Origin of the sequence: Citrobacter sp. R4 (genome assembly GCF_026719175.1) — a bacterium.
Classification (GTDB): domain Bacteria; phylum Pseudomonadota; class Gammaproteobacteria; order Enterobacterales; family Enterobacteriaceae; genus Citrobacter_A; species Citrobacter_A sedlakii.
This window is the reverse complement of record NZ_JAPPSU010000007.1, coordinates 172,466-215,484: the sequence shown is the minus strand read 5'-3', so window position 1 is coordinate 215,484 and position 43,019 is coordinate 172,466. Positions and strand designations below refer to the sequence as shown.

Annotated in this window: 39 protein-coding genes, 3 tRNA genes, 2 rRNA genes and 1 pseudogene (1 of these 45 cut by a window edge); 29 read left to right on the top strand and 16 right to left on the bottom strand. The window is 51.6% G+C overall.

All coding sequences use genetic code 11. From position 1 onward, the window contains the following. From OOJ60_RS16455 to dkgB, 4 genes are all read left to right on the top strand, one after another. Positions 1-239, top strand: a 23S ribosomal RNA gene (locus OOJ60_RS16455); the annotation flags it as partial. 189 nt (positions 240-428) lie between these two features. After that, positions 429-544, top strand: a 5S ribosomal RNA gene (gene rrf / locus OOJ60_RS16450). 54 nt (positions 545-598) lie between these two features. Next, positions 599-675 (top strand) — tRNA-Asp (locus OOJ60_RS16445). Between the two features lie 163 nt (positions 676-838). Next, complete coding sequence (dkgB, locus tag OOJ60_RS16440) at positions 839-1,642, top strand: 2,5-didehydrogluconate reductase DkgB (protein ID WP_205612924.1); 804 nt, start codon at positions 839-841, stop codon at positions 1,640-1,642. Between the two features lie 24 nt (positions 1,643-1,666). Here the strand turns inward: dkgB and yafC are convergent, their stop codons facing one another. Continuing rightward, positions 1,667-2,572, bottom strand: a complete 906-nt coding sequence (yafC, locus tag OOJ60_RS16435) for a DNA-binding transcriptional regulator YafC (protein ID WP_181821932.1) — start codon at positions 2,570-2,572, stop codon at positions 1,667-1,669. Positions 2,573-2,676: 104 nt separating this feature from the next. On the opposite strand from yafC, the gene OOJ60_RS16430 reads away from it, so the two are divergent. From OOJ60_RS16430 to OOJ60_RS16420, 3 genes are all read left to right on the top strand, one after another. Next, a complete protein-coding gene (locus OOJ60_RS16430) occupies positions 2,677-3,855 on the top strand; it encodes an MFS transporter (protein ID WP_205612923.1) in 1,179 nt (392 codons plus the stop codon). A gap of 130 nt (positions 3,856-3,985) precedes the next feature. Continuing rightward, positions 3,986-4,786: an endonuclease/exonuclease/phosphatase family protein gene (locus tag OOJ60_RS16425; protein WP_042286179.1), complete on the top strand. Its 801-nt coding sequence runs from the start codon at positions 3,986-3,988 to the stop codon at positions 4,784-4,786. 77 nt (positions 4,787-4,863) lie between these two features. Next, the gene (locus OOJ60_RS16420) at positions 4,864-5,634 is read left to right on the top strand and encodes a class I SAM-dependent methyltransferase (RefSeq protein ID WP_060571103.1); all 771 of its coding nucleotides are present in this window, start codon (positions 4,864-4,866) and stop codon (positions 5,632-5,634) included. 50 nt (positions 5,635-5,684) lie between these two features. Here OOJ60_RS16420 and mltD read toward each other — a convergent pair whose 3' ends face one another. Together mltD and gloB are read right to left on the bottom strand one after the other, a co-directional pair. Continuing rightward, positions 5,685-7,052 carry a murein transglycosylase D gene (gene mltD / locus OOJ60_RS16415; protein ID WP_042286177.1) on the bottom strand — a complete coding sequence of 456 codons (1,368 nt, stop codon included), beginning with the start codon at positions 7,050-7,052 and terminating at the stop codon, positions 5,685-5,687. A gap of 71 nt (positions 7,053-7,123) precedes the next feature. Beyond that, entirely contained in the window at positions 7,124-7,879 is a 756-nt protein-coding gene (gloB, locus tag OOJ60_RS16410) for a hydroxyacylglutathione hydrolase (protein ID WP_205612922.1), read from the bottom strand. A gap of 33 nt (positions 7,880-7,912) precedes the next feature. On the opposite strand from gloB, the gene OOJ60_RS16405 reads away from it, so the two are divergent. After that, positions 7,913-8,635, top strand: a complete 723-nt coding sequence (locus OOJ60_RS16405; protein WP_205612920.1) for a class I SAM-dependent methyltransferase — start codon at positions 7,913-7,915, stop codon at positions 8,633-8,635. On the opposite strand, the gene rnhA is transcribed toward OOJ60_RS16405, so the two are convergent. Beyond that, on the bottom strand, positions 8,632-9,102 hold the full coding sequence (rnhA, locus tag OOJ60_RS16400) for a ribonuclease HI (protein ID WP_042286171.1): 471 nt from the start codon (positions 9,100-9,102) through the stop codon (positions 8,632-8,634). The genes OOJ60_RS16405 and rnhA overlap by 4 nt on opposite strands. A 64-nt stretch (positions 9,103-9,166) precedes the next feature. Between rnhA and dnaQ the strand changes: the two genes are divergently transcribed. Next, positions 9,167-9,898 carry a DNA polymerase III subunit epsilon gene (dnaQ, locus tag OOJ60_RS16395; RefSeq protein ID WP_082636886.1) on the top strand — a complete coding sequence of 244 codons (732 nt, stop codon included), beginning with the start codon at positions 9,167-9,169 and terminating at the stop codon, positions 9,896-9,898. A gap of 134 nt (positions 9,899-10,032) precedes the next feature. Beyond that, positions 10,033-10,109: transfer RNA gene (locus OOJ60_RS16390), tRNA-Asp, on the top strand. A 353-nt stretch (positions 10,110-10,462) separates the two neighbouring features. Here OOJ60_RS16390 and OOJ60_RS16385 read toward each other — a convergent pair. The 4 genes from OOJ60_RS16385 to fadE form a co-directional block, all read right to left on the bottom strand. Continuing rightward, complete coding sequence (locus OOJ60_RS16385; protein ID WP_205612918.1) at positions 10,463-10,816, bottom strand: hypothetical protein; 354 nt, start codon at positions 10,814-10,816, stop codon at positions 10,463-10,465. Positions 10,817-10,884: 68 nt separating this feature from the next. Then, complete coding sequence (locus tag OOJ60_RS16380; RefSeq protein ID WP_205612916.1) at positions 10,885-11,742, bottom strand: DUF4225 domain-containing protein; 858 nt, start codon at positions 11,740-11,742, stop codon at positions 10,885-10,887. Between the two features lie 939 nt (positions 11,743-12,681). Beyond that, complete coding sequence (locus OOJ60_RS16375) at positions 12,682-13,452, bottom strand: amidohydrolase (protein ID WP_205612915.1); 771 nt, start codon at positions 13,450-13,452, stop codon at positions 12,682-12,684. A gap of 109 nt (positions 13,453-13,561) precedes the next feature. Continuing rightward, complete coding sequence (gene fadE, locus OOJ60_RS16370) at positions 13,562-16,006, bottom strand: acyl-CoA dehydrogenase FadE (protein WP_205612914.1); 2,445 nt, start codon at positions 16,004-16,006, stop codon at positions 13,562-13,564. 239 nt (positions 16,007-16,245) lie between these two features. Between fadE and lpcA the strand changes: the two genes are divergently transcribed. Together lpcA and OOJ60_RS16360 are read left to right on the top strand one after the other, a co-directional pair. Next, entirely contained in the window at positions 16,246-16,824 is a 579-nt protein-coding gene (gene lpcA, locus OOJ60_RS16365; RefSeq protein ID WP_028017728.1) for a D-sedoheptulose 7-phosphate isomerase, read from the top strand. A gap of 48 nt (positions 16,825-16,872) precedes the next feature. Continuing rightward, positions 16,873-17,640: a class II glutamine amidotransferase gene (locus OOJ60_RS16360; RefSeq protein ID WP_181821925.1), complete on the top strand. Its 768-nt coding sequence runs from the start codon at positions 16,873-16,875 to the stop codon at positions 17,638-17,640. Here the strand turns inward: OOJ60_RS16360 and dpaA are convergent. Then, entirely contained in the window at positions 17,611-18,351 is a 741-nt protein-coding gene (gene dpaA, locus OOJ60_RS16355; protein WP_042286159.1) for a peptidoglycan meso-diaminopimelic acid protein amidase, read from the bottom strand. The genes OOJ60_RS16360 and dpaA overlap by 30 nt on opposite strands. Positions 18,352-18,614: 263 nt before the next feature. Here dpaA and dinB point away from each other — a divergent pair, with 263 nt between their 5' ends. Next, positions 18,615-19,670 (top strand): DNA polymerase IV, encoded by a 1,056-nt coding sequence (gene dinB, locus OOJ60_RS16350; protein ID WP_042286158.1) that lies wholly within the window; start codon positions 18,615-18,617, stop codon positions 19,668-19,670. A 41-nt stretch (positions 19,671-19,711) separates the two neighbouring features. Here the strand turns inward: dinB and pepD are convergent, their stop codons facing one another. Next, positions 19,712-21,169 (bottom strand): cytosol nonspecific dipeptidase, encoded by a 1,458-nt coding sequence (gene pepD / locus OOJ60_RS16345; RefSeq protein WP_205612913.1) that lies wholly within the window; start codon positions 21,167-21,169, stop codon positions 19,712-19,714. Between the two features lie 260 nt (positions 21,170-21,429). On the opposite strand from pepD, the gene gpt reads away from it, so the two are divergent. From gpt to crl, 3 genes are all read left to right on the top strand, one after another. Then, positions 21,430-21,888 carry a xanthine phosphoribosyltransferase gene (gene gpt / locus OOJ60_RS16340; RefSeq protein ID WP_003863205.1) on the top strand — a complete coding sequence of 153 codons (459 nt, stop codon included), beginning with the start codon at positions 21,430-21,432 and terminating at the stop codon, positions 21,886-21,888. Positions 21,889-21,987: 99 nt separating this feature from the next. Then, complete coding sequence (frsA, locus tag OOJ60_RS16335; RefSeq protein ID WP_042286154.1) at positions 21,988-23,232, top strand: esterase FrsA; 1,245 nt, start codon at positions 21,988-21,990, stop codon at positions 23,230-23,232. A 57-nt stretch (positions 23,233-23,289) separates the two neighbouring features. After that, positions 23,290-23,691, top strand: a complete 402-nt coding sequence (gene crl, locus OOJ60_RS16330; protein ID WP_042286152.1) for a sigma factor-binding protein Crl — start codon at positions 23,290-23,292, stop codon at positions 23,689-23,691. Between the two features lie 45 nt (positions 23,692-23,736). Here crl and phoE read toward each other — a convergent pair whose 3' ends face one another. Beyond that, entirely contained in the window at positions 23,737-24,789 is a 1,053-nt protein-coding gene (gene phoE, locus OOJ60_RS16325) for a phosphoporin PhoE (RefSeq protein WP_060571109.1), read from the bottom strand. Positions 24,790-25,077: 288 nt separating this feature from the next. Between phoE and proB the strand changes: the two genes are divergently transcribed. The 3 genes from proB to OOJ60_RS16310 all read left to right on the top strand — a co-directional run bounded on the left by proB (position 25,078) and on the right by OOJ60_RS16310 (position 27,635). Beyond that, on the top strand, positions 25,078-26,181 hold the full coding sequence (proB, locus tag OOJ60_RS16320) for a glutamate 5-kinase (RefSeq protein WP_042286149.1): 1,104 nt from the start codon (positions 25,078-25,080) through the stop codon (positions 26,179-26,181). A gap of 11 nt (positions 26,182-26,192) precedes the next feature. Beyond that, positions 26,193-27,446, top strand: coding sequence for a glutamate-5-semialdehyde dehydrogenase (gene proA, locus OOJ60_RS16315; RefSeq protein WP_205612912.1), 1,254 nt, complete (start codon positions 26,193-26,195; stop codon positions 27,444-27,446). A 113-nt stretch (positions 27,447-27,559) separates the two neighbouring features. After that, positions 27,560-27,635 (top strand) — tRNA-Thr (locus OOJ60_RS16310). Positions 27,636-27,752: 117 nt separating this feature from the next. Here OOJ60_RS16310 and OOJ60_RS16305 read toward each other — a convergent pair. Next, positions 27,753-31,550 carry an autotransporter outer membrane beta-barrel domain-containing protein gene (locus tag OOJ60_RS16305; protein WP_205612911.1) on the bottom strand — a complete coding sequence of 1,266 codons (3,798 nt, stop codon included), beginning with the start codon at positions 31,548-31,550 and terminating at the stop codon, positions 27,753-27,755. A gap of 827 nt (positions 31,551-32,377) precedes the next feature. On the opposite strand from OOJ60_RS16305, the gene OOJ60_RS16300 reads away from it, so the two are divergent. The 10 genes and pseudogenes from OOJ60_RS16300 to ompA all read left to right on the top strand — a co-directional run bounded on the left by OOJ60_RS16300 (position 32,378) and on the right by ompA (position 39,607). Beyond that, positions 32,378-33,127, top strand: a complete 750-nt coding sequence (locus OOJ60_RS16300) for a winged helix-turn-helix domain-containing protein (RefSeq protein ID WP_205612910.1) — start codon at positions 32,378-32,380, stop codon at positions 33,125-33,127. Then, complete coding sequence (locus tag OOJ60_RS16295; protein WP_205612909.1) at positions 33,100-33,606, top strand: hypothetical protein; 507 nt, start codon at positions 33,100-33,102, stop codon at positions 33,604-33,606. Before OOJ60_RS16300 ends, OOJ60_RS16295 begins: the two co-directional genes overlap by 28 nt. 198 nt (positions 33,607-33,804) lie before the next feature. Then, positions 33,805-34,545, top strand: coding sequence for a winged helix-turn-helix domain-containing protein (locus OOJ60_RS16290; protein WP_205612908.1), 741 nt, complete (start codon positions 33,805-33,807; stop codon positions 34,543-34,545). Then, positions 34,518-35,006 carry a hypothetical protein gene (locus OOJ60_RS16285; RefSeq protein ID WP_205612907.1) on the top strand — a complete coding sequence of 163 codons (489 nt, stop codon included), beginning with the start codon at positions 34,518-34,520 and terminating at the stop codon, positions 35,004-35,006. Before OOJ60_RS16290 ends, OOJ60_RS16285 begins: the two co-directional genes overlap by 28 nt. A gap of 285 nt (positions 35,007-35,291) precedes the next feature. Continuing rightward, positions 35,292-35,831 carry an Ail/Lom family outer membrane beta-barrel protein gene (locus OOJ60_RS16280; protein ID WP_205612906.1) on the top strand — a complete coding sequence of 180 codons (540 nt, stop codon included), beginning with the start codon at positions 35,292-35,294 and terminating at the stop codon, positions 35,829-35,831. Positions 35,832-35,892: 61 nt separating this feature from the next. After that, a complete protein-coding gene (locus OOJ60_RS16275) occupies positions 35,893-36,249 on the top strand; it encodes a DUF4156 domain-containing protein (protein WP_042286139.1) in 357 nt (118 codons plus the stop codon). Between the two features lie 160 nt (positions 36,250-36,409). Continuing rightward, positions 36,410-37,009, top strand: coding sequence for a LuxR C-terminal-related transcriptional regulator (locus OOJ60_RS16270; RefSeq protein ID WP_205612905.1), 600 nt, complete (start codon positions 36,410-36,412; stop codon positions 37,007-37,009). 359 nt (positions 37,010-37,368) lie between these two features. Beyond that, positions 37,369-37,629, top strand: a pseudogene (locus OOJ60_RS16265) (GNAT family N-acetyltransferase); the annotation flags it as partial. 191 nt (positions 37,630-37,820) lie between these two features. Then, entirely contained in the window at positions 37,821-38,450 is a 630-nt protein-coding gene (locus OOJ60_RS16260) for a helix-turn-helix domain-containing protein (protein WP_205612904.1), read from the top strand. Positions 38,451-38,563: 113 nt separating this feature from the next. Beyond that, positions 38,564-39,607 carry a porin OmpA gene (ompA, locus tag OOJ60_RS16255; RefSeq protein WP_205612903.1) on the top strand — a complete coding sequence of 348 codons (1,044 nt, stop codon included), beginning with the start codon at positions 38,564-38,566 and terminating at the stop codon, positions 39,605-39,607. A 35-nt stretch (positions 39,608-39,642) separates the two neighbouring features. On the opposite strand, the gene OOJ60_RS16250 is transcribed toward ompA, so the two are convergent. The 4 genes from OOJ60_RS16250 to paoC form a co-directional block, all read right to left on the bottom strand. Beyond that, on the bottom strand, positions 39,643-40,041 hold the full coding sequence (locus OOJ60_RS16250) for a hypothetical protein (RefSeq protein ID WP_200036096.1): 399 nt from the start codon (positions 40,039-40,041) through the stop codon (positions 39,643-39,645). A 281-nt stretch (positions 40,042-40,322) separates the two neighbouring features. After that, positions 40,323-40,877: a nucleotidyltransferase family protein gene (locus tag OOJ60_RS16245; RefSeq protein WP_205612902.1), complete on the bottom strand. Its 555-nt coding sequence runs from the start codon at positions 40,875-40,877 to the stop codon at positions 40,323-40,325. Next, positions 40,877-41,809 (bottom strand): XdhC family protein, encoded by a 933-nt coding sequence (locus OOJ60_RS16240; protein ID WP_205612901.1) that lies wholly within the window; start codon positions 41,807-41,809, stop codon positions 40,877-40,879. The genes OOJ60_RS16245 and OOJ60_RS16240 overlap by 1 nt, the downstream gene beginning before the upstream one ends. A gap of 9 nt (positions 41,810-41,818) precedes the next feature. Next, a protein-coding gene (gene paoC, locus OOJ60_RS16235; protein ID WP_205612900.1) for an aldehyde oxidoreductase molybdenum-binding subunit PaoC crosses the window boundary here: on the bottom strand, positions 41,819-43,019 show its 3' portion. 998 nt of this gene lie beyond the right edge of the window; the window shows 1,201 of its 2,199 coding nt (coding positions 999-2,199); its start codon lies beyond the right edge, outside the window; the stop codon is at positions 41,819-41,821.

The window sequence follows — 43,019 nt, the reverse complement described above, 5'->3', positions numbered from 1 at the left end:
CCGGAGTGGACGCATCACTGGTGTTCGGGTTGTCATGCCAATGGCACTGCCCGGTAGCTAAATGCGGAAGAGATAAGTGCTGAAAGCATCTAAGCACGAAACTTGCCCCGAGATGAGTTCTCCCTGAGACTTTAAGTCTCCTGAAGGAACGTTGAAGACGACGACGTTGATAGGCCGGATGTGTAAGCGCAGCGATGCGTTGAGCTAACCGGTACTAATGAACCGTGAGGCTTAACCTTACAACGCCGAAGATGTTTTGGCGGATTGAGAGATTTTCAGCTTAGATTCAGAGTCCGAAGGATTTTGCGCTGAGACAAGGCGGCAAGTGAAGCGACGGAAGGAACATACAAAAGTATGTGACTGACGTTCGCAGGCGCAGTCAACGCAGTATCAGCACAAAAGACACAGGACAGAGCACAAAGAATTTGCCTGGCGGCCTTAGCGCGGTGGTCCCACCTGACCCCATGCCGAACTCAGAAGTGAAACGCCGTAGCGCCGATGGTAGTGTGGGGTCTCCCCATGCGAGAGTAGGGAACTGCCAGGCATCAAATTAAGCAGTAAACTGATGTAAAAATCAGTGGTTGTAGAAAAATTCGGTGGAGCGGTAGTTCAGTTGGTTAGAATACCTGCCTGTCACGCAGGGGGTCGCGGGTTCGAGTCCCGTCCGTTCCGCCACTTATTAAGAGCCCTGAGTTAACACTCAGGGCTTTTTCTTTGCCTGCCGTTCCATTATTGCCAAATTCGCAAAAATCCTCTGCGCTTTACGCTCTTTTTCCAACTGCACCAGAAAGTCATAATCCTTTAAGTTTACAAACATACAGAATTAATGAGGAATTTTATGGCTATCCCGGCATTTGGTTTAGGTACTTTTCGTCTTAAGGACGACGTGGTTATTGCGTCCGTGAAAGCAGCTCTCGCGCTGGGCTATCGTGCTGTCGATACGGCACAAATTTATGACAATGAAGCGGCAGTAGGGCAGGCGATTGCAGAAAGCGGCATTCCACGCGGTGAGTTATACATCACCACCAAGATCTGGACTGAAAATCTGAGCAAAGACAAGCTCATTCCCAGCCTGAAAGAGAGTCTTAAAAAGCTACGTACCGATTATGTCGATCTGACGCTGATCCACTGGCCTTCGCCTAATAATGCTGTTCCGGTTGCAGAATTTATGCAGGCATTGCTGGAAGCGAAAGAGCAAGGACTCACTCGTGAAATCGGTATCTCAAACTTCACTATCCCATTGATGGAAAAAGCCATTGCCGCCGTAGGCGTTGATAATATCGCGACAAATCAGATTGAGCTGTCGCCTTATCTGCAAAACGGTAAAGTGGTTGAGTGGGCAAAACAGCACGGCATCCATATCACCTCTTACATGACCCTGGCGTATGGTAAAGCTCTGAATGATGAAGTGATTTCCCGTATTGCAGCGAAGCATAGCGCAACGCCAGCCCAGGTGATCCTGGCGTGGGCAATAGGTGAAGGCTTTTCAGTCATTCCCTCTTCCACAAAACGGGAAAACCTCGCGAGTAATCTTCAGGCGCTGAATCTGAAGCTGGATGCTGAAGATAAACACGCAATCGCCACGCTGGACTGTAACGATCGCCTGGTCAGTCCCGAGGGGTTGGCGCCACAGTGGGATTAATTCCTGATCTGTGCCTTCTCCCTTTCAGACAGCTCCTTCGGGAGCTGTTTTGATATGTTCGCTCAGAAAGTCGATGAACGCCCGAATGCGAGTACTCACCGCGCGATCGCTGTAATACACCGCGCTGAATGGCATCTCTACCGGCAAACGTTTATCGGCCATGAGCTCAATCAGCTCACCCCGCTCGATCTCCCGATCAATCATATAATCTGACAGACAGGCAATGCCGTTGCCGCTAAGGCAAAGCTGTTTAAGCGTCTCTCCGCTATTCGATGAAATACCGCATATAATTTCGTGAAGCTGACCGTCGCGACAGGCGATGGGCCAGGTATTAAGCGAGACCGGTTCGCTAAAGCCCAGGCAAAGGTGCTGCTTCAACTCTTCTACCGTCTCGGGTTTACCAAAACGCGATACATACTCTGGCGAGGCAATAATTTTACGGTAGCTGGTAAACAATGGTCGGGCGCGCAGGCTCGAATCCGTCAATGTGCCCGCGCGGATAGCCACATCCACTTTCCGTTCAATAAGATTGATAAAGGTCTCGGAAGAAACCAGAGAAAGGGTAATCTCTGGATAACGTTCACGAAACGGTTTAATCAGCGGCATCAGAAAGTGCAGAACGACTGGCGTGGCCGCGTCAATGCGCAGCAGGCCACGCGGCGTGGTTCGCGTCTCCATAATCTCGGTCTCTGCCGCAGCCATCTCCTGCAGTACGGACTGTACGCGCCGGAAGTAACGTTCGCCTTCTTCCGTCAGGCTGAGCTGACGGGTAGTACGGTTAAGGAGACTGACGCCAAGCTTCATTTCCAGTTTTTTAACGGCCCGGCTGACTGCTGAGTTTGCCTGACCAAGTTGTTCCGCTGCGCGGCTAAAGCTTCCGCTTTCCACCACTGATACAAAGATAGCAAGTTCTTCCGATGTCGCTTTCATTTTTGCCTCTGAAGCAAAATTGTATTGTTATTTTGGATATTTTTGTTATTAAACCATCCCGGCATACTGCGTGTCATCTGAATAGTGATGAACTGGAGTAATTTATGCCTCTCGCGTTATTCGCGCTAACAATAAGCGCATTTGCTATTGGTACCACCGAGTTTGTGATTGTAGGGCTGGTGCCGACCATTGCCGAACAGTTATCTGTCTCCCTTCCTTCGGCGGGGATGCTGGTTTCTATCTATGCGCTGGGTGTTGCTATTGGCGCGCCAGTGCTGACCGCGTTGACAGGGCGCTTACCGCGTAAGCAGCTCCTGGTCGCGCTGATGGTATTGTTCACGGCGGGTAATCTGTTGGCCTGGCAGGCGCCGGGTTACACGACCCTTATTATTGCCCGGCTACTTACCGGATTGGCTCATGGGGTATTTTTCTCCGTTGGCTCCACCATCGCGACCAGTCTGGTGCCAAAAGAGAAAGCGGCATCCGCCATTGCCATTATGTTTGGTGGGCTGACAGTGGCTCTGGTCACTGGCGTGCCGCTGGGGACGTTTATCGGTCAACAGGTTGGCTGGCGTGAAACGTTTCTGGTGGTTTCCCTGTTAGGCGTTATCGCACTGATCGGCAGCCAGCTATTGATTCCGGCGAACATACCCGGACGCGCCGCGGCATCCCTCCGCGATCAACTGCGCGTATTAACGCATCCACGTTTGCTGCTTATTTATGCCATTACCGCGCTCGGGTATGGCGGCGTCTTTACCGCGTTTACTTTTCTCACGCCGATGATGCAGGAGCTTGCGGGTTTCTCACCCTCAGCGGTGAGCTGGATCTTACTGGGATATGGCGTATCCGTGGCGGTGGGGAATATCTGGGGCGGCAGACTGGCAGATAAGCATGGTGCGGTACCCGCGCTAAAATTTATCTTTGCGGCGTTGTTTCTCCTGCTGATGGTGTTTCAGTTCACGGCCACCCTGCACTACGCTGCGCTGGCAACGATACTGGTGATGGGGATTTTCGCGTTTGGCAATGTTCCGGGACTGCAGGTCTATGTCGTGCAAAAGGCTGAGCAGTTTACCCCAAATGCGGTTGATGTCGCGTCGGGGCTGAATATTGCCGCCTTTAATATTGGCATTGCGCTGGGATCGGTGATTGGCGGGCAGACGGTTGAGCATGTTGGGCTGGCGCAGACGCCGTGGATCGGCGCGCTGATTGTTTTGGGCGCTTTTTTATTGCTTGGCGTCAGTGGCCGAATGGACAAGCCGCAACGCGTGGTAGCACTGGGGTAAGTGGCTTAAGTCAGCGCTTACTTACAAACAAACAGTAATTGGTCGTTGAAAGTGTGAGCTAAAATCCCTATAACAGAAGAACCAGTCCGACACCGGACTGGTTGACGTTACAGAGGTTTGAAAGTTAAAAGTGCGAAAAAACACCTATGCCATGCGCTACGTTGCCGGACAACCCGCTGAGCGGATATTGCCGCCCGGGTCGTTTTCGAGCATCGGCCAGGCATTACCCGCCGGGGCGCCGTTAAGCAGTGAAGATCGGATACGCATCCTGGTGTGGAACATATTCAAGCAGCAGCGGGCCGAATGGCTGTCGGTGCTGAAAAATTTCGGTAAAGACGCGCATTTGGTGTTATTACAGGAAGCACAGACCACGCCGGAGCTGGTCCAGTTTGCGACCGCTAACTATCTGGCGGCCGATCAGGTTCCGGCGTTTGTGTTGCCGCAGCACCCGTCCGGGGTGATGACGCTGTCAGCCGCGCATCCGGTTTATTGTTGTCCTCTTCGCGAGCGTGAGCCGATACTGCGTCTCGCCAAGTCTGCACTGGTCACGGTCTATCCGTTACCGGATACGCGACTGCTGATGGTCGTGAATATACACGCAGTGAACTTTAGTCTGGGGGTTGATGTGTACAGTAAGCAGTTACTTCCCATCGGCGACCAGATAGCGCATCACAGTGGTCCGGTGATTATGGCCGGTGATTTTAACGCCTGGAGCCGACGTCGTATGAATGCGCTGTATCGCTTTGCGCGTGAGATGTCCCTGCGGCAGGTTCGCTTTACTGACGATCAGCGCCGTCGGGCGTTTGGTCGTCCTCTCGATTTTGTCTTTTACCGTGGTCTGAACGTCAGCGAGGCTTCCGTACTGGTGACGCGCGCTTCCGATCACAATCCGCTACTCGTCGAATTCAGTCCCGGCAAACCTGATCAATAAGGTGAGTCAGGTCTGCCGTTGGGGCAGACCTGTCGCGGTGCTGCCCTTTATCTTGTCAACAACGAAAGGACAGCACAATGACATCCCACTCCCACCACGATAACGTTGAAAAACAGTTTGGCTCTCAGGCCAGCGCTTATTTAACCAGCGCGGTACATGCCTCCGGACGCGACTTACAGCGTCTGGCAGCACGCTTGTTCTCTTTGCCGCAGGCCCGCTTGCTGGACATGGGGTGTGGCGCCGGCCATGCCAGCTTCGTCGCGGCGCAGAACGTCAAAGAGGTGGTGGCGTATGATTTATCCTCTCAGATGCTCGATGTTGTCGCTCACGCCGCAAACGAGAAGGGGTTTAGCAATATCACTACCCGTCAGGGTTATGCCGAAACCTTGCCATTTGAAGACGGCGTTTTTGACGTGGTTATCAGCCGATACTCCGCACATCACTGGCATGATGTCGGACGGGCGTTGCGGGAAGTGAATCGGGTACTGAAGCCGGGCGGGGTATTGATCGTGATGGATGTTATGTCCCCAGGACATCCGGTACGGGATATCTGGTTACAGACCGTTGAAGCGTTGCGGGACACCTCCCACGTGCGTAATTATTCTGCTGGCGAGTGGCTGTCGTTGATCAGCGAGGCGAGTTTCGTGGCCGACTCGTTATTGACCGATCGTCTGTCGCTGGAATTCCATTCATGGGTTACGAGAATGCGAACTCCCGCAGCGCTGGTGGAGGCGATCCGTATTTATCAGGAGAGTGCCTCGGCAGAAGTAAAAGCTTACTTCGACTTACAGGGCGACGGTTCATTCTGCAGCGACACGATAATGGTTGAAGCCCACAAAGCGGCATAAATAAAAAAGGCACTGGGGGGAATCCAGTGCCTTTATTTTTATTACCGCCTTCAGGAGTCCGGCGTAGCGTTGTTTTTCACAAACAACGTCAGCTGATCACCCGGCTGCAGATTTGCCGTATCGCTGTTCCAGCGCATCACATCTTTGATGTTTACGCCGTGACGTTTGGCAATGCTCGACAGCGAATCGCCTTTCCGCACGCGATAGGTAATGCTGTCGCTGTTATTGGCCAGTCGCTGTGCACTGCTGCCAGCGCCGATCGTCAGGCTTTGGCCCACTTTCAACGATGATCCGCGCAGTTTATTCCACTGCTGCAAATCTCTGGTGCTCACGCCGAGACGTGAAGCAATGCCGGAAAGTGTATCGCCTGAACGAACGGTATAGCTACGACTGTTCAGCGGCGTGTTATCGGCCACCAACGTAGACTGCACGGCGGCAATCTCGCCGGAAGCCAGCGACTCACGCAGTTGCTCTGCATGCTTCTTTGGCACCATCACATACTGTGGACCGCTAACGCCCAACGTGGAGCCTTTCACTCCCGCGTTAAAGGTCTTCAGCTTGCTGACGGAAATCCCCGCCATGTCTGCAACCTGCGCCATTTCAACCGGACTGCTCAAACGTACACGCGCCAATGCCCGGCTTTCGTCCGGGGTAGGCAGACTCACGCCGTAACGTTTACTGTTCTTAAGAATATCGCTCAAGGCCAGCATCTTAGGCACATACAGCTTCGTTTCACGCGGCAACGGCAACGACCAGAAGTCGGTGGATTTCCCACGCGCCTTGTTCGCTTTGATTGCCTTCATGACCCGACCTTCGCCGCTGTTATACGCCGCTACGGTCAGTAACCAGTCGCCATCAAACATCTTGTTCAGACGCTGCATCATGTCGAGCGCTGCGGTTGTGGAGGCCACAAGATCGCGACGCGCATCATAATTGCGGGTCTGTTTTAAACCGTAATTGCGTCCCGTGCTCGGAATGATCTGCCAGATACCTGCGGCATTGGCGCCAGACGTTGCGTGAGGATCAAAAGCGCTCTCCACTATGGGTAGTAGTACCAGTTCCATCGGCATGTTACGTTTCTTAACCTGCCCGGCTATCCAGTACATATACGGCTCTGCCCGTAAAGTTACATCGTGGAGATAGCTCTTATTGCGTAAATACTTTTGTTTCTGTTCGCGAATCCGGTCATTCTCCGGAATTCCCATCTTTAGCTCGTCGCCAATGAAAGCCCACAAGTCTTGATCCTGCGCGAGGGACGTCCCATCGTCCATCCATCGCGCCTGACTCGTAAACTTTCCTGCTTCCCCTTGACCAGCTGCAGAAAGGCTCTGTGCGTGCTGTTGGACATTGCCTGCGTTTTGAGACGACTGGCAACCCACGAGCAGGACAGAGGCGAGTAATATCGCTTTTGCCTTCATGTGTGTGTCAATAGTTGCTTAAAAGACGACCGATCATAACGGCGAAGTTTTGAAAAGGCAACCCGGAATTGTCAGAAGGTGTCTTTCTTTGACCTTAACCATGCAAAACGCTGTTCAGGGTGTTGCAATATTGTTTCTTTGTTAATTTCACTAATTAAATCAGGATCTTCTGTTCGCAGAAAAATATTATTTAGCCGCTCATTTTTCAGAATTACGGGTAGTGTCATTTGTTTTTTTACCCGTAACTCATTAACTTTACGATAATAATCATTTATGAACGAATCGTGCGGAAGAATGCTTAAAGCAAACTTAAGATTTGCTAACGTATACTCATGAGCACAGCAAACAAGCGTATCATCAGGAAGTGCGGTTATTTTTTTAAGGGATTGATACATCTGGCTGGCAGTCCCTTCAAATAGCCGTCCGCAACCGCCCGAGAAAAGCGTGTCGCCGCAAAAAAGGTAAGGATGACTAAAGTAACAGATATGTCCTAAAGTGTGACCCGGGGTCGCGAATACGCTAAATTCATGTCCCAAAATGGGCACGGAATCGCCCTCTTTGACGATATGCGTAGCGCCTTTATTTTGTGTTTCTGCCGGTCCGTATACCACCAGGTGTGGAAAGTTTTGCGCCAGTTCTTTTACCCCGCCAACGTGATCGTTATGGTGATGCGTCAATAAAATGGCTTCGGGTTGCCAATGATTCTCGGCAATGGCGTGCAGGACTGGCGCGGCGTCGCCCGGATCGACAATCAGGCAACGACCTTCGTCATCACTCAGAACCCAGATGTAGTTGTCCTCAAACGCCGGAATACTGTTAAGATTCATTTATTACCTCTCTATGCGTAACGGATGGTTGTGATGAAACCGGCAAGGAACCCTCAGACAGTTGTAGCACCCGATCGCTGGGGCGATTTGCCCTGGGGCGAGTACTATCGTGAGGCGCTGGAACAACAGCTTAATCCGTGGTTCGCTAAAATGTATGGATTTCACCTGCTTAAGGTGGGCAATTTAAGCGCAGAAATCAACACAGAAGCCTGCGCGGTGTCTCATCAGGTCAATGTGTCGACCAAAGGCTCGCCTGTCCAGGTTCAGGCCGATCCGCTACATCTTCCTTTCGCCCCGAAATCGGTCGATGTCTGCCTGTTGGCGCACGCGCTCCCCTGGTGCGACGATCCTCACCGTCTACTGCGCGAAGCCGATCGTGTACTGATTGATGATGGCTGGCTGGTGCTCAGCGGTTTTAACCCGGTGAGCCTGATGGGGCTGCGTAAGCTGGTGCCGGTGCTGCGTAAGTCACCTCCTTACAATAGCCGAATGTTTACGCTGATGCGCCAGTTGGACTGGCTGTCCTTGTTGAATTTTGAGGTGATGTATTACAGCCGCTTTCATGTGCTGCCGTGGAAAAAGAACGGCGGAAAAATGCTGAGCGCGCATCTTCCTGCATTGGGCTGTATGCAGACGATTGTGGCGCGTAAGCGCACGATTCCGCTTACGCTTAACCCAATGAAACAGAGCAAAACCAAAGCGCGAATTCCCCAGGCCGTGGGCGCCACCCGGCAATTTCGCAAACCGGACGCTTAAGCTTCTTCTGTCTGATAACCGACATCTTCCCGGGTTGGGTTCATGGCTGCTGCGCGCGCCAGCTCGTCGCAGCGTTCGTTTTCCGGATGGCCTGCGTGGCCTTTTACCCATTCCCATTTTATTTGATGCTGGCCGAGCGCTGCATCAAGCCGTTTCCACAAATCGACATTTTTTACCGGCTTTTTCTCTGCCGTTTTCCAGCCGCGTTTTTTCCAGTTGTGGATCCATTGAGTAATCCCCTGGCGCACGTACTGGCTGTCGGTGCTTAAAATGACTTCACAATGTTCTTTGAGCGCCTCCAGCGCAACGATCGCCGCCATGAGCTCCATGCGGTTGTTGGTGGTGAGGGTATAACCTTCACTAAAGGTTTTCTCGCGTCCGCGATAGCGTAAAATCGCCCCATAACCTCCCGGACCGGGATTACCCAGGCAGGAGCCATCGGTGAAAATTTCTACCTGTTTAAGCATCTCTGGTAGACTTCCTGTAATTGAATCGAACCCTAAAACGACAAGTCTGACATAAATGACCGCTATGAGCACTGCAATTACACGACAGATCGTCCTCGATACCGAAACCACCGGTATGAACCAGATTGGCGCGCACTACGAGGGGCACAAGATCATTGAGATCGGCGCGGTGGAAGTCATCAACCGGCGTCTGACGGGCAATAACTTTCATATCTATCTTAAGCCTGACCGGCTGGTGGACCCGGAAGCGTTCGGCGTTCACGGAATTGCGGATGAGTTTCTGCTGGATAAGCCAACCTTTGCCGAAGTGGCCGATGAGTTTCTCGACTATATCCGTGGCGCAGAGCTGGTGATTCATAACGCGTCGTTTGATATCGGCTTTATGGATTACGAGTTCGCGAAGCTCAATCGCGATATCCCTAAAACCAACACCTTCTGTAAAGTTACCGACAGTCTGGCGCTGGCAAGAAAGATGTTCCCCGGCAAGCGCAACAGCCTTGATGCGTTATGTTCGCGTTATGAGATCGATAACAGCAAACGTACGCTTCACGGCGCATTGCTCGATGCCCAGATCCTGGCCGACGTTTATCTGGCGATGACGGGCGGACAAACGTCGATGACTTTTGCCATGGAAGGGGAAACTCAGCAGCAACAGGGTGAAGAGACAATCCAGCGTCTTGTGCGTCAGGCTCGCAAACTACGGGTTGTTTTTGCCTCTGATGAGGAGGTCGCCGCCCATGAATCGCGTCTTGACCTGGTTGAGAAAAAGGGCGGAAGCTGCCTTTGGCGGGCGTAAGTCAGGCCGTTAATGATGTAAAAATCGCCGTCCGGGTGAAATTTAGAGCAAACGATTAAAAACATGAGAAAAAGCGTTGACGAGGTGCATACCAATCCGTAATATGCGCTTCGTTCCCAAGTGGAACACAACGCGGAGCGGTAGTTCAGTTGGTTAGAATACCTGCCTGTCACGCAGGGGGTCGCGGGTTCGAGTCCCGTCCGTTCCGCCACTATTCAGAAAGCCTGAATCAGCAATGATTCAGGCTTTCGTCGTTTTTTGCATGGCTTCAACATCTCACCCTAAAGTCGGAACGACATAATATAATCCTTCATACTTCAGAAAAGATAACATATCGAGGGCTCTTGGTATTTTTCGTAATGTTATTTTTAATGTCAGCTATAGTGGCCAGATATATTGATTTTTTATTTAAGTCCGTTGTGTTTGTTTTTGGATGTATGTGCACAATATTCAAGCAAAAAATACCTGTCTGCGCACTGTTCAAATTGATAAGACGGATCATCGTTCTTCATTATTAATACTCATAATTAGCAGGTGTTATCATTGGTTTGGCTAGGCATATACTCATTTAGAGTTCTCTTTTCTTTGGGCTTGTTGTATGACTTTTCTGGCCTTGTATCCCTGAGATAATGGAGCAAATAAATCTATTATTACATATGCCAAGCATAAGACCCCAATGGAAAATAAGATATTTTGTAAAGTGTGTCCATGCTCTTCACTGAGGCGTATATATGAATGAAAAACCAATATAAATGTCAGAATATACATGAATAAGGAGCGAAAGAAACGACGTGCAAGTTCAGAAACTGTCTCATAAAGTGAGGTTGAATATTTTTGTGAGAGTTTCTTTAATTTGTTTACTTGTTTTTTTGAAAAATTATTTTCATACATTATTTTGATTAATTCATCTTCATTCATTTTAATTTTCTCTATATCAAAAACATTATACAGAAGTCAGAATATGTTATGATTACATGTCATTACAACTAATAATCATTAAAAGGGATAAGCGGTTGAGGAGGGGGTTCAGGCATCGGCTCAGGTAAAGAAAAATAGGTTTGAGTTCCGGAATATAATGTTGCCGCATCAGGGAATATTTCAGCAGACAATTCCAGAGCACTCATCGTTCGGAAACCCATCTCATAATCTGAGGGGATATAACGAAATAGTCTACAGGCGTCTGGTACTAACTTGGTTCCGAATAACGCAACTGCGGATAAACCTAGATCGATTCCAGCGAAGGCTAACTTTCCATAAGTTCTGTCAAAACCTAATATATTGGCGACCTCACCATATATATATGTCATAGGTCCTGTTGCATTGTTATCTCCAAAAAATAAACTGCGTCCATTTTCCCATACATTGGTAATTCCATGCAAAAAGAGCATAGCGCCGACGGCTGAACCGACGACTGTTGGGGAACCTGCAAGCATAAGGAAACCTCCAGATACCATCTGAATTATTCCACCGATTAAACCAATGCTTTTCACGATATATGATAATACGCCATTTATGATTCTTACTTCAACTAATGCTGCTGGTTTTACCTGTTTAGATTGCAACCAGATTATCTGTTTCTCAAGATATTCTTGTTCCTGTTGCAAATAATTCAAAGCCAGATTTTTTTCTCCATGCGATCCATTGCCATTAATACATTCGAGTTGGGCTTCTATAAATGCTTCTACATTTGTCACAAAATCATATCGTACTTTATCATGTTTGATAAAACCAGAAGCTGTGATAGTCAGTTTTTTCAAAGCCTCAGCTTCATACTCTCCTTGTGATTTAATAAAGACACTTATAGCATTATCTTTATCATTTCCACTTTGAATGTTTTTATTCATATAAAATTCTCTTTGCTTTTTATTTGATAAATTTATAGGTTTTTCTCTTTTAATATGAAATAGTAATAAGATGGTTGTTTATATCGTACATACTTTACATCATGCTGGTCACTGCCATAGTACAGCCCCATAAGTGCAACAAACCGATGGGATTCTTTTTTTCTTTTTATCTGCTTACCACAGATTTTTTTATCCTTATTTCATCAGCGAATCCGGGATACAATACCAGTTCTTGAACGGTATGTAACTACATAACTCCTGCATTTGGTTATTAGTTGTAATAAATTCATAAATTGTATAATTAGACTATTTGCTTTTTGATAATAGATAATATTAGAATGATGAATATATCTAAAAGTTGTATGAAAAGCATCTTCAGTATCTATCTTTGAATTGCCTGGTGTAAGCTAGATTCTTCCAGGCTGTTGTGGTATGCATCGGGCTGTAGATATATTTACTTTTTAGTTTGAGTGCCAGGGAGTATATGATTTCACTACGTTTTATCCCTAAGTTGTTTAAGTATGAAGGCGTCTGCCATGTAAGTGATTCAGGTTATTTTATTACTCTATTTTCGGGGTGGACTCCAGCCTCTATATAGTAGGTTCTGGCCATTTGAAAAACTATTAGATTATTGGTGTGAAATAATATGCTTAATATGGTTACTAAAAATGCGTCCTTCCTAATCCTGCTGTACAGGCTGGTAGTGATGTCTTTTTTTATGCTTTGTCATTGAATGACGACAATGTATATTTTCTGTATATACATTCAAAGAGGTCAAACATACGCATTGGTCAAATATAAAGATTTCACCAGTTGCGCAGGGGATCGATAAAATAGTGCTTGTAGGTGTAATTCATTTCTTTATAAAATGCGTCAGAAGGCGATGCCGGACGTGAAATGATTCAGGCTTTCGTCGTTTTTGCATGGCTTCAACATCTCTTACCATAACGTAAACCCGTCCGCGTCCTGCCAGGCGGGAAACTTTTCCCGATATTCCTTCAGTGCGCTCAGCGACAGGTCTGCGTCGATCCGTGTCGCCTGGTGGGTGTCCGCGGTCGCAATGATTTCGCCCTGAGGATTGATTACCCGACTGTCGCCTCGGTAGTGATGTCCATTGCCGTCGGTGCCGACGCGATTACATCCCGCCACGTAAGCCTGGTTTTCGATAGCGCGCGCCGCCAGCAGTGTCTGCCAGTGCAGCGAACGGGGAGCGGGCCAGTTGGCGACGTACAGCGCCAGATCGTAGTCGTTTCGGTTACGCGACCACACCGGAAAGCGCAGGTCATAGCAAATCAGCGGCAGGATCCGCCAGCCGCGCCAGTCGACCACTTTTCGGGTGTCACCCGGCTGATAATATTTATGCTCGTCCGCCATGCGAAACAAATGACGCTTATCGTAAAAGTGTACCGTTCCTTCGGGCTCAACCAGCAAAAAGCGGTTTACCGCTCCTGTCTCGCCTGGCAGGGCTACGCTACCGGCAATCATCGCATTTGTTTGTCGCGCCTTGCCTCGCATCCAGTCAATCACGTCTTCCTGAGAAAGCGCGCTGCTGGCGGCCTCCATGGCAAAGCCTGTGGTAAACATCTCCGGCAAAACGATCAGATCGCGTCCGCTCATAAGCTCAAGCTGCAGGTCAAAATGACGTAAATTAGCGGGACCATCCATCCACACCAGCGATTGTTGCAGCAGCGTAATTTTCAGGGCAGGCATGGTCGATACTCCTTTTTGAACAGCATCCAAACACTGTAGCACGAGGTTTCAGGAAACGGGGGCAATAAAAAGCCCTGCCGGAGCAGGGCTAAACGATGAGGCGAAAGCGTTATGCCGCTTCGACTTTACGCGTCTTCTCCGGCAGCTTTACCGGCTGTGTCGCCAGCGCATCGGCATCGAAATCATCCACGTTGATGCTGCGCAGACGGCTCTCTTCGGCTCTGACCAGAATGGCGGCTTCATCTTTGTCGATCAAGCCTTTCGCCAGCGCGTTCTGCGCCAGTTCGTCCAGACGGGTAAACGGCAGGTTTTTGCCAATCTCTTTACAGATCCGCTGGTGGATTGGTTCGGCGGCAATGATGTCACGCAATGCTGCTTCCAGCAGGCCTACCGGATTATGCTCACTCGGCGTCAGGTACTGGCCGCGGCCAATACGGTCGCGCGTCGCGTTTGGCACCTGGAGGATTTTCGCCACTTTATGATCCAGCTTATCCGATGGCGCCAGATAGTGACGACCGGTCGGGAAGATCACCACGTTCAGCAGACCGGCAACCAGACGATTTGGGAAGTTTTGCAACAGATCGTCAATGGCCTGCTCTGCCTGATACAACGCATCCTGAACCCCCCAGTGAACCAGCGGCAGGTCAGCCTCATGACGGCCTTCATCGTCATACCGCTTCAGCACCGCCGAGGCCAGATACAGCTGGCTCAATACATCCCCCAGACGCGCGGAGATACGCTCGCGACGCTTCAGGCTACCACCCAGCACCGCCATAGAAACATCGGACAGCAGCGCCAGGTTTGCGCTCAGACGGTTAAGATGCTGGTAGTAACGTTTGGTTGCGTCGCTGGTTGGCGAGGCGCTGGTAAGGCCGCGCGTCAGACCCAGCCAGAAACTGCGAACTTTATTACTGCCGACGTGACCGATATGTTTAAACAACAGCTTATCGAATGCGTTAACGTCGTTGTTCTGCGCGGCGGCCATTTCCTCCAGTACATACGGATGGCAGCGTATCGCGCCCTGACCAAAGATCATCATGCTGCGGGTCAGGATATTCGCGCCTTCAACGGTAATCGCGATTGGCGCGCCCTGATAGGCGCGGGCAAGGAAGTTGCCTTCGCCCAGCATAATGCCTTTACCGCCAGTAATATCCATCGCGTCGATGATTGACTGCTGACCGCGATGCGTACAGTGGTACTTCACAATGGCCGACAGGACAGCCGGTTTCTCACCGAGCATAATGCCATAGGTAATCAGCGACGCCGCTGCGTCCATCACGTAGGCGTTACCGGCAATGCGCGCTAACGGTTCTTCAATACCCTCCATCTTACCGATAGAGATTTTAAACTGACGACGGATATGGGCATAAGCGCCGGTCGCCATGGCAACGGACTTCAGTCCTCCCGTCGAGTTTGACGGCAGGGTGATCCCACGGCCGACCGAGAGGCATTCGACCAGCATACGCCAACCCTGACCGGCCATTTTCGGCCCGCCAATGATGTAATCGATCGGCACAAAGACATCTTTGCCGCGCGTTGGACCGTTCTGGAACGGCACGTTCAGCGGGAAGTGGCGGCGACCAATTTCTACGCCAGGCGTCGAGGTGGGGATCAACGCGCAGGTAATGCCGAGCTCTTCTTCACCACCCAGCAGTTTTTCCGGGTCAGACAGCTTAAACGCCAGCCCCAGTACGGTGGCGATCGGCGCGAGCGTGATGTAACGCTTGTTCCAGGTCAGGCGCATCCCCAGCACCTGCTGACCCTGCCATTCACCCATACAGACGATACCGGTGTCCGGAATGGCTCCCGCATCGGAACCCGCTTCCGGGCTGGTCAGCGCAAAGCAGGGAATTTCCTGACCGCGGGCCAGGCGAGGCAGATAGTGGTCTTTCTGCTCCTGGGTACCATAATGTTGCAGCAGTTCCCCGGGGCCTAATGAGTTGGGTACGCCAACGGTAATCGCCAGAATCCCGGAAACGCCGGACAGTTTTTGCAACACGCGCGACTGGGCGTAGGCAGAAAATTCCAGACCGCCGTACTCTTTTTTGATGATCATCGCGAAGAAGCGATGTTCTTTCAGGAAGGCCCATAATTCGGGCGGCAGATCCGCCAGCTCATGCGTGATCTGGAAATCGTTCGCCATGCGGCACGCTTCTTCTACCGGACCGTCAATAAACGCTTGTTCTTCTGCGGTCAGGCGCGGCTGCGGGTAATTGTGCAGTTTTTTCCAGTCCGGTTTCCCCTGGAACAGATCGCCTTCCCACCAGGTGGTCCCGGCATCGATGGCTTCTTTTTCGGTGCGCGACATTGGCGGCATGACCTTACGGAAGCCGCGGAACACCGGCGCGGAAATCATCGACTTGCGCATTGGCGTCACGTTAAACGGCACCAGAATAATGGCCAGAGGCACCAACAGCCAGATGTTCCACAGTCCGGCCACACCGAGTGCTGCCGTCCATACGAGCAGGATCAGGCTGCTAAGGAATAAGCTCACGCGGTGATAAAACAGCGCGCCGAGCAAAACAATCGTAGCGAGAATACTCAAAATCATCATAACGAAAAGCTCCCTTGCTTGTAGGAGGTCTGACCACTTGTGATGATTAGGTTGTAGTGGATGTAAATTCTTTTAGCAATGTGTTTACAAAATAATTACAACAAAGCTCACATTGTTGCCGTTTGTCGCGGCACGAAAAATCAAAAGGGCGGGGGATGAGCGAGGCTTGTGCTTCTCGCTTCCGGTGCTATCCGGTACACTGCATTCTGTCATTTACATTCATGCTGAAGGATATCCTCATGTACCAGGATCTTATTCGTAACGAACTGAACGAAGCGGCGGAAACGCTGGCTAACTTTTTAAAAGATGACGCCAACATTCACGCCATTCAGCGCGCGGCGGTCCTGCTGGCAGACAGTTTTAAGGCGGGTGGTAAGGTGCTTTCCTGCGGCAACGGCGGCTCCCACTGCGACGCTATGCACTTTGCGGAAGAACTGACCGGCCGTTACCGTGAAAACCGTCCGGGCTATCCGGCGATTGCCATTTCTGACGTCAGCCACATTTCCTGCGTCAGCAACGATTTTGGCTACGACTACGTCTTTTCTCGTTACGTCGAAGCCGTGGGGCGCGAAGGCGATGTACTGTTAGGCATCTCCACGTCCGGCAATTCCGGCAACGTGATCAAAGCCATCGCCGCAGCGCGCGAAAAGGGCATGAAAGTGATCACCCTGACTGGCAAAGACGGCGGCAAAATGGCGGGAACGGCCGATATCGAAATTCGCGTGCCGCATTTTGGCTATGCCGATCGTATTCAGGAAATCCACATTAAAGTGATCCATATCCTGATCCAACTGATCGAAAAAGAGATGGTTAAGTAAGGCTTCGCTGGGGGGCAAACTGGTCCCCCGCTGTTGTGGAGGTGATATATGTGCGAACTGCTCGGGATGAGCGCCAATGTGCCCACCGACATTTGCTTTAGTTTTACCGGGCTGGTACAGCGTGGGGGCGGCACCGGACCGCATAAAGACGGCTGGGGTATCACCTTTTATGAAGGCAAAGGCTGTCGCACATTTAAAGATCCCCAGCCCAGCTTTAACTCCCCCATCGCCAGACTGGTACAGGAGTATCCGATAAAATCCTGCTCGGTGATAGCCCATATTCGTCAGGCGAATCGCGGCGAAGTGGCGCTGGAGAACACCCATCCTTTTACCCGCGAGCTGTGGGGGCGTAACTGGACGTATGCCCATAACGGGCAGCTTAGCGGTTATAAATCTCTCGAAACCGGCAACTTCCGTCCGGTTGGCGAAACAGACAGTGAAAAGGCGTTTTGCTGGATGCTGCATAAGCTCACCCTGCGTTACCCACGCACGCCGGGCAACATGGCCTCGGTGTTTAAATATATCGCGACGCTGGCGGGGGTGCTGCGGGAAAAAGGCGTGTTCAATATGCTGCTGTCAGACGGACGCTATGTGATGGCGTTCTGCTCAACGAATCTGTACTGGATCACGCGTCGGGCGCCGTTTGGCGTCGCTACGCTGCTGGATCAGGATGTGGAAATTGACTTCAGCTCGCAGACCACACCTAACGATGTGGTCTCGGTGATCGCCACTCAACCGCTGACGGGCAATGAAACCTGGCAAAAGATCATGCCAGGCGAGTGGGCGTTATTTTGTCTCGGGGAGCGTATAGTTTGACGCCAGCTGCGGGTGAACCACCTCGTGGCTCAACGGCTTGCTGACCACATAGCGGCCATCGACAACGGAAACGGTCGGTGGCTTGCGGGTCTGCTCAAAGTAGTCGTAGCCTGGCTTTAATTGCGCCCAGAACGACTTGTAATAAGAGTACTTGTGACGCTGCATATTGGCGTCGGTCATGCGGAACGGGTAGATGCTGACCTGAACGCTCGGCTGGCCAAACACCAGCGCGCCGGTGACGAACTGGAAAATCTCGTCAATCCCGCTGTCGGTCATGGCGTAACAGCCAACGGACACGCAGGCACCGTGAATCATCAGATACTTGCCCTCATAACCGTGTGCGCGGTCATAGGCGTTAGGAAAGCCAATGTTAATGGCTTTATAGAAACGGCTGTCCGGTTTGAGCTGGCTACGCTGAACGCTGTAAAAACCTTCCGGGCTTTTGAAATCTCCCTGGCGCTGTTTAGGGCCTAAACCGCCGGAGTAATTACAAATCTTATAGCTGTCGAGCAACTGGTACTGTTCGCCCATCTTAACGTAGAGATCAAGCGTGCGCTCTTCTTTAAAGATCTGAATATAGACAGGCGAACCCATCAACTGCTGCTTATACTCTTTGCTGATCGGCGTCGTGGAGCTATTGCTACTCAGCAAACCGGCGAATGACACGCACGGGATCAAAAGCATCGCAATAAACAATGCGATTTTACGCATACTGCTTGTTCCTTGATAAAACGGTTACACATGCCAGAACGGCAAATATCAGTACCCAAAATCGGACGAATCTGGATTTTAAGCGCTCACATTAGCACCACGGCAGTTTTTCGCAAGCCCCGCGTGTTGTGTTTACACTTTACGCTAAAACGAATTAAGACATTTCTTTAATTGCATCTCTTTTGACACCACATTATGGGTTCTTCATTGACTTCTCATTCCCTAAAAATACTGTATACTTAAACAGTGTGTGGGAGGGGGCGATGCGTAAAATCATACATGTTGATATGGACTGTTTTTTCGCCGCGGTTGAAATGCGCGACAACCCCGCGCTGCGCGATATTCCCATCGCCATTGGCGGCAGCCGGGAGCGGCGTGGCGTGATCAGCACCGCCAATTACCCGGCGCGAAAGTTTGGCGTGCGCAGCGCGATGCCCACCGGAATGGCGTTAAAGTTATGCCCGCACCTCACCTTATTACCCGGTCGTTTCGATGCGTATAAAGAAGCGTCAGAACATATCCGCGAAATTTTCTCCCGCTACACCTCGCGCATTGAACCCCTCTCGCTGGACGAGGCCTATCTTGACGTCACCGACAGCACCCACTGTCATGGTTCCGCGACGCTTATCGCTCAGGAAATTCGCCAGACCATTTTTAACGAACTGCGGTTGACCGCCTCTGCGGGCGTCGCACCGGTAAAATTTCTGGCAAAAATCGCTTCTGATCTGAACAAACCAAACGGGCAGTACGTGATCACGCCAGCAGACGTTCCGGCGTTTCTCGAAACGTTGCCGCTGGAAAAAATCCCCGGCGTGGGAAAAGTCTCTGCGGCAAAACTGGAAAGTATGGGACTGCGTACCTGCGGCGATATTCAGCATTTTGACCTGGCGACGCTGTTAAAACGCTTTGGCAAATTCGGACGCATTATCTGGGAGCGCAGTCAGGGAATTGACGAGCGGGACGTCAACAGCGAACGCCTGCGAAAATCCGTGGGTGTCGAACGGACGATGGCGGAAGATATTCATCACTGGTCGGAATGCGAGGCGATCATCGAGCGCTTATACCCCGAGCTTGAACGCCGTCTGGCAAAGGTCAAACCGGATTTATTAATCGCCCGTCAGGGGGTGAAATTAAAATTTAATGATTTTCAGCAAACCACCCAGGAACACGTCTGGCCGCGGTTGAACAAAGACGATTTACTTTCTACCGCGCGTAAAACCTGGGACGAAAGACGGGGAGGGCGAGGCGTTCGCCTGGTGGGATTACACGTTACGCTGCTTGACCCGCAGCTGGAGCGGCAGTTACTGCTGGGGTTATAGACTACCGGATGGCGTAGCGCCATCCGGTATGGATTACCGACTTATTTTGCCGGGATCGCTTTCAGCAGTTCCGTCAGCAGCGTCCAGTAATGACCCACGCTTTCGATATGAACCTGCTCATCCGGCGAGTGCGGACCGGTAATGGTTGGCCCGATGGAAACCATGTCCATGTCCGGGTACGGTTTTTTGAACAGACCGCATTCCAGACCTGCGTGGATGATCTGAATGTTCGGCGTCTTGTTGAACAGACGCTGATAGGTTTCCCGCACCAGGTGCATCACCGGCGAGTTAGCATCCGGTTGCCAGCCCGGGTAGCCGCCTTTCGCTTCGGTTTTCGCACCTGCCAGCTTGCCGAGAGAATCCAGCATACTCACCACGTAGTCTTTACCGCTGTCGATCAGCGAACGGATCAGGCAGTGAATTTCTACGTTGTCGTCAGTCATGGTGACCACGCCCACGTTTAACGACGTTTCCACCACGCCTTTGGCGACGTCAGAATTGCGGATCACGCCGTTCGGGGTCGCGTTCAGCAGACGAATAAAGCTGTCGCGAGACTGCGCGGTCAGCGCCGCTTTCTCGTTGGTCGTCGTCTCCAGCAGAACCACGAGATTTTTCTCTTTCTCTGCCAGTTCGTTTTTCAGGATAGCCTGGTAAGTATTGACCCGCGCTTTCAGCGTCTCGACCTTGTCAGCCGCAACCGCAACGGTGGCAAACGCTTCGCGCGGAATCGCGTTACGCAGGGTGCCGCCATTAAAGTCGACCAGACGCAGATCCAGCTCTTGCGCATGACCGGCGAGGAAGCGCACCAGCAGCTTGTTGGCGTTACCGAGGCCAACGTGGATTTCGCCGCCGGAGTGGCCGCCCTTCAACCCTTTCAGGGTCAGCTTAACGCACTGGAAGCCCGCCGGAACGGCTTCGCGCTCAAGCTTCAGGTTAGAGGTAAAATCAATCCCCCCTGCGCAGCCCATGTAGATCTCACCCTCTTCTTCAGAGTCGGTATTGATCAGAATGTCCGCCTGCAGCCAGTTGGCCTGCAGACCAAACGCGCCGTCCATTCCGGCTTCTTCGGTCATGGTCAGCAGCACTTCCAGCGGTCCGTGGACTACGCTGTCATCGGCTAAAACCGCCAGCGCAGAGGCCATACCAATGCCGTTGTCTGCCCCCAGAGTGGTGCCGCGCGCTTTTACCCACTCGCCGTCGATATAGGGCTGAATAGGATCTTTGGTGAAATCGTGTACGGTGTCGTTATTTTTCTGCGGCACCATGTCGAGGTGCGCCTGCAGCACGACCGGCTTGCGGTTTTCCATGCCTGCGGTCGCGGGCTTGCGAATCAGGATATTACCGACCTGGTCGCGCTCTACGTGGAAACCTTTCTCTTTCGCCCAGCCAACAATGTGCTCAGCGAGCTGTTCTTCATGATAGGACGGATGCGGAATGGAGCAGATTTTGGCAAAAATATCCCACAGCGGTTGTGGTGATAACTGAGACAGTTCAGACACGTTGAGTCTCCTCATCGGTGTACGGCAAACAGGCTTGTCGCACACAGGGTTAGCAGGTTAATCATTACCACAAGTCAGGCTTGCGCAATGCGGTTGAGAATACCACTTTCTTTGTCGGCGGGTAGTATAAAGCACGTAAAAAGAGGGGCGGATACCGCGAAACACTGGTTTTTGCTGCGTCAGATCTCTATAATCTCGCGCAACCTATTTCCCCCTCGAACACTTTTTAAGCCGTAGATAAACAGGCTGGGACACTTCACATGAGCGAAAAATACGTCGTCACCTGGGACATGTTGCAGATTCACGCACGCAAACTGGCAGCTCGCCTGATGCCTTCAGAACAGTGGAAAGGCATTATTGCCGTTAGCCGTGGTGGTCTGGTACCGGGCGCATTACTGGCGCGTGAATTGGGTATTCGTCATGTCGATACCGTTTGCATCTCCAGCTACGATCACGACAACCAGCGCGAACTGAAAGTGCTCAAGCGCGCGGAAGGCGACGGTGAAGGCTTTATCGTCATCGACGATCTGGTCGATACCGGTGGAACCGCGGTGGCTATCCGCGAAATGTATCCGAAAGCCCACTTCGTCACGATCTTTGCCAAACCGGCAGGCCGTCCGTTGGTGGACGACTATGTTATTGATATCCCGCAGGATACCTGGATTGAGCAGCCATGGGACATGGGCGTGGTCTTCGTTCCGCCGATTTCTGGTCGCTAATCTCCGCACGTTTCAACGCCTGGCAATGCCGGGCGTTGTTCTCTTTACGCCATGACAGGTTACAATAAGCCTCAGTAAGTATTTAAGGAGGCTGCACGCATGTCACAGGCTAACCTCAGTGAAACCCTGTTCAAACCCCGCTTTAAACATCCTGAAACGTCGACCCTGGTTCGTCGGTTCAATGCCGGTACGCAGTCGCCGGTGCAATCCACGCTGGACGGTAAAAACGTTCCCCACTGGTACCGTATGATTAACCGCCTGATGTGGATCTGGCGCGGCGTGGACCCGTGGGAAATCCTCGACGTGCAGGCGCGCATCGTCATGAGCGAAGCCGAGCGCACCGACGCTGAACTGTACGATACGGTGGTTGGCTACCGCGGCGGCAACTGGATTTATGAATGGTCGAAACAGGCGATGGACTGGCAGCAGAAAGCCTGTCAGGAGCAGGATGCTGAACGCAGCGGTCGCCACTGGCTGCATGCGTCCACGCTGTATAATATTGCCGCCTACCCACATCTGAAAGGCGACGAGCTGGCTGAGCAGGCGCAGGCGTTGGCTAACCGGGCTTATGAAGAGGCGGCGCAGCGGTTGCCCGGTACGCTGCGTGAAATGGAGTTCGCTATTCCCGGCGGTTCGCCCGTGACCGGCTTTTTACATATGCCGAAAGGCGACGGGCCGTTCCCGACCGTACTGATGTGCGGCGGCCTCGACGCCATGCAAACTGATTATTACACCTTGTATGAGCGTTACTTCGCCCCGCGCGGCATCGCCATGCTGACGCTGGATATGCCGTCGGTAGGGTTCTCGTCGAAGTGGAAACTCACTCAGGATTCCAGCCTGTTACATCAGCATGTGCTGAAAGCGTTGCCTAACATACCGTGGGTGGACCACACCCGCGTGGCGGCGTTTGGTTTCCGCTTTGGCGCGAACGTGGCGGTGCGCCTCGCTTATCTTGAGTCGCCGCGTCTGAAAGCGGTAGCCTGTCTCGGCCCGGTTGTACACGCGTTGCTTAGCGACGTGCAACGCCAGCGCGCCGTACCGGAAATGTATCTTGACGTGCTGGCGAGCCGGCTGGGGATGCACGACGCCTCCGACGACGCGCTGTGCGTTGAGCTTAATCGCTACTCGCTGAAGGTGCAGGGACTGCTCGGCAGACGCTGCCCGACGCCCATGCTGTCGGGCTTCTGGAAGAACGATCCGTTCAGTCCGGAGGAAGAGTCGCGTTTAATCACCTCTTCATCCGCCGATGGTAAACTTTTAGAGATACCGTTTAACCCGGTGTATCGCAATTTTGACAAAGCGCTCCAGGAAATCACGCACTGGATTGAAAAGAGATTGTGTTAATAATTTGCTAAATTCTACTGTTTTGGTAAAACAGTTGCTTCATAACAGGAGATCGCAATGACGTTACCGAGTGGACACCCGAAGAGCAGGTTGATTAAGAAGTTTACCGCGCTAGGCCCTTACATCCGTGAAGGCAAGTGCGAAGATAATCGATTCTTTTTCGATTGCCTGGCAGTTTGCGTCAACGTGAAGCCTGCGCCTGAGCTGCGCGAATTCTGGGGCTGGTGGATGGAACTGGAAGCACAGGAAAATCGCTTCACTTACAGTTACCAGTTTGGTCTGTTTGACAAAGCGGGGGACTGGAAGGCGGTTCCGATTAAGGATACCGAAGTGGTTGAGCGACTGGAATATACCCTGCGAGAATTTCACGAGAAGCTGCGTGAGTTATTGAACTCACTACAGCTTTCGCTGGAACCTGCTGACGATTTCGCCGATGAACCGGTGAAGTTAAGCGCATAAAGCGAAAAATGCCGGATGCGCGAAACGCCATCCGGCAATGTATCATCAGAACTGATAAGTCATACCCAGCGCAACGATGTCATCGCTGCTCACGCCCAGCTTATTGTCGTCATCGATCTGGTTGATTTTGTAATCAACAAAGGCGGACATGTTTTTATTGAAATAGTACGTCATGCCGACATCGATATATTTCACGATATCTTCATCACCAACGCCTTCAATATCTTTGCCTTTGGACTGCACGTAGCCCAGAGACGGACGCAGACCAAAGTCGAACTGATACTGCGCAACGGCTTCGAAGTTCTGCGCTTTATTGGCAAAACCGCCGGAGATTGGCGCCATGTTGCGGGTTTCAGAATAAATAGTGGCCAGGTAAATATCGTTACCATCATATTTCAGACCGGTCGCCCAGCCTTCTGCATTTTGCCCCTGGCCGCGCGCCTGCTGATTCTGCTCATTGGTACGGTCAGAGTTGGCGTATGCGCCGATAATCGCGAAGTCGCTGCCGCCGAAGTCATAGCTCAGTGAAGTGCCGAAGCCGTCACCGTTCTGTTTCTTCACGTCGCGATTTTCGTTTTTGCCCTGATATTGCAGGGTCATATTCAGGCCGTCGATCATCCCGAAGAAGTCGGTGTTGCGGTAAGTGGCCAGGCCGCTGGCGCGCTTGGTCATGAAGTTATCGGTTTGCGCCAGGCCGTCACCGCCGAATTCCGGGAACATGTCGGTCCAGGCGGCGACGTCATACAGCGCGCCGAGGTTACGACCGTAGTCAAACGAGCCATACTCACCAAATTTAAGACCGGCAAATGCCAGACGCGTCTTTTGACCGCTCTCACTTTCGGTTTTATTGCCGGCGAATTCAGCTTCCCAGCGACCGTAACCGGTCAACTGATCGTTGATCTGCGTTTCGCCTTTAAAGCCAAAACGGATATAGGTCTGGTCGCCGTCTTTTGCATTATCATCGCTGAAATAGTGCATCGCTTTCACTTTGCCATACACATCCAGTTTATTACCGTTCTTGTTATACACTTCTGCTGCCTGCACGGATGCCGATGCAACAATTCCCATCACCACTAATGCCAGAGTGCTCTTTTTCATTTTCAGTCCTGATTTATCTAACGCGCAACTATTCATTGGGAGTGTCCCCGTGAAAAAAACAGGATGGTTTTTATCGTTCTGCAATGAAAGTTTTATGACAAAGTCAGAATAATTTTAAAAAAGAGGTTTTATTTATCACGGTAATAAAACCGTCAAACTTTGCCGCTACGCTTGCTGATCCTGCGCAACAAAATTTCATGCTTTGTGCGCTGCTTGTTGGCAACCGGGGCCAGTCCTGCTAAAACGTTCGTTTGATATCATTTTCCCTATTTTGAACGGCAGAGAATCATGAGTGACAGCCAGACGCTGGTGGTAAAACTCGGCACCAGTGTGCTAACGGGCGGATCGCGCCGCCTGAACCGTGCCCACATCGTAGAACTTGTTCGTCAGTGCGCGCAGCTGCACGCCGCAGGACATCGTATTGTTATCGTTACCTCTGGCGCGATTGCCGCCGGGCGCGAACATCTGGGCTACCCGGAACTGCCCGCCACCATCGCCACCAAGCAACTGTTGGCCGCGGTAGGGCAGAGTCGTCTGATTCAACTGTGGGAACAGCTGTTTTCGATTTACGGCATTCACGTCGGACAGATGCTGCTGACCCGCGCGGATATGGAAGACCGTGAACGCTTCCTTAACGCCCGCGACACGCTACGCGCGCTGCTTGATAACAATATCGTTCCGGTGATCAACGAGAACGACGCGGTGGCGACCGCTGAAATCAAAGTGGGCGATAACGACAATCTTTCGGCGCTGGCGGCTATCCTGGCGGGCGCGGATAAACTGTTGCTGCTGACCGACCAGCAGGGGCTGTTCACCGCAGACCCGCGCACTGATCCGCAGGCAGAACTGATCAAAGACGTTTATGGTATTGATGACGCGCTGCGCGCGATTGCCGGCGACAGCGTTTCTGGTCTGGGAACGGGCGGCATGAGCACCAAACTGCAGGCCGCCGACGTCGCCTGCCGCGCCGGTATCGACACTATTATCGCCGCAGGCAGCAAGCCGGGCGTGATTGGTGACGTAATGGAAGGTCTCTCCGTGGGTACCCGTTTTCACGCCCAGGCCTCACCGCTGGAAAACCGCAAGCGCTGGATCTTCGGCGCGCCGCCTGCCGGGGAAATTAGCGTCGATGAAGGGGCGACCGCCGCCATTCTGGAGCGCGGCAGCTCATTGCTGCCAAAAGGCATTAAAAGCGTGACAGGCAATTTCTCGCGTGGTGAAGTGATCCGCATCTGTAATCTGGAAGGGCGCGACATCGCCCACGGCGTAAGCCGCTACAACAGCGACGCGCTGCGCCGCATTGCCGGACACCACTCACAACAGATTGATGCGATTCTGGGCTACGAATACGGCCCGGTCGCCGTTCATCGTGATGATATGATTACCCGCTAAGGAGCAGACAGATGCTGGAACACATGGGCAAGGCGGCAAAAGCTGCGTCGTACCAACTGGCGCTGCTCTCCAGCCGTGAAAAAAATCGCGTGCTGGAAAAAATCGCCGACGAGCTGGAAGCGCAAAGGGAAATCATCCTCAGCGCCAACGCCGAGGACGTGGCGAGAGCGCGTGAGAACGGCCTGAGCGAAGCGATGCTCGATCGTCTGGCGCTCACCCCTGCGCGTCTGAAGGCGATTGCCGACGATGTGCGTAAGGTATGCCATCTGGCCGATCCAGTCGGGGAGGTGATGGATGGCAGGCTGCTGGACAGCGGACTGCGTCTGGAGCGTCGCCGGGTTCCGTTGGGAGTGATTGGCGTGATTTATGAAGCGCGGCCTAACGTTACCGTGGATGTCGCCTCGCTGTGTCTGAAAACCGGCAACGCCGCCATTCTGCGCGGCGGTAAAGAGACGTATCGGACCAACGCGGTAACCGTAGGCGTTATCCAGCAGGCGCTTAACGCCTGCGGTTTACCGGAAGCCGCTGTTCAGGCGATTGACAGCCCTGACCGCGCGCTGGTGAACGAGATGCTGCGGATGGACAAATACATCGATATGCTGATTCCACGCGGCGGCGCCGGGCTGCACAAGCTGTGCCGCGAGCAGTCGACTATCCCGGTCATCACCGGCGGGATCGGCGTGTGTCATATTTTTGTTGATGACAGCGCCGACATTAAACCGGCGCTGAATATCATCGTCAACGCCAAGACCCAGCGTCCAAGCACCTGTAATACCGTGGAAACCCTGCTGGTGCATCAGGGCATTTCCGAACGTTTCCTGCCCGCGCTGAGTCAGCAGATGGCTGAAAGCGGCGTAACGCTGCATGCGGATGCTAACGCGCTTGCGCCGTTGAGCGCGGGTCCGGCACACGTTGTAGCAGTGAAAGCGGAAGAGTACGACGATGAGTTCTTGTCGCTGGATCTGAACGTAAAAATCGTTGCCGATCTTGATGATGCTATCGCGCATATCCGCGAACACGGTACCCAACATTCAGACGCTATCCTGACGCGTACGATTCACAACGCAAACCGCTTTGTGAATGAAGTGGATTCTTCCGCTGTTTACGTCAACGCCTCTACGCGCTTTACCGATGGCGGTCAGTTCGGCCTGGGCGCGGAAGTGGCGGTAAGCACGCAGAAACTTCACGCCCGCGGCCCGATGGGGCTCGAGGCGCTGACCACATACAAGTGGATCGGCATCGGCGACGATACGATTCGTGCGTAAAACCAACCGGATGATGCAAAAATAGGCATTTGAATCGCAAGGCCATTGACGCATCGCCCGGTTAGTTTTAACCTTCTACCCCGTGTTCACGCTCGTGGACACGTCCTTTCAGGGCCGATATAGCTCAGTTGGTAGAGCAGCGCATTCGTAATGCGAAGGTCGTAGGTTCGACTCCTATTATCGGCACCATTAAATCAATGACTTATCCATCTATCATATTTCCCTTAATGCCCCCTGTGGGACAGATTTGTGCCTCCGCGTTTAATACGCGGCGACGTTACCAATCAAACGTCCCTTGCCAGACAGTCAAAAAGTCACCCTTATCCCCAGCACGGCAGTTGTATCACTGTAACCCTTATCACCAACCTGCTGACCGAGGGTGCCCCACAGGGAGACATACTTCGACAGTTGGCCTTCAACGCCCGCTTTTAGCTCGCCCACGTCGCGGGTGCCCGCCAGATTGATATTGTCACCGTTCATCGATACGCCAAACTCTTTGCTGTTGTGAAGCCAGTTCGCTTCAATAAATGGTTGGAAGGTACGAGCCTTACCATCGTCAAGCTGGCTATGACCCTTGCCGAACAGACGCACGCCGACGCGGGTCTGCACGTTGCCCTCGCCCCGGCCTTTCACTCGGGTACCATTAGCTTCCTGATGATCGTCGGCCCTGACGCCCATCCACGTGATTTGCGCTTGCGGTTGGATGTACAGCGCATTACGCTCGCCGATCTGCGCCAGTTTCCAGGTGTAGCCGGATTCCAGTGATGCAGTGAAGCCCTTTGATTCATACGCCTCCACGCTAACGCCGTGACCGGAGACGGTGTTGTCAAACCAGCTGTACTGCGCCCAGGTATCGACATAGGCGCCTTCTGGCGTTTGCAGCCAGGTGCCGTACAGGCCAACGCTGTAACCGCTGATGCGGCTGTCGGCGCGGTAGCCGTTACGCTGGTTTTCGGCCCGAGTTTTCTGGTTGGCATAGCCTGCCATCAGACCGAGACGGAAACGATCTGCGCTGTCAGATGACCACTCAAAAATGTCGCCGCCGAGCTGCATCACATAACGGTTAGCCTGCATTCCCAACAGGCCGCTGCTGTCTTGCTGACGGGTGTGACCGCCTGCATTACGCAGCCAAAGGCTGGTAATGGCTTCCTTGCCCGTCAGCGCGTCGATATAGTGTGTTTCGCCCTGGCGATCGCGTAAGCGAGTCACAAACAGCGTGTTTGCCGCCGCAAGGTTTGCGATGTAGCTTCCCGCTTCCGGACGCAGATCGTCATGCCTGTCTGGAGTAGGGGCCGGGTCTGGATTAGTCTTACCACTGGTCAGATACCAGTTGCCGCTGTTCTCCCCATGACCGCGGCCAAGGCTGTAATCGTAAGCGCCTGCCACAATACGGCCAGCCTGGATAAATTCGCCGTCAGAGTGCCCATCAACATGGATCACTTCAATGCCGTTCAGCGTTTGCGCACCTGTGCCGCCCGCATTGACTACGCTCACAGTGGTTTCACCATGGGTATCCCCTTTTACCACCAGTTCATCGGTAACGGAATGGTCATCACCCAGTGCGGTATTTATCGTGAGATACCCCTTGCTGCCGGTATAATTACCATTAATAACCAGTTGGTTACCGGCCTGATGACCTTTGAACCCGGTGGCCAGCAAACCGCTGTTGATAAGGTCTCCGCCCACCGTAAACCGATGATTCTCCTCATGGTGGGCACCCACCTGTAGCGTCCCGGCATTATTGATATTGCCAGCTACACCGCCAATACCGGCGAGCATTCCCGGCTTAGCGATATCCACCTGCGAGCTGGCAAGCGTCGCCGGTGACGCGTTGTTACCCAGCAACAGGCCACCTTGCTTGATGTCCGTCTGGCCCGTCCAGGCGGCGTTGTCGCCCAGCGCGATCGTCCCGGTCCCCAGCTTGATTACGCGACCGGAACCATAAACGGTATTATCCAGTCGCCAGTTGTTGTCGCCGTTCAGCACCAGAGATCCGCTGTTATGAACTTCCGCCGCGCCGAGGCTGTCAGCCGTTAACGCCGTCATTTGTGAACCCGTATTAACGGTGAACTGCCCCGAGAATGCCCGATTAGTCCCTGCCAGCACGACATCGCTGTCGATTAACTCAACCTGTCCGGCATCGCTAAGGCTATTGTAGAGACGGCCTGCGGCATAGCTGACGGACAGCGTTCCCGCGGCCACGATATTGCCTGTACCCGCCCCCAGTGTATGATCCAGTACTACCTTCGCGCCCTGCATTATCGCGGTCGTTGCTTGCAGCTCGGGATTGTAACCAGAGATAGATAAGGTTCCGCCCGCAACGTTGAGCTGCCCGTTACCCGCCAGTACGCCTGATGCCTTACCGCCGTTGGTCAACGTGAGTTGGCCGCCATTCAAATGGGTTAGAGAGCCGTTTTCTGCCGTGAGCGTGGCGATGGTTTGCGAATGGCCGCGCATATCAAACCCGGTGTCGCCAGCCAGCTTCAGCTCGCGGGTATTCCCGAGCACGTTATCGTTCAGCATCGCCAGATTACCGCTGCGCACGTTGGTGACGCCGCGATAGTCATTATTCAGATTCGACAGCGTTACCGTCTGGCCTTTCTGGCTGTCAATCGCCAGATCGCCGTCGCCGGTGAGTGTTGCGCTGAGATCGGCCGCATTACCGCCTTTTCCGTTCGCATTGAGGATAAGCGCATCAGCTTCTTCACCCATCAAATCGACATTGGTCAGAGCATAGTTGACGTACAGTCCGTCATCACGGTCACCGCGGGTAAGACGATAGTCGTAAGTTGCATTCGCAACCACGGCGCCATGCTGGGTAATGTCGGCTTCAGCGGTATCACTGATCGCATGGGCGTTCTGGTCAGTTAACGTTAAGTTACCACCGTGACCGATAACGCCGCCGTCACTGGATACCAGTCGCACAAGAATATTACTCTCATCCTGTTTCAGTAAGGGAATGAGGGTATCAGGCATTGGCCTGTCATTACTGAAGGTGGTTCCTCTCGTTACCTGTACGGTTCCCTGACCCGAAATATCCAGCTGGCCGGTGGTATGTACCGTAGCAGGGGAGGTTTTTTGACCCGGGTTAACTTCACCAACAAGCAATGTTCCCCCCTCAAACGTGAGCCCGCCCAGGGTTTGCCGACCCTCGCCAACCTTCACCAAACTTCCCGATCCCATTTTCATCGACAGGTCTTTTAACGCTGCCGCATTCGTTTCGGCCAGCGAAAAAGCCGTATCCTGAAGCGCCACCGTTCCCCGGAAGTTATCGGTCAAACGAGATGAGTCAAAAACAAAATCGTTGCCGTTTGTGTTAACGGAAAGCACGCCGTCTCCGGTTAATTTGTTCAGAAAACGCCAGCGCTGAGATGTCTCTATGGACAGCGTGCCGCCGTTAAGCAATACCGTGTTGGCGCCAATATTTTTTGGGTCCGTTATTAAGAGGCGGGCCGGAGAGTCGATAGAAAAATAGCCATGAAAATTCGAGTTATCACCGGCAAGCGCGGATAGGCCGTTCAACATATTGACGCGGCCCTTGCCACTCAAATTCGCCGACAGAGAAAATAAAGCGCTGGCATGATTAAGTGTCAGAACGCCTTCCCTGAAGCCGAAAATAATCTCTTTGGTATTAATATTTCCGGCGGCGACAGCCTGCTCGCCGGCCCTTGCTCCAACGGCAAGCTCTCCTTTCCTGCCTCCTTTGGAAATGATAATTTCTCTGGCGCTTAGCAGACCATTATCGGAGGCGATCGCTGTGGCTGTTCCATCCAAACCTACAATCAGCGTCGCGTCCGTCGAGATGACAGAGCCGGCCCCGGCTACCTGAAGCAGATTATCATAGCCGGCAGTTTCCAGCTCATTCCCGACCTGAATATTCGCGTCAGCATGCGTCTTACCGCCATTAGTGGTTATCAGCGTGCCTGACCCATAGGTCCCGACTATAATTCTGCTTGCGGTTGCTAACTCACTTCCCGGACCATCAACATAGATACGTCCTGATGTCGTAGATTGCGGCGTTCTTCGGCTACCTATCCATATCCCGCTCCAGGTATTGTCCGAACCGTGATGAAATAACTTTCCTCCCTGAGTAATATTTAGCACGCCGCTTCCGTTTCCCTTACCAACCTGTAAAGAACGATTTTTTTTGTCAATCGTAACTATACTTCCTGGTCCGCTAATATTCAGTACCCCATAACCATCAGGATTTTTTGAATCTGACTTACCGCCAACCAGTAAAGGATCGCTGTAAGTAGATTTGATAATGTTCAGTCTGCCGCCATCCGTTATATTGACGGTGCCTGTTGAACCGTGTATCCCTATTTGGAAAAGCTCAGCCTGAACATCACCACCATTAGAAATATTAAGGGTGCCGTCAGTCTCATCACCAATAAATATCCACGGCTCTTCCCATAATGAATCTATCTTTAACGCTTGGTTATCATTAATGGTTGCAGCTGGGGCACCGGTTGCACACATTGATGTGACAATAGCGATGAATAATTTACTTACTTTCATAAAAAGCTCGGCGAATAATATGGATTGCCCCGTTGAGGCAAAGTGACAGACGAGTCAGACCTGACAATGCTGCCGGTTCTGTATGCTTTGAGCTGTTATCCTTGTCTGGCAACGTATTAACAAGGTCTTTGTGCTAAGGAAAAGTATATGGAAAAAGATCTGAAAAGTGCTTACTGCAAGCTGAATAAATCTTACTTTTTTCTTACTTGTTTGACTTCTTTTTAGACTGAACGTAGGGTGCATTTGAATGAGAGGACAATGCTGTTTGATTGATCAATAATAAAAATTCAGTACAGTGACGGAATATCTTATTTTATTATTGTCATACACTTCAGCGCGCCGGGCCGATCATTAGCAGAGAGAGGTTATTCATAGAGATAACGAAGGAACCCTATCGTTAAAGTAGAGTGATAATGAACGCTACCAAATTTTTGTTAGACGGCAGAGTGCTATTTGATAGCGCCAGAATGACATTAAGTCGACAAGAGAAAATAGTCAGGCTCTCCGAGTCAGAGTGCCATTTACTGCTGGCTTTTTGGCTTGGATTGTATAAAAAAGAAGAGATAATCAATTATGTCTGGAAAAATCGCAGCGGATGCGTTTCTGAATCGAGCTATTACAAACTTATCAATCAACTGCGAAATAACTTCAATCGGGTGGGGCTTCACGCATCTGATATTGTTACACATCCCCGGGTGGGAATATCGTTATCGATAACGCTGACTTCCGCTGATGAAATGTGCGACCTTCAGCGACAAAACGATAATGGGGCGCAGAAAATAAAATTCCGTGCCCTTTTGTCGCACCGGTTTATGGTTAAATGTAAAAACATGCGAGCACTTTGTTGCACCAGCGGTGTGGTATTGCTGATAGGTATTATCCTCATTTTTAGTTTTCCCAGCGATACAACGCGGAATAAATCTGATAAGGCATTCACCCCGCTTGGCGAGTTTGATGGTTATATTTTCTTTAAAATGAAGACGGATAAAGTGACATTCAAGCAAGTCATCGCCGCATATACATCGATGACATTAAAACCTGGCCCGCAAAATGGTCATTATCTTTATTACATCAGGGAGCCTGATATCAATCTTTTATTTCAGTGTTTAAATCCGATTGAAAACGTGGTGCCAAAATGTTTAACCATAAAAGAACAGTACTGATTACGATGACGGTCATTGCGCTGGTGCTGATCGTGATATTTGGCAGAAACGGGTGGAATGTTCAGCGAAATGTTATAAATGTGGATAATTTTATTTGTACATCTAAATCAATAGTTTATATTGAACCCATGAAGATGAAACTGCGTGGTACGTTTGTGCTGGATCTTGAGTCAGACCGAATCGCCATTCATTATGAAGTTGAACAGGCGGATCATAAGGAAAAACTTTTATTCCAGGATGTTCATATCAGTAAATTACTCCGAACAGGTGTCAGAACGTTCACATTTAAAGTCAGCTCAGTAAATAAATTTTCTGCTGATTCAACCGGTGATATGTTTTCCTGGCTACGTCTCCTTCAACCCGGTACGGTGAATGAGTTGAATATTGTCCAAATCGGTCAGAATGCATATCTGTATTCTTTGAACAGATATTTATACAATGTTTGTACGACCAGCACCAACGCGGTGAATACGCACTAATAGCTGTGTAATGGCCGGTCTGTACGGGCATTGTGGCGGGTGTTGATAACGGAAGGGACTATTACATGTCCAATTTCGTCTGGAGCTGGCCTGTGTTAATATGAACGCTGAAGGTTCCGTAAGGCTTTTAACTCAGTGCCTGGCAAGGCTGTACAACGGCAAAATCGGATACTCAATGAATAAATTGCAGAAGAAGCCATGAGCGAGCGAAAGTATCTTATCGACAATCGCGTGATATTTGATTCTGAGCGTATGTCATTGACTCACTCAGACAAAACGGTGAGCATTTCAGAATCCGAAACGAATTTGCTGCTTGCTTTCTATAAGGGATTATTCAAAAAGGATGATTTAATCGGCTGGGTCTGGGGGCGTAAGGGCGTTGTAGTATCTGATGCCAGCTATTATAAGCTCATCAATCAGTTACGTAATACTTTCGACAAAATAGGCCTACCGTCCTCATCTGTGGTGACGCGGCCTAAAGTCGGCGTTGAGCTGGTTTTATCCATCACGCTCATGAAGCCTGGGGCCTCCCGACAAACTCCCGCTGAACCGGCGGAACATTCAGCCGAAACCTTCGACGAAACGCCGACATCGTATGAGCACAACAAATCATCTATAGCTGGCCGGAGAGAATGGCTTTTTCTGGCGCTGGCCGCGTTTTTGATGATAGCGAGTTTTGGTGCCAGCCTGTGGGAGAGCCATCCCTACTTTTCAGCGCCCGTTACCCATGATGGTTACTATTTTTATAAAGTAAATAACGATAAAACGACCTTCGGGGATGTGGCTGCGGCTTTTTCAGAATTAACTATTCCGGTGGTTAAGCAGAATGGGCGTCATATTTACTACATCAGAGTGCCGGATACTCATATCTTCGTCCAGTGCCTCAATCCACTCACCGTAGCGGAGCCAAAATGCATTACCCTAAAAGAACGTTATTAAGAATATTAACAGTATTCTTTATTCTCGTCTCCGGGATGTTATGGATACAGGTAATAAAGAAACACGCTGTCAGTCATCCCTCTACGGGCGATTTTTTCTGTGCCACCAAAACGATAAGCAACATACAGGCGAAGGGGATAACCGTTGCGGGGGATATTGTCATCGACTTCAAAACGCAACGTATTACGTTACAGCATGATGTTAAACAGGAAAATAATGAGCATAGCCTGTTATATCGGGATGTTTACATGAAAAATCTTCGCCGCATCACTGACGATCTTTTTACGTTTGAGATCGATTCTGTAAAAATATTTCCTGATGACAATGTCGGAAATTTGTTCGCCTATTTTCGCCTGCTCCATCCGGGGGCCCTCAACGAATTACGAATTCAACGCATTGGCGAGAAAACCTATCTTTTTTCGCTTAATCGTCAGATTTATAACGTATGTACAGCGAGTTGATTTGCTCAGGAATCCCTTGGGCATCTCGGTATCAGTATGATAAGAGAGTGACAAGCAGTAAGGTGACACATCTTTTGTTACTTATTGAAATGTATGTCTTTAAAATCAATCATTCTGATTCTGTTCAAAAGCAGCAGTGTGTGATTATGATTTTTGTAAGATCTTCTTCCAGACTTTATCAGCTCTGATTAGCTATATTTTCGCTGCTGCAAACGGACATCAGAAGTCGTTTCAGTGGCCTTAATTAATGCTTTTTTCAATAAGATAAAGAGGGGGTATTTATCCATGTCTACGCGACTTTGTGGCGCTGTAATTATTTGTTTTGGTCTGTTAGCCTCATTTCAGAGTATGGCTAGTGGAACACATACGGTATCAATGGGGTATGCTCAAACACATCTGAGCGCATTAAAAAGCTCGAACAGCAAAGATCTTCATGGCTTTAATATAAAATATCGCTACGAGTTTGATGAACGCTGGGGCTTTATTGGTGCATTAACGGCGACTCGCCACGAAATTGAGCACTATAGCTGGCAATCAGCAAAGTTAAAAAAAGAGGGTACCGATACCATTGATTATAGTTCGGTAATGTTTGGCCCAACTTATCGCTTTAATGATTACATCAGCCTGTATGGCAACGCAGGTATGGCGAGAATGAAAATGAAAAATACTCACTCACACGAATCAACGGATGATTCTTTTGCATACGGGGCTGGGGTAATATTTAATCCGTTAACCAACCTATCGCTTGATCTTTCCTGGGAAGCGTCAAAATTCTTTTCTGTCGATGCCAATACGTTTGGCGTAAGCGTTGGCTATCGCTTTTAAAAATGGTACTCCCAGGGAGTGGGGATAAGTAAAATCATATTAAAGAAATTAAGGTTTATCCATGAAATATATATTACCAGCTCTTTTTACGTTGTTTTTAACCGCCTGTAGCGCTAACTCATTACATTCGGGGGCGGAGCGGGTTCGTATGACTCATAACGAGCCTGGAAAAGAGTGTTCGTGGTTAGGCGACATCACTGGCAGCCAGGGCAACTTTTTTACCGGAGGCTGGACCTCGAACAGTAACCTCGAAACAGGCGCGCGGAATGATATGAAAAATCAGGCCTGGAAAATGGGCGGAAATGTTGTTGTGCTGCTAACGCAACGCGCAGGGCAAACCGGCAGTTCCTACAATGGCAGTGGTTCAAGTCAGCAAACCAATGTGACGCTAAGCGGAGCGGTGTACCGTTGTCCATAATTTAATATATTTCATTGATGAATAGAGAGCAGATATCAACATTGACGGTTGCTGTCTGCTCTGATTCATAAATGTTATAAAGGAATGGCATTTCAATTTATGAAGGCCATTATGATGATTTCTGGTATGCCGGGGAAAATATCTTATATTACCGGTGGGTATGTTGTTACAAGGTATGGATACACATTTTAAAACACAATCTCATGAGGCAATAACCCTCAATGTGTGGCCAGATAATAATCCACTGTTCACTTATTCTCTTGCCCATCTGATTACCGAAACAAACGTGATAAATCGAGTAGAAGAATTCCTGTTCGTCAATTTTTGCATCGATAATGTTATTTTCTTTATTCATGATGATTGGCTTGAAAACCTGCACAAGACAGGCCTAAAGGTTGTGCTGGTTATTGATCTTTTCATGTCTTCACTGGCGAAATATTGGCATAATAAACAAAAAGATATGATCTTGCTGTCGGTTGAGGACAAGGATATAAAGACGTTTGTCTCTGCTCTGGATAGCCTGTCTTATGGACAAAGCGTGGTACTGAAAGATGTCGTACCGATAACAGAGAAAGAAATATTCGTGTTACGTAAACGCCTCTCCGGTATGTCCGTAAGAAATATCGCACCCATTCTTAATTGCTCGCCTAAAAGTATTTATTATTACCAGTATTCTTTATTAAAAAAATTGAGGCGATCGTCACGGATAGGCGAGATTTATATCCACTGCTCTCATTTGCATGATGCTTACTTAAGGTAGCAGCTAAGTGCCGGGCCGATATTGAGTTAGTCTGCTCTTTCTGGCGGAATGGCGGCTAACTCAGAAGGATATGTCGCCTGTTTCAGCCTATCGCGTCATCAACGCAAAACGACATCACTCACTGACGGCCGCATCTAAGACTGGGGGCTGGTCACAATCACAGCTTCGTTGACAACCGCACTCTACATAGTTGTATAGCACAACTAAATTTCGGAGAGCACTCAATGAACATTGATTCACCTGTTGTCAGAGACATTCGCGTTTCCTCTCGCCTGATGGTTCGTGAGTTAGGAGTTATGGCCAATACGCTGGCGGCCACCGACTATTCGCCCTCGGCAGTGCATACTCTTCTTGAAACAGAGGCGCACCTGCGCTGGTTCATTCTGGATGATGGCTGCCGGGGGCATGGCATCGGGCGAAGACTGTTAGCTGAAGCCATGCGGTTTTGTGATGAGAAAGGCTTCCATACGGTACATTTATGGACCTTTAATAAGCTGACGGCGGCGCGTCGGCTGTATGAATCGTTTGGCTTCAGGCTTGAAAAAGAGTGGCGGGGCGACCAGTGGGGAAACCGTATCATCGAACAGCAATTTACCCGGCGTAACGCGTCCGAAATTTAAAAATAAACAACATTTATGCTCATCAGGAAAATAAATTCCTGTAGGGTTAGATAATCACGCAGGGCAGTCATCCCGGCAGTCATTTCTTTCCCCTGACTTTTTACAACGAAGCATGAATACGTTTTTGACTATCTTATTGCGCGTCCCGACTGGACTATACTGACATCACTTTTCAGTGATAAGGATCCGTCATGCTTGTTTTACCTCCCGTTCGCCCCGAGGAATCCATCGCCCGCCTGACGGCGATCATTGAGCCGGTCGCAGAAAAACTGACCGTCGCACCGCGAAAACGGATGACCTGGACTTATAAAGGCCGCCAGCAGATGTATTTACTGCTGGAGGGCGAACTGTCCATTCTTCGCGCTTCGGATGGTCTTTTGATCGTTACGGTTTACGAACCGCACCTGTTCGGAATCGCAGAAATGATACAGCCGACACAAGGTCATATATTGCGGACAGAATCAGCCTCTACGGTACTGCGTGTTGATGCGCAATTGGCGGCGGCGCGCTTTCGTCAGGAGGGCGTCTGGGAAGATGTGGCGGCGTTGCTCTCTTACCATACGGCATATCTGATATATCGCGATGCGCAGATCGTGCAGCAACGTACCTATTCGGTAATACGTAACCATCTGCATGAAATGATATTATTGCCTGAAGAAACGCGTATGCGTACCACCATTCTCGACTATATTCAGGATCGTACGCTTTTATCGCGCAGCAGTATACTGAACGTCCTCTCTGCGCTCAAACAGGGGAAATATATCACCTTCAAGCGCGGGGGGTATCTGCTTGAACTGGGTCATCTTCCCGAGAGTTTTTAAAATTTAAAATTAAACAGAAAACGAATTAACCCGTTGCGACTTTCGTTATATCGTTTGCCCACTGAGTCACTTTGCAAACGAATCTAACTCAGGTTCAGGTAAACGGGAAATACATGAAAAAGACAGTAATAGCTTTAATTATCGCGAATGCGTTCAGCGCTACATCTGCCTTCGCGGCAGCGGACGCGGGCACCTGGTACGGCGGTGCAAAATTTGGCTGGTCACATTATTTTGATGCGAAAACCGGTGCCAAAGCGGTCGAAAATAATAATGAATCGAATCATTTTAATATCGATCGTGATAACGTCGGTGGAGGGATTTACACCGGCTATCAAATCACCCCGTGGCTGGCGGTGGAAGGCGGTTACGACTACTTAGGCAATATGCAGATCGCCGGTCAGCACGGTGGCTCGGGGGCAAAACTGAAGGCGCAGGGTCTGCAAATGTCTCTGAAAGCCAGCTATGCCGTCACGAATAACTGGGATGTCTATGGCCGTGCAGGGGCGATGGGCTATCGCGCGGAGTCTGACGTCAGCGGGCATAACCGTTTTGAAACTGGCGTGCGTCCACTGGCGGCCGTCGGTACGGAATACGCCTTCAATAAAAACTGGGCTGGCCGTGTCGAATACCAGTGGGTCAGCAACGTCGGCAACGCCAACCAGATTGGCGTAAGCAGTGACGTCAGTTCCGTGACAGCCGGCGTAACCTACCGCTTTGGTCAACACGATGATGCGCCTGCCGTGGCGGTCCCGGTTGTCGCGCCCGCACCCGCTCCGGAACCGCGGCATTTCAACCTGAAATCTGACGTGATGTTTGACTACAACTCGGCAACGTTGACCGCGGAAGGCCAGTCAGCCATTCGTCAGCTTTATAACAGCCCGGGTCTGCAGCCCGCGAAAGATAAATCCACCGTAGTAGTAGGGTACAGCGATCGTACTGGCAGCGAGGGGTATAATCAGGAACTCTCCGCCCGCCGCGCGCAGACGGTGGCCGACGCGCTGATGACGCTGGGGATCCCGGCGCAAAATATTCGTGCCGAGGGTCGTGGCGAAAGCGAATCTGTCACTGGCGCACAGTGTGACGGCCAGCAAGGGCAGACACTGATTAACTGTCTGTCACCGGACCGCCGGGTGGTCGTGGAAATCAGCGACACGTAAATGAAAAAAACCGACACACGACGTGTCGGTTTTTTTTATCCACGAATAAGCGGAGACAGGGCGTTTTCAATTTTGCGTAACCCCGTCTCATTTCTCTCCGTAAAGTAATGTTCATTCATCATCTGCAACTCTTCCAGTTTCGATAACGCTGCGTAAACGCGCTGCACGTCATTATCGTGTTCAAATACCTCTTTCGGCTTCACTTCCTGCAAATAACGCGTTTTTATCGACGCCGACAGCGTAGAGATATGCTGATGATTGTACTGGTACAACGAAGCAAGCTGCGATAAAGGTATTTTCGCCGCGCTATCGTTCGGTTGCACAAGCGGAATTTGCATCTGTCGGATTGGTTCAATCTTATCTGCTCCCGTCGCGCTGCAGGCGGTGAGCGTAAATAACGTCATAAACAATACATTTCGGGATAATCTTTTCATCTCTGTTGGCCTGGCAAGAAAGTCAACGCAATTATCCAGACTGGCTACGAATGCTATAGAGAAAGATTGTTTATTTTTAAACAACGAATAAAACATCCAGGCCGTAGTGCAGCATTGCTATGCGACCGGGTTAATTCGTTGCGGCTTATTCCGGCATACCGTGTGGCAGGCAAGGAAAATAAAAGATAAGGTCACAGGGGTATTGTGATCATCCAGCGTGAAGGTCAGGCCATGTAACAGCCGGACTATAACGGCCCGACGCAGGATGCGCGCGTTCCCTGTTACCGCCGTTCTGTATGACTGTGCAGGCGGGCCGCCCGCAAATCGTCGGGGGTGTCGATATCAAACGTGATGCCCGCATCGTCCAGCGCCAGATCGTAGACCTCGTTTTCCGTACGCGCAGTATGCACGATGGCCTTCGCGCCCGTGTCGCCAGACAGCGCCAGCAGCTGCGGTAGCCAACGACGTCCAAACCCGACCGGATGCCCATGCTGCTGACGATACCAGGGCACGACCACCGACCATTGCGCTAACCCCGCCGCGACAGCTTGCAGCGACGCAGGACGAATCAACGGTAAATCCGCAGGCAGGAGCAACCATCCACTCGCCTCAGCCGTCGCGTGAACCCCCTGCGTAATGGATACCCCCATGCCGCTTGTTCCGCCAGCGGGCCGGACAAGGTGCCAGCGCAACCCGGCATCGTCAACCGCCCGGAGCACATGCCCGAGCACTGAATCCGCGCCAATCCGCGCATCCAGCTTATGCCCGGAGGCGCCAGCCCTGGTAAAGCGTTCGCCTTTTCCGCCCGCCAGAACAATCACCACCGGCGACGGCATCAGGATGCTTCGCTTTTCAGCCGCGTCGCCGCCACATCCGCCAGCACTGACAGCGCCAGCGAGCGGGCATCGCGCGCTTTGGGAAAAATGCCCACAGGCGCGTTGATGCGGGCGATATCCTTCTGTCGCCAGCCGTGTTCGCAAAGTCGGGCAACCCGTTTCTGGTGCGTGCGGTAACTGCCCAGCGCGCCAATATAAAACGGCTTTGCCGCCAGCGCCGCCTGCAAAACGGGAAATTCGCGGTCAAGATCGTGCCAGAGCAAAAGTACCGCCGTATCGGCATCCGGTGGCGGGAAAAGCGTGGCGTCGGCGCAAAGTTGCACATCGTAGCCCGCCGCTTCGGCGAGCAGCGCGGTGGTCTGCGCCTCCACGGAGCGACCAAATATCATGACCCGCACGCAGGGGCGAAAGCCCAGCGCAAATTCGCCGTTGCGCCAGCGTGTTTTGCTGTAACCAGGCTGAACGGCTAACGTTTGTGAGGTCGGGCAGTAGTGCAACGTCACGGGCTGGCGGCGTTCAAGCTGATGCAAGACTTCGTGCAGCGGCTGTGCCGAGCGCAGCGTATGAATGTTGAGGGTAATCCCTCCGCCGCAGGGAAGCACAATGTCGAACCACGGCGAGCCTTCACCGTAGCGCACAGTGCGATCCTGAGCGCAGCGGATCGCCTCCATCGCTTCAAAGGCGACTGCCCCTTCCACACACCCACCGGAAACAAAGCCGCAATACTGTCCGTCCTCGCGTACGGTCATCTGCGCCCCCAGCGGACGCGCCGCGCCGCCGCGGATGTCGACCAGCGTCACCAGCGCCGCCCTCATACCGTTCGCTAACGCCTCCAGCGCAAAGCGTAAAATATCCCGGCTATCATCGGTCAGAAAGGCAGCCTGGGGCGTCCTGCCCGGCGCGTCCGTCAGGCCGATAAGCGATTGCTGCATACACTCTCCTTACACCACATCCGGCAGCTCACTGAGCAACGAATCCAGTCTGACCGGATAATCCCGCACCCGTACGCCCGTGGCGTTATAGACCGCGTTAGCGATAGCCGCGCTGACGCCGCAAAGCCCCAGCTCGCCGACGCCTTTCGCTTTCATTGGCGAGGAGATCGGGTCGGTGTCATCCAGGAAAATCACCTCCTGCTCAGGGATATCAGCATGTACCGGCACTTCGTACGCCGCCAGATCGTGGTTAACGAAATAACCCTGCCGCGTGTCCACCGCCAGCTCTTCCATCAGCGCGGCGCCAATCCCCATGGTCATGGCGCCAATCACCTGGCTGCGGGCGGTCTTCGGATTCAGAATGCGGCCCGCGGCGCACACCGCCAGCATCCGGCGTACCCGGATCTCGCCGGTCGCGGCGTCAACGCCGACTTCCACAAAGTGGCCTGCAAAGGTGGACTGCTGGTATTTCTCCGCTAAATCGCCAAACTCGATCTTATCTTCCGCACTCAGCGCACCGTCTGCTGTCGCCTCGCGAAGCGAAACCCGGCGTCCGTCGCCGCAGATTTCTCCTGCTTCAAATACCGCCGTCTCGGGGTTGAAGCCCAGTTTTTTGGCGATGGATTCCCGTAGCTTGACGCAGGCGGCGTATACGCCTGCGGTGGAGGTATTGGCGCCCCACTGTCCACCGGAACCGGCGGAAATGGGGAAGGCGGAGTCGCCCAGCCTGACGTCGACGCTTTCCAGCGGCAGGCCGAGCATCTCCGCCGCCGTCTGGGCGATGATGGTGTAGCTGCCGGTGCCGATGTCAGTCATGTCTGTTTCAACGGTCAGCGTACCGCTGGCGTCCAGCGCCACCCGCGCGCCGGAAGGGGCGACAAGGTTATCGCGAAAACCCGCCGCCATGCCCATGCCGATCAGCCAGTTGCCTTCGCGGACTTCTCCCGGCGTGGCGTGACGTTGTTGCCAGCCGAAGCGCTCAGCGCCGGTGCGCAAACAGGCGATCAACTGACGGCGCGAGAAAGGGCGATCCGGGTTGGCCGGATCCACCTGCGTGTCGTTAAGAATGCGAAATTCAACCGGATCCATGCCGGCCTTGGTCGCCATCTCGTCGATCGCGATCTCCAGCGCCATCAACCCCGGCGTTTCTCCGGGCGCGCGCATGGCGTTGCCTTCCGGCAGATCGAGCCTGGCGAGGCGCAAACCGGTA

Excerpts from the sequence above, each read along its gene's own strand:
- phoE (WP_060571109.1), bottom strand. The coding sequence starts at position 24,789 with ATGAAAAAGAGCACTCTGGCATTAGTGGTGATGGGAATTGTTGCATCG.
- proB (WP_042286149.1), top strand. The coding sequence starts at position 25,078 with ATGAGTGACAGCCAGACGCTGGTGGTAAAACTCGGCACCAGTGTGCTA.
- OOJ60_RS16245 (WP_205612902.1), bottom strand. The coding sequence starts at position 40,877 with ATGCCGTCGCCGGTGGTGATTGTTCTGGCGGGCGGAAAAGGCGAACGC.
- frsA (WP_042286154.1), top strand. The coding sequence starts at position 21,988 with ATGTCACAGGCTAACCTCAGTGAAACCCTGTTCAAACCCCGCTTTAAA.
- dpaA (WP_042286159.1), bottom strand. The coding sequence starts at position 18,351 with ATGCGTAAAATCGCATTGTTTATTGCGATGCTTTTGATCCCGTGCGTG.
- OOJ60_RS16285 (WP_205612907.1), top strand. The coding sequence starts at position 34,518 with ATGCATTACCCTAAAAGAACGTTATTAAGAATATTAACAGTATTCTTT.
- OOJ60_RS16290 (WP_205612908.1), top strand. The coding sequence starts at position 33,805 with ATGAGCGAGCGAAAGTATCTTATCGACAATCGCGTGATATTTGATTCT.
- yafC (WP_181821932.1), bottom strand. The coding sequence starts at position 2,572 with ATGAAAGCGACATCGGAAGAACTTGCTATCTTTGTATCAGTGGTGGAA.
- crl (WP_042286152.1), top strand. The coding sequence starts at position 23,290 with ATGACGTTACCGAGTGGACACCCGAAGAGCAGGTTGATTAAGAAGTTT.
- ompA (WP_205612903.1), top strand. The coding sequence starts at position 38,564 with ATGAAAAAGACAGTAATAGCTTTAATTATCGCGAATGCGTTCAGCGCT.
- OOJ60_RS16405 (WP_205612920.1), top strand. The coding sequence starts at position 7,913 with ATGAAACCGGCAAGGAACCCTCAGACAGTTGTAGCACCCGATCGCTGG.
- proA (WP_205612912.1), top strand. The coding sequence starts at position 26,193 with ATGCTGGAACACATGGGCAAGGCGGCAAAAGCTGCGTCGTACCAACTG.
- dkgB (WP_205612924.1), top strand. The coding sequence starts at position 839 with ATGGCTATCCCGGCATTTGGTTTAGGTACTTTTCGTCTTAAGGACGAC.
- OOJ60_RS16260 (WP_205612904.1), top strand. The coding sequence starts at position 37,821 with ATGCTTGTTTTACCTCCCGTTCGCCCCGAGGAATCCATCGCCCGCCTG.
- OOJ60_RS16380 (WP_205612916.1), bottom strand. The coding sequence starts at position 11,742 with ATGAATAAAAACATTCAAAGTGGAAATGATAAAGATAATGCTATAAGT.
- OOJ60_RS16275 (WP_042286139.1), top strand. The coding sequence starts at position 35,893 with ATGAAATATATATTACCAGCTCTTTTTACGTTGTTTTTAACCGCCTGT.
- OOJ60_RS16270 (WP_205612905.1), top strand. The coding sequence starts at position 36,410 with ATGTTGTTACAAGGTATGGATACACATTTTAAAACACAATCTCATGAG.
- gloB (WP_205612922.1), bottom strand. The coding sequence starts at position 7,879 with ATGAATCTTAACAGTATTCCGGCGTTTGAGGACAACTACATCTGGGTT.
- fadE (WP_205612914.1), bottom strand. The coding sequence starts at position 16,006 with ATGATGATTTTGAGTATTCTCGCTACGATTGTTTTGCTCGGCGCGCTG.
- dinB (WP_042286158.1), top strand. The coding sequence starts at position 18,615 with ATGCGTAAAATCATACATGTTGATATGGACTGTTTTTTCGCCGCGGTT.
- OOJ60_RS16300 (WP_205612910.1), top strand. The coding sequence starts at position 32,378 with ATGAACGCTACCAAATTTTTGTTAGACGGCAGAGTGCTATTTGATAGC.
- gpt (WP_003863205.1), top strand. The coding sequence starts at position 21,430 with ATGAGCGAAAAATACGTCGTCACCTGGGACATGTTGCAGATTCACGCA.
- OOJ60_RS16385 (WP_205612918.1), bottom strand. The coding sequence starts at position 10,816 with ATGAATGAAGATGAATTAATCAAAATAATGTATGAAAATAATTTTTCA.
- OOJ60_RS16375 (WP_205612915.1), bottom strand. The coding sequence starts at position 13,452 with ATGCCTGCCCTGAAAATTACGCTGCTGCAACAATCGCTGGTGTGGATG.
- OOJ60_RS16250 (WP_200036096.1), bottom strand. The coding sequence starts at position 40,041 with ATGAAAAGATTATCCCGAAATGTATTGTTTATGACGTTATTTACGCTC.
- OOJ60_RS16420 (WP_060571103.1), top strand. The coding sequence starts at position 4,864 with ATGACATCCCACTCCCACCACGATAACGTTGAAAAACAGTTTGGCTCT.
- mltD (WP_042286177.1), bottom strand. The coding sequence starts at position 7,052 with ATGAAGGCAAAAGCGATATTACTCGCCTCTGTCCTGCTCGTGGGTTGC.
- OOJ60_RS16240 (WP_205612901.1), bottom strand. The coding sequence starts at position 41,809 with ATGCAGCAATCGCTTATCGGCCTGACGGACGCGCCGGGCAGGACGCCC.
- OOJ60_RS16360 (WP_181821925.1), top strand. The coding sequence starts at position 16,873 with ATGTGCGAACTGCTCGGGATGAGCGCCAATGTGCCCACCGACATTTGC.
- dnaQ (WP_082636886.1), top strand. The coding sequence starts at position 9,167 with ATGAGCACTGCAATTACACGACAGATCGTCCTCGATACCGAAACCACC.
- lpcA (WP_028017728.1), top strand. The coding sequence starts at position 16,246 with ATGTACCAGGATCTTATTCGTAACGAACTGAACGAAGCGGCGGAAACG.
- OOJ60_RS16295 (WP_205612909.1), top strand. The coding sequence starts at position 33,100 with ATGTTTAACCATAAAAGAACAGTACTGATTACGATGACGGTCATTGCG.
- OOJ60_RS16430 (WP_205612923.1), top strand. The coding sequence starts at position 2,677 with ATGCCTCTCGCGTTATTCGCGCTAACAATAAGCGCATTTGCTATTGGT.
- OOJ60_RS16280 (WP_205612906.1), top strand. The coding sequence starts at position 35,292 with ATGTCTACGCGACTTTGTGGCGCTGTAATTATTTGTTTTGGTCTGTTA.
- rnhA (WP_042286171.1), bottom strand. The coding sequence starts at position 9,102 with ATGCTTAAACAGGTAGAAATTTTCACCGATGGCTCCTGCCTGGGTAAT.